This is a genomic window from Thiocapsa bogorovii (assembly GCF_021228795.1).
Taxonomy (GTDB): Bacteria; Pseudomonadota; Gammaproteobacteria; order Chromatiales; family Chromatiaceae; genus Thiocapsa; species Thiocapsa bogorovii.
Genome location: NZ_CP089309.1, coordinates 5,329,795 through 5,387,465 on the forward strand (window position 1 = coordinate 5,329,795; position 57,671 = coordinate 5,387,465).

General features: G+C 59.0%; 39 protein-coding genes and 3 pseudogenes (1 of these 42 running past the window's edge). 21 read left to right on the forward strand and 21 right to left on the reverse strand.

Annotated features, from left to right (window positions below):
* The 3 genes from LT988_RS23725 to LT988_RS23735 form a co-directional block, all read right to left on the reverse strand.
* Positions 1–915 carry the 5' portion of an undecaprenyl-phosphate glucose phosphotransferase gene (locus LT988_RS23725; RefSeq protein ID WP_332460587.1) on the reverse strand. It extends 96 nt beyond the left edge of the window, so 915 of the gene's 1,011 nt are visible here — the first part of the coding sequence; its start codon is at positions 913–915; its stop codon lies beyond the left edge, outside the window.
* A complete protein-coding gene (locus LT988_RS23730) occupies positions 849–1,133 on the reverse strand; it encodes a hypothetical protein (protein ID WP_232407976.1) in 285 nt (94 codons plus the stop codon). Before LT988_RS23730 ends, LT988_RS23725 begins: the two co-directional genes overlap by 67 nt.
* 334 nt (positions 1,134–1,467) lie before the next feature.
* On the reverse strand, positions 1,468–1,881 hold the full coding sequence (locus tag LT988_RS23735; RefSeq protein WP_232407977.1) for an Hpt domain-containing protein: 414 nt from the start codon (positions 1,879–1,881) through the stop codon (positions 1,468–1,470).
* A 219-nt stretch (positions 1,882–2,100) separates the two neighbouring features.
* Here LT988_RS23735 and cysM point away from each other — a divergent pair, with 219 nt between their 5' ends.
* Positions 2,101–2,991, forward strand: a complete 891-nt coding sequence (gene cysM, locus LT988_RS23740; protein WP_232407978.1) for a cysteine synthase CysM — start codon at positions 2,101–2,103, stop codon at positions 2,989–2,991.
* Between the two features lie 200 nt (positions 2,992–3,191).
* Here the strand turns inward: cysM and LT988_RS23745 are convergent, their stop codons facing one another.
* Positions 3,192–3,863, reverse strand: a complete 672-nt coding sequence (locus tag LT988_RS23745) for a VPLPA-CTERM sorting domain-containing protein (RefSeq protein WP_232407979.1) — start codon at positions 3,861–3,863, stop codon at positions 3,192–3,194.
* A gap of 815 nt (positions 3,864–4,678) precedes the next feature.
* On the opposite strand from LT988_RS23745, the gene prsK reads away from it, so the two are divergent.
* The 4 genes from prsK (at position 4,679) to LT988_RS23765 (ending at position 12,871) form a co-directional block, all read left to right on the forward strand.
* Positions 4,679–6,796, forward strand: a complete 2,118-nt coding sequence (gene prsK, locus LT988_RS23750) for an XrtA/PEP-CTERM system histidine kinase PrsK (RefSeq protein ID WP_232407980.1) — start codon at positions 4,679–4,681, stop codon at positions 6,794–6,796.
* Positions 6,797–6,808: 12 nt separating this feature from the next.
* Positions 6,809–8,176: a PEP-CTERM-box response regulator transcription factor gene (gene prsR / locus LT988_RS23755; protein ID WP_232407981.1), complete on the forward strand. Its 1,368-nt coding sequence runs from the start codon at positions 6,809–6,811 to the stop codon at positions 8,174–8,176.
* 822 nt (positions 8,177–8,998) lie between these two features.
* Entirely contained in the window at positions 8,999–10,882 is a 1,884-nt protein-coding gene (locus tag LT988_RS23760) for a PKD domain-containing protein (RefSeq protein ID WP_408648090.1), read from the forward strand.
* Positions 10,883–12,205: 1,323 nt separating this feature from the next.
* Entirely contained in the window at positions 12,206–12,871 is a 666-nt protein-coding gene (locus LT988_RS23765) for a CpsD/CapB family tyrosine-protein kinase (RefSeq protein ID WP_232407983.1), read from the forward strand.
* Positions 12,872–13,524: 653 nt separating this feature from the next.
* Here LT988_RS23765 and xrtD read toward each other — a convergent pair.
* A complete protein-coding gene (gene xrtD / locus LT988_RS23770) occupies positions 13,525–15,132 on the reverse strand; it encodes a VPLPA-CTERM-specific exosortase XrtD (protein WP_232407984.1) in 1,608 nt (535 codons plus the stop codon).
* 301 nt (positions 15,133–15,433) lie between these two features.
* A complete protein-coding gene (locus LT988_RS23775) occupies positions 15,434–15,694 on the reverse strand; it encodes a hypothetical protein (RefSeq protein WP_232407985.1) in 261 nt (86 codons plus the stop codon).
* Between the two features lie 128 nt (positions 15,695–15,822).
* Here LT988_RS23775 and LT988_RS23780 point away from each other — a divergent pair, with 128 nt between their 5' ends.
* The 3 genes from LT988_RS23780 (at position 15,823) to LT988_RS23790 (ending at position 18,250) form a co-directional block, all read left to right on the forward strand.
* On the forward strand, positions 15,823–16,074 hold the full coding sequence (locus tag LT988_RS23780) for a winged helix-turn-helix transcriptional regulator (RefSeq protein ID WP_232407986.1): 252 nt from the start codon (positions 15,823–15,825) through the stop codon (positions 16,072–16,074).
* A gap of 81 nt (positions 16,075–16,155) precedes the next feature.
* On the forward strand, positions 16,156–16,785 hold the full coding sequence (gene rfaH / locus LT988_RS23785) for a transcription/translation regulatory transformer protein RfaH (protein WP_232407987.1): 630 nt from the start codon (positions 16,156–16,158) through the stop codon (positions 16,783–16,785).
* A 250-nt stretch (positions 16,786–17,035) separates the two neighbouring features.
* Positions 17,036–18,250 carry an IS4 family transposase gene (locus tag LT988_RS23790; RefSeq protein ID WP_232407988.1) on the forward strand — a complete coding sequence of 405 codons (1,215 nt, stop codon included), beginning with the start codon at positions 17,036–17,038 and terminating at the stop codon, positions 18,248–18,250.
* 71 nt (positions 18,251–18,321) lie between these two features.
* Here LT988_RS23790 and LT988_RS23795 read toward each other — a convergent pair whose 3' ends face one another.
* A complete protein-coding gene (locus LT988_RS23795) occupies positions 18,322–18,528 on the reverse strand; it encodes a hypothetical protein (RefSeq protein ID WP_232407989.1) in 207 nt (68 codons plus the stop codon).
* Positions 18,529–19,290: 762 nt separating this feature from the next.
* Positions 19,291–20,241, reverse strand: coding sequence for an IS1595 family transposase (locus LT988_RS23800; RefSeq protein WP_232407990.1), 951 nt, complete (start codon positions 20,239–20,241; stop codon positions 19,291–19,293).
* Positions 20,242–20,904: 663 nt separating this feature from the next.
* On the opposite strand from LT988_RS23800, the gene LT988_RS23805 reads away from it, so the two are divergent.
* From LT988_RS23805 to LT988_RS23830, 6 genes are all read left to right on the forward strand, one after another.
* Entirely contained in the window at positions 20,905–22,677 is a 1,773-nt protein-coding gene (locus tag LT988_RS23805) for a right-handed parallel beta-helix repeat-containing protein (RefSeq protein WP_232407991.1), read from the forward strand.
* Between the two features lie 333 nt (positions 22,678–23,010).
* The gene (locus LT988_RS23810) at positions 23,011–23,844 is read left to right on the forward strand and encodes a hypothetical protein (protein WP_232407992.1); all 834 of its coding nucleotides are present in this window, start codon (positions 23,011–23,013) and stop codon (positions 23,842–23,844) included.
* A gap of 35 nt (positions 23,845–23,879) precedes the next feature.
* Positions 23,880–25,163: a hypothetical protein gene (locus tag LT988_RS23815; protein ID WP_232407993.1), complete on the forward strand. Its 1,284-nt coding sequence runs from the start codon at positions 23,880–23,882 to the stop codon at positions 25,161–25,163.
* A 706-nt stretch (positions 25,164–25,869) separates the two neighbouring features.
* Positions 25,870–27,039 (forward strand): glycosyltransferase family 4 protein, encoded by a 1,170-nt coding sequence (locus LT988_RS23820; protein ID WP_232407994.1) that lies wholly within the window; start codon positions 25,870–25,872, stop codon positions 27,037–27,039.
* 419 nt (positions 27,040–27,458) lie between these two features.
* A complete protein-coding gene (gene wecB, locus LT988_RS23825; protein ID WP_232407995.1) occupies positions 27,459–28,580 on the forward strand; it encodes a non-hydrolyzing UDP-N-acetylglucosamine 2-epimerase in 1,122 nt (373 codons plus the stop codon).
* 98 nt (positions 28,581–28,678) lie between these two features.
* A complete protein-coding gene (locus tag LT988_RS23830; RefSeq protein ID WP_232407996.1) occupies positions 28,679–30,091 on the forward strand; it encodes an oligosaccharide flippase family protein in 1,413 nt (470 codons plus the stop codon).
* Positions 30,092–30,319: 228 nt separating this feature from the next.
* Here the strand turns inward: LT988_RS23830 and LT988_RS23835 are convergent.
* Positions 30,320–31,269: pseudogene (locus LT988_RS23835) on the reverse strand (IS1595 family transposase).
* 1,044 nt (positions 31,270–32,313) lie between these two features.
* Here LT988_RS23835 and LT988_RS23840 point away from each other — a divergent pair.
* Together LT988_RS23840 and LT988_RS23845 are read left to right on the forward strand one after the other, a co-directional pair.
* A complete protein-coding gene (locus LT988_RS23840) occupies positions 32,314–33,576 on the forward strand; it encodes an ISL3 family transposase (protein ID WP_232407997.1) in 1,263 nt (420 codons plus the stop codon).
* A 600-nt stretch (positions 33,577–34,176) separates the two neighbouring features.
* Positions 34,177–35,406 carry a polysaccharide pyruvyl transferase family protein gene (locus LT988_RS23845; RefSeq protein WP_269752082.1) on the forward strand — a complete coding sequence of 410 codons (1,230 nt, stop codon included), beginning with the start codon at positions 34,177–34,179 and terminating at the stop codon, positions 35,404–35,406.
* Positions 35,407–36,113: 707 nt separating this feature from the next.
* Here the strand turns inward: LT988_RS23845 and LT988_RS23850 are convergent.
* The 4 genes and pseudogenes from LT988_RS23850 to LT988_RS23865 form a co-directional block, all read right to left on the reverse strand.
* Positions 36,114–36,974: pseudogene (locus LT988_RS23850) on the reverse strand (IS630 family transposase); the annotation flags it as partial.
* 12 nt (positions 36,975–36,986) lie between these two features.
* Positions 36,987–37,166 carry a hypothetical protein gene (locus tag LT988_RS23855; protein WP_232408000.1) on the reverse strand — a complete coding sequence of 60 codons (180 nt, stop codon included), beginning with the start codon at positions 37,164–37,166 and terminating at the stop codon, positions 36,987–36,989.
* 150 nt (positions 37,167–37,316) lie between these two features.
* Complete coding sequence (locus LT988_RS23860; RefSeq protein WP_232408001.1) at positions 37,317–37,583, reverse strand: hypothetical protein; 267 nt, start codon at positions 37,581–37,583, stop codon at positions 37,317–37,319.
* A 3-nt stretch (positions 37,584–37,586) separates the two neighbouring features.
* Positions 37,587–38,501 (reverse strand): ISAs1 family transposase, encoded by a 915-nt coding sequence (locus tag LT988_RS23865; RefSeq protein ID WP_232408002.1) that lies wholly within the window; start codon positions 38,499–38,501, stop codon positions 37,587–37,589.
* 97 nt (positions 38,502–38,598) lie between these two features.
* Between LT988_RS23865 and LT988_RS23870 the strand changes: the two genes are divergently transcribed.
* Together LT988_RS23870 and LT988_RS23875 are read left to right on the forward strand one after the other, a co-directional pair.
* Entirely contained in the window at positions 38,599–39,078 is a 480-nt protein-coding gene (locus LT988_RS23870; RefSeq protein WP_232408003.1) for a class I SAM-dependent methyltransferase, read from the forward strand.
* Between the two features lie 256 nt (positions 39,079–39,334).
* A complete protein-coding gene (locus LT988_RS23875; RefSeq protein WP_232408004.1) occupies positions 39,335–40,465 on the forward strand; it encodes a class I SAM-dependent methyltransferase in 1,131 nt (376 codons plus the stop codon).
* A gap of 479 nt (positions 40,466–40,944) precedes the next feature.
* On the opposite strand, the gene LT988_RS25670 is transcribed toward LT988_RS23875, so the two are convergent.
* A complete protein-coding gene (locus tag LT988_RS25670; protein ID WP_408648091.1) occupies positions 40,945–41,052 on the reverse strand; it encodes a transposase in 108 nt (35 codons plus the stop codon).
* 81 nt (positions 41,053–41,133) lie between these two features.
* Here LT988_RS25670 and LT988_RS23880 point away from each other — a divergent pair, with 81 nt between their 5' ends.
* From LT988_RS23880 to LT988_RS23890, 3 genes are all read left to right on the forward strand, one after another.
* On the forward strand, positions 41,134–42,261 hold the full coding sequence (locus LT988_RS23880) for a glycosyltransferase family 4 protein (protein WP_232408005.1): 1,128 nt from the start codon (positions 41,134–41,136) through the stop codon (positions 42,259–42,261).
* Between the two features lie 257 nt (positions 42,262–42,518).
* Positions 42,519–43,664: a glycosyltransferase family 4 protein gene (locus LT988_RS23885; RefSeq protein WP_232408006.1), complete on the forward strand. Its 1,146-nt coding sequence runs from the start codon at positions 42,519–42,521 to the stop codon at positions 43,662–43,664.
* Complete coding sequence (locus LT988_RS23890) at positions 43,661–44,626, forward strand: glycosyltransferase family 2 protein (protein ID WP_232408007.1); 966 nt, start codon at positions 43,661–43,663, stop codon at positions 44,624–44,626. Before LT988_RS23885 ends, LT988_RS23890 begins: the two co-directional genes overlap by 4 nt.
* A 607-nt stretch (positions 44,627–45,233) precedes the next feature.
* Here the strand turns inward: LT988_RS23890 and LT988_RS23895 are convergent.
* The 7 genes and pseudogenes from LT988_RS23895 to LT988_RS23925 form a co-directional block, all read right to left on the reverse strand.
* Entirely contained in the window at positions 45,234–46,082 is an 849-nt protein-coding gene (locus LT988_RS23895) for a WecB/TagA/CpsF family glycosyltransferase (protein WP_232408008.1), read from the reverse strand.
* A gap of 64 nt (positions 46,083–46,146) precedes the next feature.
* Positions 46,147–46,687: pseudogene (locus LT988_RS23900) on the reverse strand (GDP-mannose 4,6-dehydratase); the annotation flags it as partial.
* A 10-nt stretch (positions 46,688–46,697) separates the two neighbouring features.
* On the reverse strand, positions 46,698–48,497 hold the full coding sequence (locus LT988_RS23905; RefSeq protein ID WP_232408009.1) for a Wzz/FepE/Etk N-terminal domain-containing protein: 1,800 nt from the start codon (positions 48,495–48,497) through the stop codon (positions 46,698–46,700).
* Positions 48,498–48,999: 502 nt separating this feature from the next.
* Positions 49,000–49,788 (reverse strand): VPLPA-CTERM sorting domain-containing protein, encoded by a 789-nt coding sequence (locus LT988_RS23910; RefSeq protein WP_232408010.1) that lies wholly within the window; start codon positions 49,786–49,788, stop codon positions 49,000–49,002.
* A 694-nt stretch (positions 49,789–50,482) separates the two neighbouring features.
* Complete coding sequence (locus LT988_RS23915; protein WP_232408011.1) at positions 50,483–52,114, reverse strand: glycosyltransferase family 4 protein; 1,632 nt, start codon at positions 52,112–52,114, stop codon at positions 50,483–50,485.
* Between the two features lie 389 nt (positions 52,115–52,503).
* On the reverse strand, positions 52,504–54,888 hold the full coding sequence (locus tag LT988_RS23920; protein WP_232408012.1) for a tetratricopeptide repeat protein: 2,385 nt from the start codon (positions 54,886–54,888) through the stop codon (positions 52,504–52,506).
* A gap of 137 nt (positions 54,889–55,025) precedes the next feature.
* The gene (locus LT988_RS23925) at positions 55,026–56,555 is read right to left on the reverse strand and encodes a nucleotide sugar dehydrogenase (RefSeq protein ID WP_232408013.1); all 1,530 of its coding nucleotides are present in this window, start codon (positions 56,553–56,555) and stop codon (positions 55,026–55,028) included.
* Positions 56,556–57,671 lie beyond the last annotated feature (1,116 nt).

The window sequence follows — 57,671 nt, forward strand, 5'->3', positions numbered from 1 at the left end:
GTACTCGACCCGCTTGTGGATCTTCTCGGGAGTGTCGACCTCGCCGCGCCATCCGTTGATCTGTGCCCACCCGGTGATGCCCGGTTTGACCTTGTGACGGGCGAAATAGCCATCCACGACCTGCTCCCACAGACGCTCGTCGGTGTGTGCGTTCACCGCATGGGGGCGCGGACCGACGAGCGACAACTCCCCGCTCAAGACGTTGAAAAGTTGCGGGAGCTCGTCGATCGATGCCTTTCGGATGAAACGCCCGACACGCGTGATTCGCGAATCACCCTTGGTGACCACGCGCTTGGCGAGCGGATCGGACAAGTGCTGATACATGGATCGAAATTTGAAGACCTCGATCACCTCGTTGTTGAACCCGTAGCGCTTCTGCCGAAAGAGGATGGGGCCTGGACTATCCAGCCGGATTGCGAGCGCCGTCGCAAGCATGATGGGTGACAAGATGATCAAGGCGACGCTGGCGACCAGTAGATCCAGGGTCCGCTTGACGATCGCATCCCAATCCGCGACCGGCTTGTCCACGACGTCGACAAAGGGTACGCCCCCGATAAACGAGGAGGCGCGATCGCGAAAATCCAAACTGGCCGTGTGAGCCGAGAGGCGGATATCAACCGGCAGCACCCAGAGCTGTTTGAGAAATTCGAGCAGCCGCCGCTCCGCATTGATCGGGATCGTCACGATCAGCATGTCGACCCGGGCGATGCGGGCAAACTCGACCAGGTCGGCGACGCTTCCGAGCTTCGGGTATCCCGCGACGATGGCCGGTGATCGGTCGCTCCTGCGGTCGTCGAAGATTCCGCAGATGCGAATCGCGTGGCTGGGTTGCTTTTGGATGTCCCGAATCAGATCGGCCGCTGATGCACCACGACTGCGCCCGCCGTCGACAGCAGGGTCAACGCGCCGAGCGATGCAACAACGACCGCATCGGCAACACGAACGACTCCTGTCAAGACGGACGCGGAGATCGTCGATGCCCTGAGACTCTCTGCAACCGCCAAAGCTTGATCGGAGAGTTTTCGGGTTTTCAGACTGGGGTCGTCGTCCTTGGGGATCCCTTGCTGTCTAGCGTTCGGATCGACCTCAGTCACGCTCTTCAGCAACCTCGCAGAGAGTTCTTCCGGAAACATGATCGGCCTCGGATCGGGCGATGATCGACTTGATCGAACGAATGTAGGCACCGCAGCAAAGCTCGTGCCGAGGTTGTTGTGGGGGCGATGAAGGGCAGTGATTCGGTCTTCAGTCTATTCTGATGGAATTTAAGCCCATGTTTTATTTCTTGAAATGTCCTCTTGATGTTGCCGGAGCGAAGGACGTCGGGACCTCGGCCGAATGCGAAGCAGGACTTTTCAGGGCGTCATGCGGTGCCGCAGAATGTCGAAACATCTTAAAACGGAGCACTTCCGATCCTTGGCGAGCGCTCCGGATTCTTTGTAGGAAGGCGACGAACGATCGTCGTAGCGGCTAAGCCCCGGATTCCTCGGCGAGCCGGCCTGCATGGGCCTCGACAGCAGCGAGATCATTCGAGATCAGCAGAGGATCGCCCAAGCGTGCCGCGCGCTCCAAAGCCTCGATGGCGTCGTCCAGCGCAGGAACCCCGCAATACCGTGTTGCTCCCCGCACCTGATGGGCGTGCTCGGCGAGCCCAGGCCAATCCGACTCCTCGACGCAGGCGCGCAAGGCTTCGATCTCGGCGGGCAGCCCATCGAGCAAGGCCGCAAGCAGCTCTTGCGCGAGAGCAGCATCACCGCCGGCACTCTCGAGGGCAGCGACAGTGTCTCGAGCAGGCAATACCTTCGGTCTGGATCTGTAGCCCATCGTGCGTGCATGCCCGGTTGATGTCTTCTTGAATTCCCGTACTGTATCGGGAATGGGCATGCATCGTCTAGGCTGGCGCGGGGGCTCGCTCATTCGACCGGCCGCCTGGGCCTTGCAACAAGGGGCTCGTGACGCTCCGCGCCACATGCCGCGATGGCCGAAAGAACGAACGAGGCCCCGGTGCGGCTCCGCCGTGGCTTGGTCGGCGCCCGACGCAGTTGAAGATTCTCCCAAACAACCTTTATCCGCCCGGCGCGAAGCCGATGTGAGCAGAAGAAGATGTCTTACCCAACAATCGAAGACTTCGTCGGCAACACGCCCCTTGTCAGACTCCAGCGGCTTCCCGGCAAGACGGACAACCTGATCCTGGCCAAGCTCGAGGGCAACAATCCCGCAGGCTCCGTCAAGGATCGCCCTGCGTTGAACATGATCCGTCGAGCCGAGGAAAGGGGCACCATCAAACCCGGCGACACCTTGATCGAGGCAACGAGCGGCAACACCGGGATTGCGCTCGCGATGGCGGCGGCGATCAAGGGCTATCGGATGGTGCTCATCATGCCGGAGCATATGAGTGCGGAGCGACGCGGTGTCATGCGCAGCTTCGGCGCGGAGATCGTCCTGACACCCAAGGCGGGAAGCATGGAGGCGGCAATCGATCTGGCCAATGCGATGGAGGCGCGAGGGGAGGGGATCCGGCTCGATCAATTCTCCAACCCGGACAATCCGGCAGCGCACTACGAGTCGACCGGCCCGGAGATCTGGCGCGACACCGACGGGCGTATCACCCACTTCGTCAGTGCGATGGGTACGACCGGGACCATCATGGGAACCGGACGCTACCTCAAAGAGCAGAACCCGAAGATTCAAATCATCGGCGTTCAGCCGGAGGCCGGTTCAAGCATCCCCGGGATCCGACGTTGGCCCGAGGCTTACCTTCCGAAGATCTTCGATCCCGCGAGTGTGGATCGGATCATCGATGTTTCTCAAGACATCGCCGAGCAGACCGCTCGCGAGCTTGCCGCGCGGGAGGGAATCTTCGGCGGGGTGTCGTCCGGGGGCTGCGTCGCAGCAGCGCTGTCGCTCTCGCGGGAGCTGAGCGACTCCGTTATCGTCGCGATCATCTGTGATCGAGGCGATCGCTATCTGTCGACCGGAGTGTTTCCGGCTTAGGCGAACTCTGGCAACCCATTCGCCAGGCTCCGGTCCGGAGCCTTCACGCTAGAGGGGTGCGAAGGTTGTGCCGAGCCGTGCGAGGCACAACCCACCGTCGGCGGAAGTTGTGCTTCCTATCGTCAGCACAACCTACGGATTACTTGATCTAAGCCAGCGCGGTGACCGCCATCCGAGAGGATCGCGGGAACCTTGGTGCGCTATGACTCCCGATGCTTTTCGGAACGAACTTTTTTGCGTCGAGACACAGCCGCGAGCCCGATCAACGCGCTTCCGAAAAGCCAACCGGCAGCGGGGATCGGCACCGCGTTCACGGACACCTTCGCCACGTCGAAACCGTCTTTCGGAGAAGACGTATTCAAGCCCAGGTCGACAAGGAGAAGATACCGGAAAACCCCGTCTGCATTCAAAGTTCCGCCGTTCGGGGGCGAAGCCGCAAAGTTCCCGAGCTCGCCGAGCTTCGTCCATTGGCTGGGCTCGGCTGTCATTGCTGGGAAGCTTGGCTTCGAGAAGTCCCAGGAATTTCCCGCGTAGACCGCGACCTTCTCCGGCCAGTGCCTGCATGTTCCGGCACCCGTGTCGTTACATGTGTTGAATGTCGTCTCCCAGACCGTCACGGGCCCCGAAAAGGCTGTTCCAAATCCGAAGACGGCAGAGCCATTCAAACCTAAGCTTCGGAAAGTGCTAGTCGACCCGTCGAGTGCATTCGCGTTGAGGTGTCGATCATCTGCTTTCGTAATCCCCGCTTGTCCGAAGCCATACTGAAACGATGCCTGCGTCGCATCCACCCTCTCCGCCGTTGCAGGGACGCTGTGAAGGGCAAACGCGGAGATTGCCACCAAACCGACCAGATTCCGTGTCGCGATTCTCATTATTGAAATTCTCTTGAGCTGTTGTCGTCCGAGTTCAAGCGTCGGGCACTGGCATCAGCCGCAACCCCCGCACCGCTTGCTCTAGCAGAAAGCGTGCCTATCTTTGAGCCACGTGACGCTAGAGGTCCTGTCGCTGCTCGGACAGGGTTTGTGAAGCCTTTCATCGAGGACGATTGCGCCTGTTCGCCCTGCCCGGGCTGCCTGGAATTTCCGTGAGGAATTCCGAAAAAAATTTACAAAACAACAGATCACGATACTCCCGTCAATTCACGTGCCGGCGAGGAGTCACCGCCTAGGCCCGATAGCCTTCAAGCAGCGAACGGCCTCCTCTGCATGCGAGAAACACGTCGAGCTGCCCCGGCGGAGTTATCTCGCTGTAAAATATTTCGAAAAACGACCACATGGGACGCGGACCGGATCGGAAAAATCCAGAAAACAGTTCTCGACGAAGTCGCTGTAGAATAAAGAATTCTATTCATTCTGTCTCCGGTCCGCAGGTCGCTTCAGCACCGGTTCGCCGTCATGTCGGATTCCTTTACAACTTTCCGCCTTGGCGGTCCCGGACGCTGGACGCCCTCTCTTCGGCGCCGATTTAGGCTGCGGCGTTGACGTTCGGATCGATTTCGCTCGACTGGACCCTGAAGGGTGATCACATTGGAAAATCCGCGTGTGCTCGGTAGTCAAGGCTGTCGGTCAGTCGTTGCGACGGTCTTCGACCGTCATGCGGCGGCACAGGGCGACCACGCCGGAGACCATTGCGCTAGAATCTCCCCACCAGTCACGCTCCGTGACGATCCGTTCACCTAAGTCTTAAGATGTTGACTCCGCAAGCGACCGGGGAACTGGGCTATGCGCTCGTTGCGGTTCTGTCCGCGGGCCTCGCATTACTGCTATTGATAAGCTGGCGTGGGCGCATGCAGGGCATGCTGTTGGTCGTGGCCGTGACGATCAACGCGGTGTGGGCAACGGCGCTTGCCGTTCAAGTGACCTGGAAGATCTTGCCGATCGAGGTCATCTGGGTGTTGGAGTCCTTGCGGGCATTCGCCTGGATTCTCTTCCTGGCGCGTCTGCTGGAGTTTCAGATCCAGGAACGACCGGGGGCTTTGCGATTGCTGAAGCGTTTGCGGGGTGTCGCCGTCGCGATCGCCCTGCTGTTGTCTCTGCCGTTCGAGTCTTGGGTCTCGCCCTTCGTTGGCGAAGCCTATGAAATCGCGCTTCAGGCCCGGATGTTCGGGTACGTCGCATTGTCCGTCATCGGGCTGGTGTTGGTCGAGCATGTCTACCGCAACACCCTTTGGCAGCGTCGCAACGAGATTCGCTTTTTGTGCTTCGGTCTCGGTGCGCTGTTCGGCTTTGACTTCTATTTTTATGCGGATGCGATGCTCGTGAACCGGATCGATCCGGAGATTTTGCTGGTGCGTGGACCCTGGAACGTCGTCGTCATCCCGCTGTTGGCAATCTCCGCGGCACGAAATCCGCGTTGGACCGTCCATTTGTTTGTCTCGCGCACCTTGGTCTTTCATACCACGGCATTGGTGGCGACTGGGATCTATCTGGTGCTGATGGCGTTTGCGGGCTACTGGATCAAGATTCACGGCGAGGAGTGGAGCGGACCGCTGCAGCTTCTGTTCCTCATCGGGGCCGGGGGTGTGCCGCTTTTGCTCTTCTTTTCAGGGCACTTGCGGGCATGGCTGAAAGTTTTTATCGCCAAAAGCTTCTTTCGCTCCCGGTTCGACTATCGGCATGAGTGGATTCGGGTCACGCGGCGGCTGTCCGGACAAGAGCTTCACGTTGGTTTGCCGGAACGTATTGTCATCACCCTGGGAGAGCTGGTCGATCGGCCGGGCGGGGCGATCTGGGTCAGTGATGGAAAGGGGCGATTTCGCTGGGAAAGCTGTGTGGGCTGCAGCGAGGTTTGGATCGATCCGAGTTGGGATGCCGGGGAGTTCTGCCTGAGTTTGGAGCGTATCGGCTGGATTCTCGATCTGGCCGAATATGCGCGTGATCCCTCCCTGTATCCGGGGTTGGATGTACCGCCGTGGATGGGAGATCTCAGGAATTTTTCGCTCGCCGTTCCGATCCTGCACGAGCACCGGGTCCTCGGCTTCGTGCTGCTCGTCAAGCCGCTCGTCCCGCATCCGCTCAACTGGGAGACGATCGATCTGCTCAAGACAGCGGCAATGCAGGCCGGCAGTTATCTCGCGCTGGAGCAGACCGCCAAGGCCCTTGCGGAGGCCCACCAGTTCGACGGATTCAACCGGCTCTCGGCGTTTGTGGTGCACGATCTCAAGAATCTGGTGGCGCAGTTGACTCTCGTCGTCCGTAATGCCGAACGACACAAGAACAATCCGGCGTTCGTGGAAGACGCGTTCGCGACAGTCGGCAGTGCGGTCGAGAAAATGAATCGTCTCTTGCTGCAACTGCGCGGGGCAGGCTCGGGCGAGCGCGCCGATTCGGTCGATCTGCGCCGTCTGTTGCGGGATCTTGTTGCGGAGTCTGGACGCCGCGAACCCGTCCCGGTTCTCGATGTCAATGGGGTGGAGCATGGGGTCGTACACGCAGATCTAGACCGCTTGACCGCCGTGATCGATAATGTCATCCGCAACGCACAAGAGGCAACCGATCGCTCGGGTCAGGTTCGGGTCAGTTTGGTCGAACGCGGCGGGGAAGCGGTCATCGAGGTCGCCGATACCGGCGTAGGCATGGACGAGGATTTCATTCGAAATCGATTGTTTCGACCATTCGAATCGACCAAAGGCCTCGCAGGCATGGGCATCGGCGCATATGATTGTCGCCAATATATCCTAGGGATTGGCGGAAATGTGGAGGTCACGAGCCGACCGGGAGAGGGGGCTTGTTTCCGCATCCACATCCCTTTGGCGAGCGACATAAAGAAAGCGGAAACAGGGTCGGTCCCGGCGATGGAGACGTAAGGGGGTGAGGACTTGGACGGTAACGATCGGACGCTTCTGATTGTCGAGGATGACCCCGGACTGCAGCGACAGTTGCGCTGGAGCTTCGAGGGCTTCGAGGGCTTCGAGGTTTTTGCGGTGGGGGACCGCGAGGCTGCGCTGGCCGAGGTACGCCGCCATCGACCTGCCGTGGTCACCCTGGATCTCGGGTTGCCGCCGGATCCCGGGGGAACCAGCGAAGGATTCAGAGCGTTGCAGGAGATCCTTACGCTTTCGCCGACGACCAAGGTCGTTGTCGTCACCGGACATAACGACCGGGACAACGCGGTCCGCGCGGTCGGGCTCGGGGCCCACGATTTTTGCGAGAAACCGGTCGATCCGGAGGTGTTGACGCTCATCGTCACGCGCGCCAGTCAGATGCATTATCTCGAAGAGGAGAACCGAAGGCTGGCCTTGAAGGCGGCTTCGGATTACTCGTTCGAGGGGATGATCGCCGTGAGTCCGGAGATGCTGCAAATCCGCCGGATGATCGAGAAACTGGCCCCGATCGACGTCACCACCTTGGTCCTCGGCGAAAGCGGCACCGGTAAGGAGGTGCTGGTCAGAATCCTCCATGCGCTGAGCGCGCGAGCAAAGCAACGTTTGGTGGCGATCAACTGCGCCGCCATCCCGGAGGCGCTGCTCGAGAGCGAGCTTTTCGGCTACGAGAAGGGCGCCTTTACCGGGGCTGGAAAGGTCACGCCGGGAAAGATCGAGTCGGCGGACGGCGGTATCCTGTTTCTCGACGAGATCGGCGATTTGCCGCACCCCCTGCAGGCGAAGTTGCTGAGATTCCTGCAGGAGCGGGTCGTCGAGCGGGTCGGGGGGCGCCAGGAGATCCCGGTGGATGTGCGCGTGGTTTGTGCGACACACCAGAATCTCATGGAGCTCATTCGCGACGGCCGGTTCCGCGAGGACCTTTACTACCGGATCAACGGTGCAACCGTGCTGGTCCCCCCTCTGCGCGAACGCCAGGGCGATGTACTCGTGCTTGCCCGTACCTTCTTGCTCCGGTTCGCGGCCGAGTATCAACGACCGATCAAGGATCTAACGCCGGAGGCAAAGCGGGTCATCGAAATCTATCCCTGGCCCGGCAACGTTCGCGAGTTGGTGAACCGCGTCAAGCGCGCCGTGATCATGGCGGACGGTCAGTACGTCACACCGGAGGATCTGGAATTGGATGCTGTCGAGGAGGCATGCGAGCCGTTCGATCTGAGAGAGATCCGCGAGCATGCGGAGCGACGAGCCATTCAACGCGCATTGCAGCATCGCGACAACAATGTGTCACGTGCGGCGGATCTGCTGGGCATCACTCGGCCCACGCTCTACGGTCTCATCAAGAAGTACGACATCCCGACCTGACCGGCCTCGGTTTCAACGACACCCGGCCACTCCAAGCGATTCATCGCGCTTCGCAAAGCCGGGCGTCGCCGAGGAGCGATTCGAAAAACCAAACCCCTCAGCCGAGGTGAGCCGAGCAAACCCGGCGCCGACGCCCGGGGACCCCAAGTCTACAGGAACTCGTCACACCCGCGCCGCGGTGTCACGCACGCCCTGCGGCGCTCCGCGCCATGTGCCACTATCGCCGGCGTCACGCCAAGGCCATCAGCGGCCTCGCTCATTCAAACCGGCAACCCAAGGCTCAAGTGTCTCGTGACACCCGCTCCGCGGTGTCACGCATAACCCCTGGCGCTCTGCGCCGCGTGCCGCTATGGCCGGATTCACGAACTCGGTCCAATCCGCCGAATCCCCGCTTCTCCCGATAGCATCTCAATGACAGCGCTCTGCGTTGTCAGACATGCCCCTGCCGCTCCGCGCCAAATGCGGCGATCGCTCGCGTTACGAACAAGGCCAATCAGCCAAATCCCCGTTTACCCGGCTCCGAAACTGTGACCCGCATCACACCCCAATAAAAAACCACCTTCCCCCTGAACGCTCCTGACCAACATGGGAGTGGCGTCACGAAACGCTCCGACCGCAATCGCTAGATTCACAGCGTCGGCAAAAGAACGCTCGGTCGGAATACGTAATCAGACGTCATTGGTATCGGAAAGGCAGCGTTGGCGGTGGCTCAGGACGGAGTTCAAAGGAACATCCTCCTGAAAAGTCGGAGTCGATCGCCCTAGCTACCCAGTCGTGTCACCAGTGACTTCCTATAAAGGTGACACCATGAACAGCCATTGCATGCGCCAGCCGCGGGTAACCCCTCCTTCTGCGCAAAGCGCCTGGTCCCTGCGCTTTGCGACATTCTTCACGGTCTTTCTTGCACTTCTTATTGCTTCAACTGGCGTTTATGCAGCGGAAGTGAAGCTGGCTTGGGATCCAGTCGATGATAATCGCATGACTGGATACGAGCTGCACTACGGCGAGGCGAGCGGTCAGTATCAATCGTCCGTCAACACGGCCGAGACCACCACGATCGTAGCAGCTCTTGAATCCGGAAAAACCTATTATTTCGCCGTCAAGGCGACTGCGGCGGATCGCTCCTTGGACAGCAGCTTCTCCGAGGAAGTCACCGCGACGATTCCTCACGAAGCACCTCAAGCGAGCTTCAATCTAAGCGGCTCGGCCGGCGTTGCGCCCCTCGCTTTGAGCTTCGTCGATACATCGACCGGTCAAGTCGACCAGTGGCAGTGGACCTTCGGGGACGGCCAAACGAGCACGGAGCGCTCCCCCAATCATCTGTATACGGCACCGGGCGAGTATATCGTGAGCCTTTTGGTTAGCGGACCGGGCGGTCTGTCCCCGCGAGCCGCGACAGCACGCGTGACGGTTGCGGCACCGCCGCCGGTAGCGGGTTTCACATCGAGTACGACCAACGGGGTAGCCCCGACGCTTGTCGTGTTCAACGATGCCTCGAGCGGCGACGTGAGCCAGTATGAATGGAACTTCGGGGACGGTGGAACCAGCACAGGCGCAAGCGCGGCCTGGACCTATTCAGCACCGGGCACCTATTCGGTCTCCCTGAAAGTCACGGGACCCGGCGGCTCCGACAGCATCACCAAGACCAATCTCATCAGCATCGTAGGTCCCCCGCCAGTCGCAAACTTCGACGCTTCCGAGCGCAGCGGCGACGCCCCACTGAGCGTCACCTTCCGAGATCTGTCCGCCGGCGAGATCACCGCTGTTCATTGGGACTTCGGCGATGGTCAGATGAGCAGCGAAAAGGCACCGACCCACATCTATACCGAGCCTGGTGTCTATGATGTGTCTCTGATGGTCAAGGGTCCTTATGGGAGCGACACGAGCTTCAAGAGCGCCTTCGTCGAGGTTATCGATCCAAACCAGGGTCTTCCGATCGAAGTCGGCGAGGTGGAGGTCGATCATAACTGGACATGGGTGGAATTCGGTCGTGATTTCGAAAACCCCGTGGTTGTCGCGAATCCGCCCAGCTTCAACGACACTGCTCCGGCTGTGGTCCGTATCGATGGTGTCGAGCCGACAGGATTCTGGATTCGAATCCAGGAGTGGGATTATCTCGACGGTATCCACGGGTTCGAAACCGTAAACTATATCGCGGTGGAGAAGGGCAGCCATCTCCTGCCGAATGGCGATCGCATCGAGGCAGGAACCTTTATCCAAGCAGGCCGCACATTCCATCGCCTTGGCTTCGCCGAAGCCTTTGCGAAGGTTCCCGTTGTGCTCACATCCGTCACCAGTGCAGCCGACGCCAAGGCCGTCACCACGCGAGTTCGCAATGTCTCGCTAAACGGCTTCGAGCTGCGGATGGATGAGCAGGAGTCCCTGAAAAAAGGGCACGGTGCAGAGACCATCAGTTACATCGCTTGGCCGCCTTCGGAAGGGGACATCGATGGACTTCAGTATCGCGTCGGCTTGACCGGCAAGAGCGTTACCGATAAACCATTTGTCGTAAAGTTCGGCGCCGGCGTCGTTGAGCCCCCGGCATTCCTGGCCCATCCCCAGAGCACGAACGGCGGGGATCCCACGACACTTCGTTATCATGACCTGACTGCCGGTCAAGTCGCGATCAGGGCCGAGGAAGACCAGTCACGCGACGTGGAGACGAGGCACGCCGCAGAGTCGGTGGGTTGGATGATCTTCAACTGAGATCAAGGAGCCAGGGCGAGCAGACTTGCGGCGACTCGCCCCGGCATCCAGGAAACAATTTTCCGGCGAGCTTGGGCTGCCGTTCGACGTCCCACCCCAGGGACCGCAGACGGCAGCTCTTTTTGATACCGTACCCGAGTTTGGTTCGACCCCGCCGTTGAGCTCCGCGTCGACCCCACTCATTCGATCGGCAACCCAGACCTCAGGTGATTCCGGGCAAAGGACTTACCGTCATGTAGGGGAGACTTCAGTCGCCCTCCAAAATTCCGAGCCAGGCGCAGCCAAAATGCTTGTTCCCGGAAGTCAATCTAAGGAGCTCGTGACACCCGCTCCGCGGTGTCACGCATGCCCATGGTGCTCCGCGCCACGGGTCACGATGGCCGGAATCACGAACGAAGCCCTCCGCGCCCTCTGTATCAGGTAACTCGACGGAGGAAAGCGACCCCCAAGATGGGTTAAACTCCCGATCGAGAAAAGTTCGCTCGACTGACGTTCGCCAAGACGATCAGTCAGCACTCAGAAAAAGAGTCGTCTCTGTGGAATCGAGCTCTCCCGCGGACACCTGGTTGACGTCCGGTTGGTTGTCTAACCGGCGGAGTCATCAGATTGCCCGGAGGGCCATCATCACACGACCGGCCAAGAGCGACGCCGGCGATCGTCGCGAAGCGGCAGAATCCCGGGATCGACGACTTGCAGTCGTCTTCTTCCGCCGCCCGAACGGCCACCGGGGTCGAGTTCAACTAGACGATCCCGGGAGCCACGCCAACGCGTCTTGGCCGAGCCAACGCGCGAGGCGCCCGGGAGTTTTGACCAAGGCCAAGTCACCGATAACCGCGGTGTCTGCTCCGAGTACATCGATCGTCGGGAACGGATCTTGCATTCTATTGATCCCAAACCGGGTGCAACAGCGAGATATTCGGTCCCGAGTGAGCTCGACGGTGAGCACGCCGCCGGCTCCTCGGCAATGATGCGATTTAAAATTTCATTTTTCTTAGAATCTTAAACCGCGTCAGCTCCATCATGTTTCGTTTCCGGCGAGGCCGATCCGATCCAAAAACGATGCATGCCGCTCCAGACGCGGTTTAATTGGACAACTCAGGTGTTGAGTAGGCTATGGAACGAATAGAGGAAGCGCTAAAACGGTCGCGCCAGGAACAAAGCGATCTGCATCACAGTCGGTCGGGTCTGACCGAACCGCTCTCGTTGCCGACATCCAATCGTCCGGGGCCGATATCCGCCGCCGAGCGAAGCCCGACCTATACCCAGACGCGAACGATTGCACTAGATCCGGAGTATTTGCGGGATCACAGGGTGATCACGGATATGACATACCCCGACGCTGCGGAGGCCTACAAAATCCTCCGTACCCAGGTTCTCCAACGGTTGCGGCTCAACGGCTGGCGTACGCTGGGAATCACGGCGACAACACAGGGAAACGGAAAAACACTGACGTCGCTGAACCTTGCGATCAGCTTGGCAATGGAGGTGAACCAAACCGTCTTGCTGGCGGATCTGGATCTCAGACGTCCGTCGTTGGCAACCTATTTGGCCGAAGAAAGACTCAATGGGCTGAGCGACTACCTGATCGGACGGTACGATATCTCAGAAATCCTCATCAATCCGGGAATCGACAGGCTGGTGATCCTCCCCGGCAACGAGCCCTTAATCAATTCGTCCGAGCAGCTCTCGAGTCCACGCATGGTCCAGCTGGTCGAGGAGTTGAAGACCCGCTACCCGGATCGAATCGTCTTGTTCGATCTGCCCCCGCTACTCGTCGGCGACGACGTCATGGCGTTCGCACCGAACTGCGATGCGCTCATGTTGGTCGTGGAAGAAAACAAAACCACCAGCGAGGAACTGCATCGCGCCTTCGAGCTACTCGAAGGCCAAAACATCATCGGCACGGTCTTGAACAAGTCCGTCTACAACGTCGGCGCGCCAGGTTACGGCGGGTATGGTGGGTATGGCGGATCGAGCGGATATGCTTGAGCAACGGCCCGAAACACTGCGCGACCAACCAAGCTCCGTAAAGCACGCATCGAGCCGCTCCAACACACTCAAACGAAAGTTGGGTCTCGGTTATTGGACGCGTCCACACAACCCGCAAATGCGCTTTTGCTCACGACTGGCGACTCAGCCCCGCAGGGCTCGTGACACCGCTCCCGCGGTGTCCCGCATCACTCGGCGCTCCGCGACAAGTGCCGCCGAATCCGGATTCACTCTCGAGGCCCCGACCTGCCTGGTTCATCAGAGCGGCCAAAAACCACGCGGACGGCCTCTGTGGAACGCCGAACACACCCTGGGGTCGGCGACTTGCAGTCGCCATCTTCGGCTGACCTGACGGTTAGCAACCGTTCAATAACAAGTGATCCATCTTAGCCCCTCTCCCCTCGCGGGAGAGGGGTTGGGGAGAGGGGGAGAATGAACGGGAATGGCTAAGTTGTTTCTGAACACCCGGCCTTAGCGGGTCGACTACGACTCGACGATCCCAGGCAGTTCGAACTCAATGCGGTCTAGCCGTACCTCTGACCGAGGCCGTCGGTACCGTATCGATCGATCGAGACCGACCCTACCACGCGAACTCCGCCCAAACGAACGTCGTCAAGGCAATCCGTCCGCAGACGAGCCGTCCGTTTCCGATGTCATTCCGGAATAAACCGCCGCAAGGGATCCGCAATCGTCTGGCTAAACGCCCTCAGCAACTCGTCGGCCTCGCCGGCATCCTGACCCGGCTCCAACGGCACTGTCAGTCGCACCAATGCCCCATCCGTTCGATTACGCACGAGCGCGTCCCAAAATAGGTACCACTTCACCAAGTACTCGTTGGTCATCAAGCGCCCGCGCTGCTGAAACCAGTAGTACACGAGAAGGCGCTCGTCCCCCATCTGAATCAGCGACCGGTTGACGCGAAGAGGACTACCAGAAGTCCCGGCGCCGGGGATCTCGACCTGCGAAAATTCCCGAATCTGCCATCCGCCCCCGGGAAGACAGGTTTTAGGCGAATGGACGGAGGCCCCCTTGCGTTGCGACTCATAATAGGCGACGTAGAGATTGACCGACTCCCCCGAGCTGGCGCGATAGTCCGACAGCAGATAGTCGTCCAACTGCAGCGCGTCCACATAGACCCGCTCCATACGATCGGTCCGCCCCACCCAGTCCCCGAAGCTATTCGGGAAAAAGAGAAACGCCGTTCGCTCCGGAACCACTTCCACCCGATCCGGCAGTTGATGGGCCAAGATACCAACAAGGGCCAGCGCAGGAAGAACGGCATAGAAGGAGACCGGGATGCGCCGTTCCTGAAACGTCGCCGTCTTCGGCAGAGGGTCCGGCCATTGGATCGCGAATGCCTCCTGCAACGGCATCGGGTAAGGACCCACCTTCGCGAGCAGCCACATCAGCAGGACCAACAGAGCCGCACAGGCCATAAACACGACCCAGCCCTCGAAATCGTGGATGAATCCCTCCGCCATCGCGATACCGCCGTGCTCCACCAGGATGCCGATCACCCCGATTCGAAAACTGTTCATCAGCACGGTGATGGGTAGCGTGGACAAGAGCAAGATTACCTTCTTCCAGAAGGCCCCCTTGAAGATGACAGCCGCGATGTAGCCCAATGCCGCCAACGGAAACAGATATCGCAGACCGCTGCACGCCTCGACGACCTGAAGCTGATAACTACCCAAATCAATGACATTGCCTTCGAGGTGGACCGTGATTCCAAAGGCTCGGATAAACGCCACCCCCAGCTGCGAGGAGATAAGCTGAAGCTCCGCGGATAGATTGTTGTACAGGAAATGCGGGAGCGGCACGAGAAACCACAACAAACCATATGCCGGGAGAATAATCTTGAACGCCTTCCAGCCCATGAGCGACAGCAATACACCGCCCAGCGTCAGCAAGAACGAATATTGTATCAAGGCATAAATCGTTCCGAGTTCTCCGACGAGGTACAGGAACAAACCCAGTAGAGCGACACCGATGCCGGCCCAACTCGACTGAAACGGCGTTTGAGCGAGGAGCGTCGACTTCTGCCAGGCAAAGAAGAGCGCGACGAATGGGAGCATGTAGCCATGGCTGTATTCCTCCGTACCCCATGCCCCAACCATGCGAGTCAAACCTTCGTGAAAGATCACCACGAGCAGCCCGAAGACGATGGCCATCCACACGACGTGAATGAACCGCGCCCTCCATGCGGTCCGCGGTTTTTCAATGATCGAAAGGGAATCGGCAACTTGAGTGGAGTCAGTCATATCAGGAGTCCCTTTGGGAGATGCTTCAGAGAGCAAGGTTCGTTGCCTCGGACCTGCATCACCCAACCATACAGATGCTCGGTTCGCGACGGCCTGCGTTGATTGCGCTGAGGATACCCGGTTCCAGTCCGTGCGACGACCATTAATAAGGCGCTCCACAGTTCCCGCGGGACACTGGCCAACCGGGCAGTGTCCACTGGGCAGCGGGCAGGGTCTCCCCCGGGATCAGGAGTTAAAGCAAAATCAATGCCGCCGGCCTCGCGGCGCTTGAGGGTCTTTTGGCTGTGATAGTCGGTGTCGTTCAGCAGTGCCTCCCGTCGAAGCGCGTGTGCGCGCGGGATTCAATCTCCTCTTTGGCCGCGGCGATGAGGGCGAGACGCTGTTCGCGCCGTTTCAGCTCCAACGGGTCAGGCCGCGGTGCGTTGTCGGCCTGATCTGCCAAACGCAGCAGTTCCTCGACCTGCGCCTCCAGGCGGTCGGGGTGTTCTAAGGCCAACGCCGTGTGCTTGCTCGCGTTGGCTTCGATCTTGATGCCGTCGAGACTGATGGTGCCGAGCTTCACCAGCCTCATCGTTTGCGGCCGATGGTGAGAGCGAGGAGCAGCACCTCGGTAAGCGGACTGAAACCAACCAACCCTTTGACAGACGACAGACAGGGAACTATTCTGCGTTCTCACAATGAACGCAGTGCGTGAAGCACCAAAACGCCCTGTTCGCCCGCGGCTGCCAGCGCAAGAACTGCGGTGGTATGGCGGTAGCGTGCCCGCGCACGACTTCGATGCCGAGTGTCTTGAGCGACGTGCTCCATTATCGCATCCTTCGCCTCTTGGAAGCGCGGCCCGACATTAGTCAGCGGCAGCTTGCGAAAGAACTCGGCGTCAGTCTTGGCAAGACCAACTACTGCGTCCAGGCTCTTCTGCAAAAGGATTGGATCAAGGTCTAGGACTTCAAGAACAGTCGCAATAAGATCGGCTATACCTACCTGTTGACGCCCGAGGGCATCGAGCTAAAGACTAAGCTCGCTGTGCGCTTCCTGAAGCTAAAGACGGCCGAGTTCGAAGCGATCAAGCGAGCGATTGAGCAGTTGCGGCACGAGGCGGACCACTTGCGGGCTCCTGACGCACTGCCGGCTCGAAAAAGGAGAATCCATGATATGCATGCCTGGTACGTGGTACACACCAAGCCCCGCAAGGAAACGCTCGCAGAAGCCAATCTCCAACGCCAGGACTTCGAAACCTATCTGCCTTGGTACAAGCGTGTCGCCAAGCACCGCGGCACCTGGCGGGAGATCACGGAGCCGTTGTTTCCGCGCTACCTGTTCCTACGCATCAACCCCGATCAGCAAACGGTCGCGCCCATCCGCTCCACCCTCGGGGTCACGACCCTCGTTACCTTCGGACAGTGCCTCAGGCCCGTACCGAACGCGGTCATCGACAGCCTCCGACGCAATGGCGATGCGCAGACGGGCCTCCCTAAAGCACCCGAACAGGATTTCACAACGGGCCAGTCGGTTACCATCAATGCCGGTCCCTTCGAAGGTCTACAAGGCATCTTCGACACAACCTGCGGCGAAGAGCGCGTTGCAATCCTGCTCGACATCCTCGGAAACGCAACAAACGTAGTCTTGGCCCGCTCCAGCGTCGTGCCAGCCTGAATGCCACCCCATCAGGCTACACCCGTTGGAGTGCAACTCCGGCCGGAACCTCCTCGCCGCTTGACCCGCGCATGCCATCCAAGGTCGGGACGCCGATCCCACGCCAAGTAAAATGGCACTCTGACCCTGAGGTATCCCCAGGATAACCTAAACATTTTCAGTGCGTTGAATAGCATTTTTTGCGCAGGATTGAACATGCACGAGAGGTCGTTGTCCCTGGAAAGCGACGAAACCCGCCAGGAGACCCCTCGTGCATGCAGGAACCATCTTACACCGCTGCCTCGATCCGTTGCTGCAGTCGATTCACCGCACACGTTTGGCGACACTGTTCGCCGCGGTGGCGGCCTGCGTGAGCGGGCCGGCGTTGTCGCTGACCGATGTGGGGCGGCGCTTCGGCGGCGCCGTCGGGCTACGCCACAAGATCAAGCGCGCCGATCGCCTGCTCGGCAATCGGCATCTGCGCCGGGAGGCCAAGTCGATCTATCAAGCCTTGTGCCGTGTGACGCTGGCGCGTGTGCGCGAACCGCTGATCCTGATCGACTGGTCGGATCTGAAGGCCGACCAGTCACTGCACCTGCTGCGCGCGTCGCTGCCGGTGGGCGGACGCAGTCTGACCCTGTACGAGGAGGTGCACCCACAGAAGAAACTCAACAACGCGGCGGTGCACGCGCGCTTTCTGCGCCACCTGAGCGCCCTGATGCCGCCGGGGGTGGCGCCGATCATCATCGCCGACGCGGGCTTCAAAGTTCCCTTCTATCGCGAGGTGCAAGCCCTGGGCTGGCGCTGGGTCGGACGGGTGCGCGGGCGCGACGTCGTGCGGCTGAAGTCGCGCTGGAGCAGCTGCAAGACGCTTTTCGCGCGTGCGACGGCCACCCCGACGGCGCTCGGCGAAGGCGACTGGGTGCGCAGCAATCCGCTGCGCGCCGTCTTCGCCTTGGAGCGTCGACCGCCCAAGGGACGTCGCGGCAAGACCGCTTTCGGACGGCGCGCGCGCTCCAAGGCCAGCACGCAGAACGCCCGCAGCACCAAAGAGCCCTGGCTGCTGGTCGCCTCGACCCGCTTCGCCGCGTGGCCGGCGAAGCGGCTGTTGCGCCTGTACGCCCAGCGCATGCAAATCGAGCAAAGCTTCCGGGACATGAAGAACCTGCCCTTCGGCGAAGGCTTGGAGCGCAGCCGCTCGCGCGGCACCGAACGCTTGACGGTGTTGGTGCTGATCGCCTCGCTGGCCGCCTTTCTGCTCTGGCTGATCGGTACCGCGGCCGAGCGCGCGGGCATCCACCGCCGGCTGCATCCGGGCAACGGCAAGCGTCGCGTCTACTCGCGGATCTTCCTCGCGCGTCTGCTGCTCGTCCTCGACAGTACCCGCGATGTGCTCGATGAGGTGCTCACCGCCATCGCGCCACCAGACCAATGGATCGCGAGCGATCATGACGGCCTGCGCGCCGACGGCGCCGCCGGGGGATGAGTTCGTGGGGATACCTCAGACTCTGAGCCCATCATCAACGGCTCGCGCCGGACAGCGCCGACACGAATACTCTAGGGTTTCCAATTTGCCCTGTGTATCTCGCCGCTGCCGATGCACAGGATCTGTTGCTCTACGATCGCGGTTACCCCGCGTTCTGGCTGTTTGCGCTGCATGAAATCGAGCAGCGTGCCTTCTGCATGCGCATGCCTTTTGGGGTTCTCCAAGGAGGTCGAGGCGTTCGTCGCCTCCGGGGTGGCCAGTGCGGTGGTGACCTTCACCTCCCGCGGCGAGGCCCGCCACCAATGCGAGGCGTATGACCGAGCAAACCGCTGCAGATCCGCCTCGTGCGGCTCGTGCTGAAGAGCGGCGAGATCGAGGTGTTGGCGACGTCCCTGCTTGATGAGGCACGCTGGCCGACCCACTCCTTCAAGGCGCTCTCACACCTGCGCCGGGCATCGAGGAGAATTACAAATGAGAAAAGTGCCGCCTGGAGATCGAGAACTTCTCCGATCTCAGCGCTCGGGTCGCGCGCCAGGATCTCTACGCCAAGCTGGTTGCGCTGAACCTCACCGCGATGCTCGCTTGGGTTGCTCAAGCGGTCGCCGACCGTCTTTCCCAGGCTCGCCGCCGCGCCTACCGCGTCAACTTCGCCAACGCCCTGTCGAAGGTGAAATACACCTTGGTGCGCCTCCTGCTTGCCGCACCGGGCACGGGATTCTTAACCGCGCTCATGGCGATGGCCACCAGCGTCGAGGCGGTCCGACCCGACCGAGCCGCTCCGCGCAACGTCAAACCGGCCAAAATCAGGGGTTGTCGAGCCGTCGTGACTAAAAGCATGCCACGGACGGATCGGTCACGCTCGTTCGGATGGCGAGTATCCCGATTCGACGCCATGTGAAGATCCGCGGCGACGCCAACCACTGCGCCCCGCATCAGGCGGACTATTTCGTCGAGCGTCGCGGGCGTCAGCGGGGACCGCGACCTGCAGCGGATCCTGCATGGCTCGCGACGCGACGCGTCTCAGCCATAACCCGTCCTGATTAGACAAGGACCACACGCCGGATCCACGGCTCGGGGCGGGGACCGCAAGCTGTCGCCGCGACCAACAGGCGTATCGGCAGGGCGTGCAGATCGAAGCGGCGATTAAACCGGTAGGCGATCGCGCCCAAGTAGCGTTCGGCATATTTGCGGAAATCGAAGCTGTGGTAAGCGCCGCTGAAGCCGGTCTTGAGATTGCCGAGGACGGTGTTGATCCAGCGGAACATCGGCAGATCTTTGGGTTTGCGCGCACCGGCGACGGTCGGCTGGTGGGTGCAGCCGATGTCGGTGACGCCGGCGAAGCAGGCCAGGCCATCGGAGACGACGGTGCTGGACGGGGCGAGGTTCGCACCCGCCCAGTTGGCGATGGCGGTGCGGGTGAAGCCGGGCAGTCGGGTGAACTTGGCGCGCAGCGGATGGCCTTGGTCGTTGAGCGAGACCGCGCCGATGAAGGGTACTTTGTTCTCCGAACTGCGGCCGACCGTTCCGGCGGCCAGTTCGGCGCCGAGATAGGCGTCGTCGACCTGCACGGTCCCGGACAGCACCGTGGCGGCCTCGCGCTCGACCATCGCCTGCATCAGCTTGTGATGGATCAGCCAAGCGGTCGGATAGCTGACCCCGAGGTCGCGCTTCAGCGCCAGGGCCGAGAGCCCGGTCTTGGCTTCGCCGATGAGATAGATCGCCAGGAACCACACGGTCAGTCCCAGTTTGGTGCCTTCGAACAGGGTGCCGACGATCAGCGAGGTCTGGTGATGGCAGGCATTGCACTGGAAGGTTTTGCGCGTGCTGCCGCGCAGCACGCAGTGCGCAGCCCCGCCGCAGATCGGACAGCGAAACCCGTTCGGCCAGCGCGAGCGCTCCAGCGCCGCCGCACATTGAGCCTCGGTGCCATAGTGCTGGAAGTGCTCGAACAACGACATCCCTTGCTGGAACTGGATCCGATTCATGGCCATGGCAGACTCCGTCGGGTCGTGGACTTGGGAGTAGTCTGCGCCGGCCGGTGGCTCATTCCGTGAGCCTGGCGGAAGATTCTTTCTAATCAGGTAACCCGTTGATCGCCGGGTACTTCACGGTGCGTTCTCAAGGCTTGAGCCGTATGCGGTGAAAGTCGCAAGCACGGTTCTTAGGGCGGGGTGGCCGTAAGGTCACCCTGCCATCCGACTCTCCGGAAGTGCGATAAGGATCTCAAAAAACGAACCTGGGAGCTGTCAAAATCACTATCAAAGTTACTTGTCTTTCTTACGGGTAGAACGAACAGTACCCATACTGATCAGTCGTGGCGCTCATCCCTAGGGATCCAGGATTGCGAAACGTTGTTGCGATTGAGTCAAGCTTTTTTGCGCCGCAAAGAAAAGCCTCTCGCCACCTGGCAAGATTTCGAGCGGGCGTTGGCTCGGTTGTGTTGCGTGCGACAGTGCCCGAGGAGGCAATGGTGTTTAGCTTACCGACGCATCGTACGTGAAGAGGTCACGGTTATAGCCGCGCTGCGTCGTGTGCGTTTACTCCCAGAGCGCTCGGCTGACTCACGTCTGTGTGCCAGAAGCGTAGGCCATGAGCCCTCCACACATGACTCGGCGGACTGAGGCGAAGCCTCGCTAGCAATTAGAGATCAATCAATGAAAGTCTCGACTCTTTCCAGGTTCTCCGCTCTTCTACTTTTCATTGTCGCTACACACGCGCTCTCAAACGACTATTTTGTTTCGCACTCCGGTGGCAATACTAAAGCAGGCACCGAAGAGGACCCGTGGGATTATAAGTCGATTGACTGGGGACTCATGGGCGGAGGAGACACCCTGTACATTATGGGTACACTCCGTGGTCTCTCGGCACCGTTTAAGGTCGGGGCCGGAGGCTCTTCTCCAGACCAGCGATTTACCATTGCAAGCCACCCTGATGATTCAGGGAAGCTCTGGGGAGGCAAGGAGCTAAGCGGAGATGCTGATTGGTTTGCTTCGTCATGTGGCGCTTATTATATAAAATATACCACGCCAGCAGATATTTATGAGTGGACAACGGACCCTTGGGAATCAATAAAGCTGACGAAGGCAGGCGGCCCTCCAACGGATGGATGCGATCTTTGGTCGGCCGCTGGGTTATGGCACTATGAAGCCAGTCTTGGGCGACTCTACTATAAGCCAACAAGCGGCACTCCGTCTGGAAAAACGCTAACCAGCGTTGTTGCCACGCAGTACGGATTGGAGATCGACGGCAAAAGCTACGTTAAGATCGACGGGCTTGTCTTTTCGCAGGCTATCCTGATTGGTATGTTCCATTCAACGAACTATGTTTGGATCAATGATTGTCGCATCGAAAACTATAAGCATTACCAGGGCGGCATCATCGTAAACCGAAGCGGCATAGCGCCGGGGCTTCAGCATGGCCGCATTTCAAACAATACAATTTCGGGCGGTCTTAATGGAATCTATTTTTTGAATCAGTTCCAACCCGATCCAAATATCGGCAACCCGGCATATTGGCTTATCGACAACAACACGATATACGATATAAACGGATCTTCGGACAGTCACGGCATCGGGATACAAGGCGGTCACGGCATCATCATCGAATACAACACGATTTATAACAGTGGCAGCGGTATAACATTTTGGGCCAGTGACGGCCAAGAACTATATAACAACACTATTCGTTACAACTACGTTCACACTTTACGAAAGGGCCCAAGTAAGCACGGCAACGGGGTGGAATTTAGCCCAGAAAACGATGTTCTCGTCGAAGATTTCTACAACAACGACATATATGGAAACATCGTCTCGGACTGCGACGGCGCTGGTATCCGCTGGAAATCCGGCGACTCGGAAAGCGAAATCTATAACAATACAGTCTACAACTGTTCTCCCAATTATTATCATCTTGCGCCATCTATGGGGCATAGCACCATCGCGTTCAAGTTCAAAAATAATATCAGCGTGAGTCCGAATGGTTATTCACAGCGCTACCATATTAGAATAAACCCAGCTAGTAGCTATGGAATCGTTGAAGGCGACATCGATCATAATTTGTATTTTCCAACTGATGGCTTACTGTTCTACACTCCTGCGGGGGAATGCGATTTCGATTGTTGGTCCGCTTACGCCGGTCTGGCAACACCTGACAGAGGTACTTCAGTTCTTGCTGATCCGGACTTCGTTTCTAAATCTCCAAGCAATTGGCAAGATTTCAGACTTAGCGGCTCTTCGCCAGCGATTGACAGAGGAGCCGATCTTGGAGACGGACTTGCTCTCGGTTGGGACCCTCGCCAACTAAGTGGGCCTCGCGCCGCGGTTGATCAAGATCTGATTGGTGAGGGTTGGGAGATTGGCGTTTTCGTCTACGATAGGAATGTGGACCTCATCGAAACTCCCAAAAGTTTACGGGTAATAGCGAAATGATTCGGCCAAGAGTTGATGCGGTCTGAGGCTGGTCTCGCGGTTGATTCGAAGAAGAATGGTTACGATTGTCGATGCTAACCATCTGCTTAAAAGGACACGACCAAGCATCTCAATCGGTTCCGGGCGCAAAGGGCAATGGGGAGTTCACGAAGCCCGGGGGTGATAGCCGCGTGCGTTCAACTGGACCGGGTATCTCTCCAGGGCAATCGTACCACGTTTCCCCTAATATTCACGCCCTTGGAGACCGTCTGTTGTGGAGAGATCTTCGGCCCCTCGAAGAGCAGTGTGGCGAGGCAGTGCTCGTCCCAACCGGCCTTCAGGCGCTTGCTCTGGATGCCGAGCTTGCTGTCGTCCTGCTGCAAGCGCGTGAAGGCGACGCGCCGAATCAGCGCCGGATTCTCCCGCGCCTCGGGATCGCCAAGAGCTTGCCCGCTGGTTCATCCTGACGCTGCGGGCGATCCTGCTGCCGATCACAGCCTCGCGCACCTCCAACCTGCTGCGCGCCATGGCCACGCTACTACTGGGGTTGTGTTCGGGGAGGCGAAGGGCTATACCTTCATGGCCTCAGTGAAGCTGCCGTGGGCGCGGCTCTGGCGGGGGACCCCCGACCCCCTCACCGACGGGCGTTTGTTGCTGGTGCTGGACGACTCGATCAATCCGCAGACCGGCACCACGGTGTTCGCCTGTCAGCGCAGCTTCGGCCATGCCGCCAAGACCAATCAAAGCCGCTTTCCGTGGGCGCAGACGATCGTCACGCTCGGACTGCTGGAGGTCATTCATGGGCGCTGGTTTTTTCTGCCGCTGGCCTTCGCCTTTTACCCGAGCTGCCCGCCATGGAGAGCAAAGCGAAGGCGCGTAATCGCAGGTAGGGATGGGCGGGAGTGCGGAGACCGCGCCCGCATCGGTATAGAAGCGTTGCGGCGTTTTCTCCTAAACATTGGGCCCGAGCGCATGGCTGGCGACTTGGTTCGCCGCTCCCCTCTCCAGCAACGTGCGCCTGGGCCGTACCGTAGCCGCAACCGTCACTCCGTCTTTGGACCGACTGACTACTTTCGCCGCAACTCTTTCTTTCCATTGCCATCTAGAAGGTTACAGCATATTTTTCAACGCGGCATCATGTCGCGGCCGCGCCAGTTACTGATTGTGGCGTTCAGGCCGTTCCGATGACCTTAGTTCTTGTGTTCGCCCTAACTGCGGTCACCATGCTGCTGCTGCTGTTCGCGCCGATGTACGGCATACTCGCCGCAGTCGTAAGCAAACCAATCATCGACATGGGGTGGGATGCGGGAATCGCCATATTCGGCCTTCGCCCGATGGATCTAATCGGCGTCGGGCTTCCAGCCGTTCTGCTGATTTGGATGGCGTCTTCTGCCGCCGGCCGGCCACGTCCGATGCAGTTCTTAGGTATCTGGTGCGCTTACCTTCTCTGCAGCCTCTTGGGGGCATTAATGATGGCCGTCGGTGGAGACATGGTTGGATCTCTCAGCTTTATGTTTCGGATACTCAACGGTTTCGTCGGCTTTTACATGTTTCAGACTTACTTCGCGGACCGCGACCGGTTTAAGAAGCTCCTCCTCGCGATGCTCATCGGCGGGCTAGTTCCAATGCTGATGGGGTTCTACGAGAGTGTTACGGGCGATCTCTTTCGCGTTCGCCAAGGCGTCGGCGACCAGATTCGTATTGCCGGGCTTTATCATAACTCGATAGCTTACCGCTATTTTGCCTACATCACGTTGACCGGAATTGGTCTCTACTGGGTCTACTTCACACCGAAATCACAACTGAAGAAGTGGTTGCTTGCAGCTTACGCGATCATCGCTCTCGTCGTGCTATACAGAGTCTATTCGAAGGCCGGTTTTGCATCGTTAGCCTTAGCACTGCTCCTGGGTTCGATCGCTGCTCGTCGCATCCTACCAGTCCTGGTCCTTGGAGTTGTGTTGGTGACTGTAAACTCGTTTATGGCAGGCGAAGTGTTCGACGAGGTGTCGACCACCTTCCTCAAGGAAACCAGCGTTTTATCAGGGGAAGAAGACACTGACCGTTTGTTTTCGGGGCGCGTAGGCGGTTGGAAGAGTCAGCTTGATTATTGGAGCGATGGGACGCTTGAGAATAAGCTGTTCGGTGGACGCGGCGGCGGGCGAGACGCAAAGGGCGGTGGTCACAACGACTACATCAGAGCTTTGCTGCAGACTGGGAGTATTGGTCTCGCCGCTTATATACTTTTACTTGCTGTATTGGGGTTTCGGATATTCCAACGTTTCCTTAGCGATCAGAACTGGTTGAACACCGTTGCTGCGATCCTATACTGCATGTGGATTATTGATAGTATCGGCCTCACTCCGGCAGTATATACGCACTTCCAATGGTACGTTTGGGGTTTTGTAGGGCTTGCTATGCGCGGTGTCAAAGGGCTGGGTGACGATAAGCGGAAGAACGAGGTGGTGGTTCCGCGCCGGGTTCGGGATCTGAAAAGGTCACCCGAGTAGCGATGCGACTCGCCTGTCCGACAGTGCCGGCGGGATTGCGTTGGTTGCTCGGGGTGCGGATTTGGAGATGCCACACGCGAGGCCGCCCCGGCAAACGTCCTATCATGAATAATCGTCGGGGAAATGTAGCTTCTAGTGGATCAAGTGAAACGGGCACTACATTACGTCGGATACTGTGGAGAATGTCGGGTTTCGTCGTGCGCACCAAGCATTGCGTGCCGTCCTGGTGGACGAGATGACGTACCTTCGTGTCCGGCCGCATCGTCACTGCTGATTCCAATTGATCGTCCCCGGATTGTGGTTCTTTGCCGGTACTGTTATGCGCGCACCCGCCCAGACGGGTGACGCTTTCTAGAATGAATTAGTAGCGGACTGGAGTTCTTCAGCCTTTCGGCATTCGCCACTAGTTCTCTCAAATAGCGAAACCGGCAGTTCCCGGCGAAGCCGGGGGTTGAATGCGCGAGCCGCGCAGAGTGAAGGGGGACGATAACGCTGCCCTACGCGGTTCTTCGGCCAACTCAATGCGGCCTGGCAGCTCTAGAATTGGAGTTGAACGCGGTGTTGATCGTCTTCTCTCCCGGTGCTGGATGTATGCGCGGTTCCGCGGTCACCGCCGAGGTCGTGCTCTCCACGCATATCGCCTGCACCGAAGCGCGCCTGCTCGGCGCATGCGCTTTATACCTTATCCATTGGGGAGTCAGAGTCAGTGCGCGTACTGCTTGCACACAATGACTACGGTCAGTTCAGTGGCGAGGAAGCGGCTGTGGAGAACGTCGCAGCCGTGCTTCTATCACACCACCACCAAGTTGTCTGGCTGCGTAGTTCCTCTGCCAATGTCCGTGTCTCCGCGCTGGAAAAGGCTAAGGCTTTCTTTTCCGGTATTTATAGTGTTCAGGCCAGAAAGGAGATTTTGAGCCTATTGGAGGCGGAGCCATTCGATATCGTTCAGGTCCAGAACCTCTACCCGTTCCTATCCGCGTCGATCCTGCCTGCGTGTCGAAGGAAGGGCATCCCAGTCGTGATGCGGTGCCCAAACTATCGGCTGTTCTGTCCGAGCGGTTTGCACCTGCGGGCGGGGAAAGTATGCGAAGACTGTTTGGGTGGTTTAAGGGAATGGCACTGCGTGGCTCACAATTGTGAGGCTGACATTCTGAAGAGCCTCGGGTATGCAGCGCGTAACGCGTTCGCTCGATTAACCAGCATGATTATCGACAACGTAACGGTATTTGTTGTTTTGACGGAGTTCCAAAAAGAACGTTTCAAACAGGCCGGAATTCCGCAGGAGCGTATCGAAGTTCTTTCGAACCCAGGGCGAATACCTCGCTGCGGCCGGCAGACGGACGTCGGCCGGTATGTATCTTTCGTTGGCCGCGTGAGTAGGGAGAAAGGCGTAACGGAATTTTTGAATGCTGCGCGCCGTTTGCCTAACGTGTTATTTCGCATTGCCGGCAGTACGAGCGCGATGCCTGAGATTGAACAGAACCCTCCGCCGAACGTCGAGTTAATGGGGTTCGTGTCGGGTGATGTACTCGAGGAAATTTACCAGAACACGCGCATCCTGGTTTCTCCAAGCACCTGTTTCGAGGGATTTCCGAACGCGATTGCTCAGGCTATGGCCCACGGTAAGCCAGTGGTTGCCACCCGAATCGGCGCCGCACCAGAGATCGTGGACGACGGGGTGACCGGGCTTTTGGTTAATCCTTGTGATGCCAGGGACTTGGCTGATAAGATCGCGTACTTATGGCAGCGACCGGCCTTGTGTCGGGAGATGGGCCGCGCGGGCCGCGAAAAGGCGAGCGCGGTATACAGTGAAGAGCTCTTTTACCAGCGCCTCATGGAGATCTACGCTAAAGCAACGGCCCTGTGTATCCGATGATCACAAATACGGTGCCGTCGCGGGCGAACTCAGCCTGCCGGTCCCTCTTGCCCACAGGCTCGATGGCGACTGGTTGTGCATAGACGCATCGGTTACGCTCTTTCGAATAGCGACAATCTCGATCCGACTCGACATCAACGTACGCGGCAACGCGAATCCCTGCGACCCGCAGGACACCGACGCTTTTTGGGGGACGTCATGCACGTAGGATGGGGTACCAGGCGCCTGGCGCTCGACCCGATTGGCTCCTCTATAACAACGTGTATCGGCTACAACCCTGTTGAACACGTCGTGCCTCACAGCCCCTCTTCAAGGCTTGGGGCGAGTTTGGTGCAAGTAGCAATGACGATTCGTATCCTCCGGGGTGACGACAGCTTCGCGTCGTTACCCAATGGGACGGTCCGGCCTTTTCCCTGCAAATGAAGAAGGTTCTCTCTGTTTTTGGAACACGACCAGAAGCCATCAAGATGGCACCACTGGTCAAGGAATTATCGAAAAATCGCGGTGCTTTCGAAAGTCGGGTTTGTGTGACGGCACAACACCGGGACATGCTCGACCAGGTTCTTGAACTGTTCGAGGTTCATCCGGAATACGACTTGGACATCATGAGGCCGGGGCAGAGTCTCACCGATGTTACTTGCAATGTCCTGCGGCGTTTGGCTCCCGTGCTGGAGGAGCTCCGCCCGGATGTGGTACTGGTTCACGGCGATACCACCACGACCATGGCGGCGAGCCTGGCCGCCTATTATCAGAAGATCGATGTGGGGCATGTGGAGGCCGGACTGCGCACAGGAAACAACTACTCCCCTTGGCCGGAAGAAATGAATCGACGACTGACCGGGGCGATCACGCGATACCACTTCGCGCCGACATCACGTTCGCGGCAGAACCTGCTGAATGAAGGTGTGGATGAGAAGTGGATTCTAGTCACTGGCAACACCGTAATCGACGCTTTGCTCAATGTGGTCGAAAGACTGCGCACCGATTCTACGTTACAGCGCCAGATGGCAGAGAAGTTTTCGTTCTTTGACGAAAAAAAGCGTCTGATTCTGGTCACCGGGCACCGTCGCGAGAACTTTGGTGCGGGATTCGAGAATATCTGTCGGGCGCTAAAGTCTCTTGCCGAGGTCTATGCCGATATAGAAATCTGCTACCCAGTGCATCTCAACCCTAACGTCAAAGAACCTGTAAACCGTCTTCTTGCGAGTATTTCGAACATCCATCTCATCGAGCCCCAAGAGTACCTTTCGTTCGTTTACCTGATGGATCGTTCGCATTTGATCATCACCGACTCCGGCGGGGTGCAAGAGGAGGCTCCAAGCCTTGGTAAACCTGTGATGGTCATGCGTGACACGACTGAAAGGCCAGAAGCAGTCGATGCTGGCACCGTCAAGCTAGTGGGTACAGATTACGATGCAATCGTCGCTAGCGTGTCATCTTTGCTCGATAATGGCGACGCATATAGGCTAATGGCGCAGGCAGTCAACCCTTACGGAGACGGCAAGGCCTGCGCAAGAATCATAGGGGCTTTAGCGAGTTGATGCCTTCAAGATCATTGAAGAGTATTGCATATACCTTTACACCTTCAACACTTCATCCTTTTCTCAAGAGGATCGAAGCTTCCGATGTAGGGTCTCGCTTGGCCAAGGGCGTGTTCTGGTCTTTGGCGGGATCGGCCATCTCGCGGGGCCTCATGCTGTGCGCCATGGTTCTGGTCGCCCGAATGCTGGGCACGACCGTATATGGCGAACTTGGGATGATTCACACCACTGTCGGCATGCTAGGCGCTTTTGCAGGATTCGGTCTCGGGCTGACCGCCACCAAACATGTGGCTCAATTTCGGCGGAGCGATCCCGAGCGCACGGGACGCATCATTGGGCTGTCGGGGCTTTTCGCCATGGGTACCGGTGGCCTGATCGCTCTGGGTCTCTTCATCTTCGCTCCCTGGCTGGCTGAGCATACCATTAACGCTCCGCACCTGGCCGGGGTCCTGCGGATCAGTGCGCTGATTGTGTTCATCAACGCTCTCAACGGTGCCCAGACTGGGGCCTTGGCCGGGTTCGAGGCGTTCAAAACAATAGCCCGCGTGAACCTTCTTGTCGGCCTCACGTCCTTTCCGTTCCTCGTCATTGGTGCATATCTTGGTGGCCTGACCGGAGCCGTTTGGGCTCTCGCGCTCAATCTCGGGTTTAACTGGCTATTTAACCACATTGCGCTGCGTCAGGAAGCCCACCGCTCCAACGTCCCGCTGAAGTTCCAGAATTGCCGACAGGAAGTCCCGATTCTATGGGCATTCAGTCTGCCTGCAACGCTCAGTGGTATAATTGTTGGCCCGGTTCTGTGGGTCTGTTACGCGTTTCTTGCGAATACACCGAACGGCTATGCTCAGTTGGGCTTCTTCACGGCCGCCATGGTATTCCAGAAGGCAGTTTGGTTTGTTGCGACAAATCTTAACAACCCGCTCCTTGCAATCGTATGCAATCGCACGTTTGACCCGGAAGGCAAGCTGGCTCGCTTGAATATACTGTCGACGTGGTCGTTGGGTTTGGTGTTGGCTGTACCGCTGCTTACGTTTCCAATGATCCCCGAATACGTGTTCGGTAGTGAATTCAAAGCTGAAGACTTTAGAATCACGTTTGCAATCGTTATGGCCTACACTTGTGTCCGGCTCTACAAAGATGCGTTGAGCCGAGTGTTGGTGGCGAAAAGCTTGTTATGGCTTTCGGTTCTAAGCAACACGGTATGGGGTGCTATAGCGCTATTCGTAGGATACCGAGCAGTTCAATGGGGCGCGATGGGTCTTGCCTTCAGTCTATTGATTGCGTACACAGCAAGCGCTTTGCCAATCATGATTATCTGCCATCTTAAAGGACTGATGCCACGGAACACCCTTTTTTCAAGAACCGCCTTCGCAATATGGGTGGTTATTGGATTATTGCTGCTACTCGTTTTTACAGAAATTAATTTAATAACAAGAGTTTTCGTTTTTGTTGTAGCGGTCGTAGCGATATGTCTTGCATTTTTGCGACTCAGCAAGCCCGTGTTGAGTTAGCGAGATTTCCGAAACGAGCAACGCGACAGCTGATCCTAACTGATCGACAGGTCAATATTATTCGCGCTTCTAGGGCTGGAGTGGTGGAGTTTGAAAGGCTTCACGGTCGGGCGCGCTGCGACAGTCGGTAGAAGGGTTCGCTCACGATGGCCGGGTGCTGGAGGCTGATCGCGTTATTGGGTAAGCGAGGCGAGGATCCTTTAGTCCCGGTGTCAAAGCCTTACCTGATTACCAATGAGCCTCAGCCAACTTGAGCAGACGGTAGGGCATGGGCGGGGTTCGCGCGGCCGCAATGCCGAGGCGCGGCAGCATGGCCGCCAGGTCGAAGCGGCGATTGAACCGGTAGCAGAACTCCGCGAGGTAGCGCGGCAGATGTTGGGAGCTGGCCTTATGATAGGTGCCCCTCATCGCGGTCTTCACGTTGCCGAGGATGGTGTTGACCCACTTGCGCTCGGGCAACTCGACGCCGCCGGCGCCGCTGCCGGTCACCATGGCCTGGTGCTCGATGCCGGCATCCGCGATTCCGCGAAAGCAGGCGAGGCCGTCGCTGACGACGATGCTGTCGGGATGAATGAATTTGGCGGCCCAGTGCGCCAACTCGGTCTTGCGGAATCCTGCAACCACGCTCATGCGCAGCGCGATCGGGTGGCCCTTGTCGTTCTTGGCCACGGCGGCAACGAAGGGGTCTTGTTGGGCGAGCCGCGTCCGGGGGTGCCGCCATGAACCTCGCCGCCCCAGTAGACGTCGTCGATCTCGATTACCCCGCTCAGTTGGCGATCGGCGTCGCGTTCGAGCATGACCTGCAGGAGCTTGTGCTTGACCTTCCAGGCCGTGGGGTATGACACCCCGAGATGGCGCTTGAGCTCAAGCGCGGAGATAGCGTTTTTCTGTTGCGTGAGAAGATACATGGCGAGAAACCGGACGGTCAGGGGCAGCTTGGTGTAGGCGAAGATCGTCCCGGCGGTCAACGAGGTCTGGTGGTGGCAGTGCCTGCACTGCATCAGCTCGCGCGTGCGCAGCGCCGTGAAGTCCTCGGCATGTCCGCACTCCGGGCAGACGAAGCCCGCCGGCCAGCGCCAGCCGAACAGAGCGTCGGCGCACTGCTCCTCGGTGCCGTACTGCGCAAGAAAGTCAGGCAAACTGAGACCCTTCTGAAACTGGATGAGGTTCTTGGCCATGGTGCAGACTCCCGGTGGTGGTCACGGCACCAGTGTGCGACCGCCGGTGGCTCAAAACGTGAGCCTGCGGAGTCTCGTTGGTAATCAGGAAGCCTTATGCGGTATCGCCGCTCGGGTGCCCTCGTGGACTGAATTGTGTTGTGCCTGAGGGGCATTGGGGGAAAGTATTGAGCGTCTTGCCGGCAACAAGAGGAGGGGATGGTCGGTGGGTCCCGGAGATTGAACTCTGGGGCTGGTGGAGGAGCCTGTGGGAAGCCGAGGACATGCTCATCCGGCATCCGCCTCTATGCCGATCACGATCGCGATACCAGTGCGCAGTTCCGCAGGGAGTTGACGACGGTCCTTGATCTCGGGCGCTTGCCCTCGGGCAGGTTCGCCACCGACGCCTTGGTGCTGGCCTGTGCCCAACAGGCATACAATCTGCGTCGCTGGATCGCACAAGAGGGCCTGTTCCGCGCCGATGCCCTGCTCCGGCGTAAGGCGAAACGCGGGTGCGTGCCTAGAGTGTTAGGGGAACCTCGGTGGGCTCGACGATCGCCACAGCGTCCTCCCGCGGGCGTCGGATCTGGCCCACCCCCCGGCGTCCTCGAACGTCTCCCCTGCGCAAAGGCATCGGAGGTCGAGACAATCCGGCGCGGTCGCTCCTTCACGCGTGGCAACAAGACGGACCAAACCAAAACCTTTCCACGCCAACTACACACGCTGCCGATAGGGGCCCAAAGTTGTGGTTCGGGAACTCATTCAGGCGACAGTCCTAGTATGCCCCCAGCGTAGAATAATTTTCGTAGAGCGAGAACAAGGAACGCTCACCTGGTTGGCAAGAAAACTCAGCCGCCCCGGGTGCCACTTGGGCGCCAAGTTGTTGTTCCGTTGCCACGAACGCGCTTCGGGGCTTCGGGCGGATCTGTGGGCCCTATCCTGTATGCCGCAGGCTGGGCCTGCTCCTGCCAAGGGCTCTTCAGGATCTCATGGGGTTATGATATTTTTTATATCAACAACCTGACTCTTGCCTGCCGGCAGAACCCCATTCGGACGCGGCTCATCATGATGTTCGACATTGACACCCTTCAGACCCTGCTGAACCTGCCTGATATCGCCATTGATCGCGTTGTGCTCGGTGAGCGCAGAACGCTCGAGATCCACGTCCACAGCACCCTCGAGGGGACGCACTGTCACCGTTGCGGCAAGCCGATCGACCATGGCTATGGGCTTGGTCAAGAGATCAAGCTGCGTCATTTGCCCGTGTTTGATTACAACACCGTCCTGGTTTTACGACCCACACGCTATCAATACCGCTCCTGCGAAGGGCGGCCGACGACGAGCCAGACGCTGTCGTGTTATACGCCACGCGCCTCGATCACGAAGCCCTTCGAGCAGCAGATGTTGCTCGAGTTGATCAACAGTACGCTCGAGGATGTCAGTCTCAAGCATGTCATCGGTGTCGATGCGCTGCAGGGGCTTCTGGATCGCCGCATCGAGCCCGAGGTCGATTGGAACGGGATCGAGACGCTGGAGGTCATCGGCATCGACGAGATTGCGTTGAAGAAGGGCCATCGCGATTTTGTCGTCGTGATCAGTGCCTATGTGAAGGATCGGCTACATGTCATCGCGCTGCTGCCCGAGCGGAACAAGGCTGCCGTGGAGGCGTTTTTTCGTAGCACTCCCAGCAGCTTGCGGCGCACCGTCGCGGTCGTCTGCTCGGACCTTTACCAAGGCTTCATCGGTGCCGCAAAGGCCGTGTTCGGCAAATGCGTCCTCATCTGCGCGGACCGCTTTCATGTCGCTCGCTTGTATCGCGAGGGATTGGAGACCCTGCGCAAGCGCGAGTTTAAGCGGCTGCGTCGCACGCTCTCCAAAGCGTCCCTCGATGAGCTCAAGAACGCGCATTGGATCCTGCGGCATCGTCGCACCGACCTGAATGCCGACGAGCGTCGCCTGCTCAATCACCTCTTCGCCCATTCCCCGAAACTCAAAGACGCGTATGAAGCCTGCGAGGCCCTCACCGCCATCTACGACAGTCGCCTGTTGAAAAGTCAAAGCAAGCGCAAACTGCGCGGCTGGATGCGCCGCGTCACCAACCGTAAGCTCACCTTTTTCGATCGTTTCATCGGCACGCTCGAGACGCGTTTCGAGGAGATCACCAATTATTTCGTCGGCCGCCGGACCAGTGGATTCGTGGAGGGGCTCAACAATAAGATCAAAGTCATCAAGCGCCGCTGCTATGGAATGCCGAGCCTCAAACACCTCTACCATAGAGTGTGCTTGGAGCTCGATGGATACGCCCAATTCGGGACCGCTCGCGAATGAAATAAGCACTTGCCGATCGAGCGCTCAGCTCCGCGAGGCATGGAGAGCGGAGCGAGGCCGAGCGGCCCCCGGTAGGCGTTGGCGCGTGCGTGCCGCCGCAGTGGCGAAGCGGCCGTGGTCGCGAAGCGGCGAAGGCGGTATGCAAAGCGCATCCGACACGCCGTCGAGCCATTCGTCGCAGGGCCGTGCGCAGCCCGACCGCGCCCCTCGGGCGCACGTCGTGGCGCAGCGCGGCCCGGAGCGGGGCGAACCGGGGCCAAATCAGGTCGTCGCCAAGGAGCGAGTCCGTCCGGCGGCAGGAGCCCCCGGACGGATTCACGAGCGACACGCGACTCTCCGGCATTTTTTGGGGTTAGCGTGTACGGCCGAATTTGGCTTAAGTACCTGTTTTCAAATAACCCATACGTTCCCCTGAAATCCGGCAGAGCCCTGCCAAGAACGGAATGCAGCATAAAAACAGCGTGTTACGCAGCCCGTGAGCGAACCGCTTTTCGTTGGTAATCAGGAACTCTTAATGATGATACAGATCCAGCATGCTCACAAGTGGCGAACTCAACATTGCAAGAACCAAGAACGTTTACCACGTAAGGCAACTGCCACATGAATTCGGCAGCCCCGCAGCGGTCTCCGAAAACCGGACCCTACGTAGAACATTATACAGGGGCGACTGTTGCACTAAAGGGTGCTTACGGCCTCTGGAATCTGGGTGACGATGCGCTCATGCTCATGTGCTATCGCCTGCTGCGCAAAGTGTTTCCGCCGGAAGCAATCACTGTGCAATGCTTTGATGCGATGTATCTTGAGAAACATTTGCCGGGAATACGCACGGTTTCCGCCACTGCCCAGGTGGTAGATGCAGACCTTCTCGTATATGGAGGGGGTACACAGTTTTATTCTTTTCCCCTTACAGGTACCCGCGTGAGCGTGTATCGAAGACAGCGCCTGCTAAGAGCTTTAGCGCGTCCACACCATGTGTTGCGTTACTTATTAGACAAACACGCACCACCTCAAACACAGATTCAAAGAGTAACCCGGCATTCCGCGGCCGTCGCTGTGGGTATTGGTCCATTTATGCCTGACTCGATTCAAGAAGACAAGGCAAGAGCGGTTCTGAGCAACTTAGAATTCATTTCCGTCCGAGACCCTGCATCTCTCGACGTATGCACCGATTGGGGTCGCGAAGACGTTATTCTCGGTAGCGACATATGCTTCCTACCAGGCCTTCTGAAACTGACCACCGATGAGCGCCTTTATGCCCCGGTCAGGAACAAAGCTGGAAAAAACATTGGGATTGTTTTTCGGCGCTGGCCGCATTCTCAGGAAGGTGCTGCATACGTAAAGCCCCTTGTGCAAGCTGCCAGTCACCTGCGGACTTTGGGGTACCATGTAACCTGGATCTCCTTCTGCAAAACAGAGGACGCACAAATTATCGGTGAGCTGGGCGAGGCCGCCAATTCCATTCTTTATTGGACCCCGGAGCAACTGGATGTCCCGCAGTTCTTAGCAATACTCGCGCGCTTCGACTGCTTCATAACCGCACGATACCACGGCGCTGTCTTTTCGACGTTACTTCGAAAGCCGTGCGTATGCGTGGAAGTCGAACAGAAGCTCGCTCTAGCATCAGAGTGTTTCGGCATGCGTCCCTATCTTTGGGAGCAACCATTCCGCACGAATAACTGCATTGCTGCTATCGATGCGATCTTCACGAACTATTCCCACTGCGTTCAACAAATAGATGTGGCGGCAACAATCCAAACCGAGCTGGCGCAAAACATGGCCGCACTATTTGTTGCGTTTCTGCGAAGATTTTTAACGGGACATCGACAATGAACGGGGAATAATGTGTTTGGAACGTCTTGAGGCGATGGCCGAAATCAGGCGGTTGGTGATCTAGAGTCACGTCTGATCCACCTTGTCATTTTTGCATTATTAGGCAGTGCAATGGCTCGTCGCGAATTACTGTTTCAGGCTACAGGTTCCCTATCCAGCGAAAGACCATGGTACTTAGGCCATAGTGGTCCTCATGTCATACTCCGCATGGGGAGGGGTGGGTACGAACTAACCGTGCACCCCTTGCTTGCGATTGCAACGGAGCGGCACAGTGCGCTTGCTCGCAGCGTTCTTGCGGTGGTTTCAATCGTCGCCGTAGTGCGGTCGAATCTCCTACCTTTCATCAAAGCACTCTTTTACCATCAGGCGGAGATACAACGAAAATGCCTATTATTTTCTCGACTGTGCTGCATATCATGAAGTGTCGGAGATTTGTTGCTATGTTGAGGTGGGCCGCTCATATGGTTTCTCCCGAAACAGTCGTTCTATTGCATTATTTAATTCACTCTAAGACTAAAGATGGGATCAAAAGAATCCGCATAGGACGATTTACGATATCATTAAGCAAGGATAGAAGCTCCTAGGTCCCGCTTAGAGGTATATTTGCCGTGAAGTAGATATTTCATCGATATTCCAGTAGCGCAAACTGCCGACAGTGAATCAAGTGAGCTACATTGGCTTAATGGGTCATGCCCGGTCTAGAAAATCTAAGTACTACAGGTTTTCGGTTTCTCTTTACCGATGATCTGGAAATTCTCATTCAGCAAGGTACGCAGTTGCGGAGCAAAAGCGTCAAGACCGTGAAAGAATGCGCGGCACGCGGTTCGAAATTGCTCGAACGTCTCGTAATAATGATTGTAAAGCACCTGGCGCTTGAAGAATTTCCAGAAGCGCTCTATGAGGTTGAGATTCGGACAATACGGCGGCAGGGGTTCCAATCGAATTCGCGATGTCGTCAGATAGGCGGCTACGGCTTTCGATCGATAGTACCGAGCGTTGTCGCAGATAACGATGATCCGCGGCGCAGCGGGATCGGCTTGCTCGAGCTGTTGGAACAAAGCGATGGTCGAGGCCGCGTCGATGGTGTCGTCGAAGCGCACTTCGGCATGCAGCGTCTCGACATTGATCGCCCCGTTGATATTGAGCCGCTGCCGCCCGGTGTTGCTCGCGATGGGGTGCTCTTTGCCGCGCTTGATCCAACCGCACCCGATCACCGGATTGTGCTGCGGATGGGTGGCGTCGATGAAGTAGATAACGTCGGCTTCTGCTTTGTTTTCCTTGAGGTTCCGGTACTTCTCGACGAACGCCTCTTGAACGTCGGGTGCCGGGTTCCGGCCCAGCTCCAGCTTGGCTTTCTTATAACTGTACCCCAGCCGGTGCAGGAGCGCGGTCATCCCGCTCGGGGTGTAGCGCACGCCCCAACGCTGGTCGACGACTCGGGCGATGGCCTCCGCCGTGGGATAGAGCTCATCCTTCAAGTGAGCGTCGAGTTCCCTAAGCTGGTCAGCATCAAGCAACGCTTCGCTGCCCACGAAGCTCATGCGCAGCAACTCCTGAACGCCGCCTTTCTTGTAGCGCTTTTAGTAGCTCCGGACAGTATCCGTTTCGATCAACAAGGCGTAGGCCACGTCCGCCGCCGGGCGACCCTGACCAAGCACGATGACGGCATTGATTCGGTACGCCTCGCGAACCTCGCGCGTGGCCCGATGGGCCGCACGCAGCTCGACGATCTCCGTAAGGCTCAGTCGATAGTCTTGCATGACCTGAAGTTTAGCATCCACGTCGAACCGTTACATGCCGAAGCTCAACCGAAAACTTGTGTGAGACTGGTATAGTATGGCGCTATATAGCCGCACGGCGACTTATAGGCCAAGAATATATATGGAGGTGGGCTCAGCAGGGCAAGCGCATCAACCGCGGCTAATATTAAGAGTACCTAAATGAATATTCTGCCCCGCGGTCCGTGGCCGCTCAAAGAGGAGCTTTTCCAAGTATCGCTCGTCCCAGCCCGCCTTGAGACGTTTGTTCTGGATGCCGAGCTTGGTGCTGTCGTTCTTCAGCCGCGACAGGGCGATATGGCGCAACACCGCGAGGTTCTCGCGGGCCTGCGTCTCGCGCACGCGGCAGTCGTCCTCGCGCATGGCCACATCGAGGCTCCAATGCAGATCGTTCTCCACACCCTAGTGAGCACGGACGACGCGCGCGAAGTCCCCGACACCGGTGCCGATGGTGCCGATGAAAAAGCGCGTTTCCCGCGAGATCTTCCCGGCGCTTTCGCGCGTGGACTCGACCATACCGATCATGTTCATGCCCTTCCACAACGCGCTGCGTGGCACGCCGGACAACTCCCCGAGGGTGCGATAGCGGCGCGTCTCCACCCGGCCATGGCCGCGCTCGACGGTTTCGAGCGCTTCACTTTCGACCCCGGCGTAGTCCTTAGCGTTGGCCTCGATGAAGGCCTCCTCGACCTCTGCGGCCAGCACGCCCTGGTTGCCTTTCAGAGCCAGCACATAGTCCCCGCCTTGGTCGACGATCTGCTCGGCGATCTTCGTCTGACATCCCATTGCATCAATGGTGACGATGGCGCCCCTGAGCATCAACAGCGCGAGCAACGGAGGAATGGCGGTGATCTCGTTGGATTTGGCGTCGGTTGCGACCTGCCCGAGCACCACCCGGCTGGCGGTCGCCCACGCACTGACCAGATGCAATGCCGCCAGACCCTTCGCACGGTTGTGCGAACGGCGCAGCGTCTTGCCGTCCACGGCAATGATTTCCCCCGGGAGGAACGTCCGGATCGAGGCGACCCAGCCGCGGAAACACGTCTCGAACGCCTCGGGCGTCAGCAGCGCGAACACCCGCCCGAAGGTATCGTGCGCCGGAATGCCGTTGGGCAACTCCAGGAATTGCCGAAACCACGCTTCCTTCGAGTGGCCGAACTGGCCGATGGCCGCCCAACCGTCGGCGCCGCCGATTGTCGCCGCGATCGCGATGATCACCATGTCGATGAGGTTGTGCCGGCGCCGCAGCGGATCGCGCGGGTCTTCCAGCACGTTGAAGTGGCCCACAAGAGAGGAATCGGTTTCCCGTGTCGCCATCGTCGCAGCCCCATATGCGAGAAACATCTGCGCATTGAGGCGGAGACATGATTCCATGTCTAAAAGTATATCTTAATTCTCTGATGCGATTGCCCTGGTGGGCTCAGGCAGTTCCGCCAAGTTTGCTTGCAACGCTATAGGCGATTATAATCTGGATACGAGAATAGTCTCTATAGATCCGTTTTCTCGCGCAGAGATCGAGAGAATTTGCGATGAAGTTATTAGAGCCCCGGTAGAGGAGGTTGACCTGCAGTTATTCGGCCGCCCCGATACGAACGACACTCTGTTTATTGACAGTGCGCACATGATTCTTATGAACCCGGATGTAACAACGATCTTTTTGGACGTTATTCCTAAACTCAAGTCCGGTGTTTTGGTGGTGATACATGACATCTTACTTCCTTATGACTACCATAGTGAATGGAGTGATAGAGGCTATTCTGAACAGTACTTTTTGGCGTCATACATCTTGGTCGAAGGAGGGAAGTTCGACATTATCCTTCCTAATTATTTCATTAGCCATGACAAAGACCTCAAAAATATACTGGCCCCGCTTTGGAAAAAAGGGAGGAAATGAGAAGTTTTGAAACCGCCGGCTGTTCATTTCGGCTTAGGATCAAGTAGACCGCGCCCGGGGCATTAACTAGTAATCTTTGGCTCGCGCAAGCTTTTCTACTGATTTCAAGCCGAACTCCGGAGGCGTAAGTTCGAACAGCGCAACCTTTGGCGCTGACATGCCGCCTTCGGGTGGCCCAGGAAGCGAGGGGCTGTGTTGGCGTACCCTTTTCCGCTCTAAGCGGATCAGGAAAGCAATTCCCCTGGGCTACCGGCGGATGTTTACATCTATCTGGGCTAGTATGACTACTATGAATATGTTGATCAATATGGAAGATGCTTTGGCTTACACTCGGTGCCCAGATTGTGGTGGCAATCTGGAGACGCTCGAAACCAGTCGAGATACCGGATTTCTATGCCCTGCCTGTAATCTGGTCTTTGCAACTGTTTCGGGGGTACTAATACTATTGGATACAGCGTCGAGGAATAAGAATTTAGAGGGTCCGTTAATCAAAAGACTGGCCGAACAGGTATCTACAGCCCGTGAGCATGATGCTTGCAAAGCGACCCTCGGTATGTTGGACGGCTTACACGGCTCCGCGTACGTATGGGAAGATGAGGAGCATTGGAGCAACGAATATGAGCAGCAGCACGCCAGTAGGACGGAAAAGAACTGGAATGATCGTTTCTGGCAACGGCAGCCGATGTTTCAGCTCCTTGTGGATTCACTTCAGCATGCACCGAGAGAGCGTCCGGCGGTGGTTCTGGATCTGGGCTGTGGTGAAGGTCAGGACTTCCGCAGGTTCGTTGCGCCGGTGATGAGGGAGGAGGACATTTATATCGGTCTCGATATCTCCCTTCCGGGTCTTGTGCTTAACCGACACTGTAACACGCACAAGCATGCCATTTACATACTGGGGACGGCCGACAAACCGCCGTTGCGCCACCGACTGGCCGACGCCGTCATCGCCTTGGGTACTCTGCATCATATGCAAGCCAAGGAAGATGGTCTGCCCATCGTGGGGGCACTGCTTAAGAGAGGGGTAGTCTTACTAAGTGATCCGATTAACGGCCATTTCTTGCCGCCATTTCTCTCTCTGAGCAGGGAATCACGCAGTGCCCATGATGACTCGGTTGACGTCCAACGGCTCCATGCACATGTTCAGGCACTTGGTTTTGAGACGCTTTATGAGCGCCAGTTTTCCGGTCTTGTCTATGTGGTTCTGTTTAAGCTTTTTCGCGCGGCGGTATTGCGCTCGCGCGGACTTCACGGTTTCATCCATAAATTAGATGATACCTTCACCAGCACTTTCGGAAGGCTTGGGAACATCTTTAGGCCGCGTGGTTTGCTCTTAGTACTAAAAGCACCACCACAGCCGGCCATTGAGGGCGCGCGTGAAGGCCGGTAGTCCCAGGCTGCCGTCGACACGAGCGTATCGGCGCAGTGGCGAAGGGGCGGTTGTCCATCTGCCACGGAGGCGATATAGAGAGCGCATTGGACGCGCGGTCAAGTTAGTCGCGTAGGGTCGGTGCACAAAGGCTCATCCGCCCGGCGCGCGGCTTGCCCGCGAAGGTGTTATTTCGCCGTCTAGAACCGCGCGACGATCGCGCATCAGGCGGATCTGTGGGCCGGATCGAGTATCGTCGCAGGCTGGCCCTGCACCTGCCAAGATCGGAAGTTGGAATAGAAACTGCGCGTTATGCGGGCCATGAGTGAGGTGAGTGTCGTTGGTTTTCGTTGGTGATAAGGTGCGTCCTTCCAGGCCACGCCTGCGATGGGCACGTGTCCGGTATTAGATCCCCGGAGACCACAGCCACAACCGCAGGCGCGTGGCCTCAATCCCCGGTATCGGCGAGGTCACGGCTGCTTGCGGCACGCCAAACATTGCTAAAGCTTCTGCTCACCGCGGAGGACCGACGAGTGACGCTGTTTCCCACAGGCCGGGCAGAAAGAGCCGTTCGGCCAACATGCCTGTTCCCAGGTCGTCGAAGATATACCTCGCCGCGTGCTTTAGGAATATTCTAGGGGATAGATGACGGTACACGCTCAAGAGTTCCGAAGGTAAGAAATGGCTTTATGAACAAGAAAGTCGTTATTGTGCAGCGCCGCCTTACACATTACCGCGCGCCGCTGTTCGAACTGTTACGCAACGAGCTTGGCTCGCGCAGGACTCGATTAGAGTTATTAGTCGGGCGTGGGACGCCGTTAGAAGAAGAAAGGCACGATTCCGTTAAGCTGGAATGGTCGACTCAAATACCAACATATTATTTTGCGGGTAACAGAATATGCTGGCAACCGTTCTTTTCTCACCTAGAAGACGCAGACCTGGTAATAGTGGCGCAAGAGAATGCGCTCTTGGCAAATCACTTAATGGTCATTAGCCCGCGAAAATTCCGGCTTGCTTTTTGGGGTCACGGTGCCAACTTGCAAAGCGCGAACCCGAGAGGATTGAAAGAGCGGTATAAACGCTGGACCACTAATCAGGTGGACTGGTGGTTCTGCTATACCCAGCTGAGCGCTAAACTAGTGACTGCGGCGGGCTTCTTAGGCCATCGTATCACAGTTCTCAACAATGCAGTGGACACCTCGGAGTTAATCCGGCAAAGGCTGTCGATAAGCGCTGAAGAACTCCTTGCCCTGCGTCAGTCTCTGCAGTTCGGCGAGGGTCCGGTTGGGGTGTTCGTCGGCTCGTTGCACAAAAACAAGCGCTTGGAGTTTCTATTTGAAGCAGTAGACGCGCTTCATCGCGAGGTTGACGGGTTCCAACTCCTTATACTGGGGGACGGACCGGAACGGAACAGGGTGCAGGAATGGTGTCGTGCACGGCCTTGGGCTCATTGGGCGGGTGCGCGGTTTGGCAGAGAGAAAGCGGGGTATCTATCCTTGGCCGACGTTATGCTCAATCCGGGATTGGTTGGCCTCGGGATTATCGATTCCTTTGTGTGTGGCGTGCCCATGGTTACAACCGATTGGAAAGGCCATAGCCCGGAGATCGCGTATCTGGAAAATGGTCGAAATGCGATAATGGCGGGAAACGATCTTCGGCACTACGTGGATGTCGTCAAGCGACTCCTCCGCGAGCCGCGGGGATTGAGCGTCTTGCAGGCGGGTTGTGCTGTGAGTGCAGCGGAGTACACGTTAGAGAACATGGTGGGAAGATTTGCGGAGGGAATCGAAAACGCTTTGGGTCCTCCGTCCTCCTGAGCCATTAGTCTCCTGACCCAAGTCGCCATGCCTCACCCTTATCGCCATGCTTCGCACGCAGCGGCCAGGGTATCTTCCAATCGTTGCTGCTCCCTTCCTAGTCCGCCCACCAATTCCGCAGTTGGCGTAGCTGAAAAGCAAGGTGCTGCTCATTATATTATCTAAATGCCGCACGCGTTTCAAAGTCGAATGAAGTGACGCGACCCCAGTTTGTTAGCACCATTGTTCATTCAATGTGTTGGCAGGAGATATTGACCATGCAAGTAGCCATTACCTACTACCAGCTCCTAGACCGCGACGGCAATGAGCAGCTAATTGGAGGCATAGAATCATATTTACTCAATCTTGCCCGCTTGTGCAACGAGATCGGTTATAAGCCTGTGCTTTTTCAGTCTTCAAATGCGCCATTTCGGAGAAGGGTTGAGGGCCTAGACGTTGTCGGAGTGCCCGCTGGCAACTCTTCAATAGAGAGCCAGAAGAATAAACTGTTTAACGAAGCAACTGCGCAAATGCGCGGCAAGGAAACTATATTTATCTTCGGCGCAGACCATTGCAGTGTTCGCACTGGCGACCCCAAGGCTATCGCTATCCAGCATGGAGTGTCGTGGGATTTGCCGTCTAAGTACTTCACCGGATCAAGGCTTCTAAAGAACGGCCCAGGGGCTGTATTCAAGAAACTGCAAAAGTTGGCGCGCGCAAAAAGATACTTCGAGAACTGCCGCTCACGTGTCTGTGTTGATTACAATTTTTTAAACTGGTATCGAACCTACAGTGCAGAGGAGTTGAGGGGTAACGTCTGGGTGATCCCGAATGCCACGCACGTCGCCAACCCCGGGCAAATAGCCGAGCGGCAGAAACCACCGAATAGTGCTCTCCGCATTCTTTTTGCACGCAGGTTCATGCCATATCGAGGGACGACGTTGATGGCGGAAGCCGCGCAGGATATTCTCGCTCGGAATCCCAATCTCACCTTTACATTCGCGGGGGAAGGCGGAGAAGAAGAGCGTTTGCGTGCACGGTTCGCGGGAGACCGCAGAGTTTCGTTTATCAAGTATCAACCCCACGAGGCCGTTTCAGTACACTTGCAGCATGACATTGCGGTAATACCATCGGTAGCTTCGGAAGGCACGTCTTTTGCGGTGGCGGAGGCTATGGGTGCGGGCTGTGCTGTTATCGCAACGCCGGTTGGAGGAATATCGAATATGATTATTGACGGATACAATGGGGTTTTGGTTCTACCTGACACTCGATCATTGATAGCCGGATTTGAAACATTAATAGCAGATTCCGAGTTCAGGTACCAAATCGCTAAGCGTGCCTATGAAACAGCAGTTTCGGCTTTTAATGTACACACGTGGCAGAGAAGGTGGAAGGCTGTACTGGAGCAGGTTGCCAAAGAATGACGACGCTTTCCTTACAAAATTCTCGCTATAACCAAAGGAAGGTTTCGGGCCCAGATGTTTCGGTGGTGCTCCTCACATACAGGCGACCCGCCACTTTGGAAAAATGTCTGCTTCAGTTACTGAAGCAGGTCACCGTACTCACGTTCGAGATTGTTGTGGTGGACAATGATGAGTTCGCTTCCGGAAGAGGAATTGTTGAAAAGGCAATGGAAGAATCAGCGTCCGCTGAGGTTCGTCTGGAATATCAGATCGTTCCGGAACAGAATATCTCTCTGGCGCGCAACGCAGGCATTACAAAGAGTTCTGGGGACATCGTAGCATTCATTGATGACGACGAGTCTCCGTCAGAGATGTGGCTTCAGCTTATGTATGACGCTCTGAAAAGATTGGATGCGGACGGTGTATTCGGTCCGGTTTTGGCGAGTTTTCCAGACGGCTACCCTGACTGGTTGAAAGAGTCACGGGTTTTCAGCAGGCGCAGAATGAAAACTGGGGCATGCCTTGGCAAGACTCCCGAGGCATGCAAAACCGGCAATGCGCTCATCTATAAACATGTGCTCAAATCACGCCCTGGCCCGTTTGATGCGGCTTACGGGAGGACGGGCGGTGAAGACTCAGAGCTTTTTCACTGGCTCACCCAGCAGGGGCGGACGTTCTATTGGTGTGATGATGCTGTGGTTTATGAGATCCAAGGAAAGGAACGCATGGAACTCTCGTGGCATATGTCCAGAGGTTACCGAGGCGGATGGGCTCACGCAAAGAAGATACGTGCGGCGCACGGCATGACGATTGGTGGGTCTTATCTCGTCCTCAGTGCTGGCTTTTCTTCGCTTAAAATTCTACTGGAAGCATTAAATGAGTACAGAAATCCCAGGGGTGCAGTTATGTTTTTACTCCGTGGGTGGGCAAGCCAGGCTGGCAAGATAGGCTTCTTGCTAGGCTGGAAGATAGAGGGGTATTAACCTAAGGTTTCATGTCTTGTATACGCCGATTCCTAGCGTTGGATTGCGGATGCTCGCGGAAGTGGGCGTCGAGTCGATAGCGATGCTGCTCCAACTCGCTTGTCAGGGTGTAGAAGTTGAATGCCGTCAGGTTCTTGATACCACCTGTGGTGCTGATTTGCCGCCTTTTGGCGGCCCGAGAACCGTGGGGCCGCGTTAGAGACCCCTTGCCGCTTTGAGCGGCTCGTGACTGAAAGGCCCCGGCTTTGCCGGGGGATTGTCGCCGACGGAGCGCGATCTCTTGACCAAGGCCCCGTAGTCATGGTCTGCTTGCTTGCCGCAACGTTGACTCTCCGTCCCATTGAGGGTGCGTGGACTTGGATCTTGAGCGTCCTGCGCTCACCGCGCACATCGCTGGCAGTGGCGATATCAGGCAGGTCCAGCAGTGTCTGAAGGGTTTCTGCGTCAAACGTTTTGATGAGCTGCGTCGCCTGCGCCCTCTTAGGTGTGGATACTCGTAACGCAACTGCCGAAGTTTCTTACTGAAGAGTTTCAGATCTGCGGTAAAGAGAAACGGAGAACCTGTATTGCTTAGGTATACAGTCGACCTTGACGATCAACGGGCGAATCAGTCTCTACGTTTCCCGATACGGAACCTAGATATCGCGTCGACGGCGATGTCTTTAAGGTAGATGGGACTGGAAAGCAGGTTTCTCCTCCAAAGTCGCTGCGGCTCGCGCAATAGACGGGGTAGCCACTCCAGACCGAGATTGCGTGCCCAGGTAGGGGCGCGCCTTTTCGTGCCGCTGTAGAAGTCGAAAACTGCACCCACCGCGCAGACGAGGGGGAGCCTGAGCAGGCTACGATTCGCCTCGATCCACTTTTCCTGTTTGGGCGCGGTCATCCCGACCCAGAGGACGTGCGGTGCGGCATCGTTAACCGTCTGGACCATTGCTCGGTTTTCTGAGATGGAGAAACTTCCCCTAAAAGGTGGAGATAGTGTTCCGCAAACCTGAATAGCTGGGAAATCTTTGCCCAGCTTGTTCTCGATGGCGTTAAGCACGGTTTGGGTCGAGCCCAGAAAGAAATAGCGGATTCCGCCAGCCTGTTGCGCAAGATGGGACAGGCCAAGAAAGAACTCGGTCCCCGCGACGCGTTCGCGGATGGGCAGCCCGAGGAGCTTGGCGCCCAGTATGATGCCGGCTCCATCGGGTAGCAGGATGCTAGCGCGGCGGAGCGCCGCGCGGAATTCCTGGTCCTGTTTCGCGACGACAATCGAATGGGGGTTGATGCAGTCGACGACGTCTGTCGAAGCGCTAGAGCGGCTCATCCCAAGCGCGAGAGAGACATCTCCATGCAGTCCACGCGTGCTCACGTGGTAGCCGAGCAGGCATGCTGTGTGGTCGTGCCGTGGCAGGGCGTTCGAAGGCGGAGGGCTCGGTTGGCTCGGGTGGATTCCTTGTTCGTTATCCGTCATGCGCACCTCCTATGAAGCCGCTCGGCGGCGGGGTTCGATCAAGGGCTGGTCTCCCCTGCTCGATTCAGGGTTCATTATGGGACGGAACTGAGTACCCTTCACGCCGGCAAAGGACGGCCCGCTCCGCCTTGATGTCTTCGCGCATTGTTTCGGTGACCAATTGCAAAAAGCAAATCTCCGGCTCCCAGCCGAGCTGTTGACGGGCTCCGGTGGCGTCGCCCAGAAGAGTTTCGACGTCGGTGGGGCGGAAATAGCGCGGGTCGACCGCGACGTTGCAGCGCTCTTCTCCGACCACACCCCACGCCACCCCCGGCACGGAGGGGGCAATCGCGTATCCGTTCTCGTCAACGCCGTGCCTCCCCAACCCATCTCGATGCAGATCTTGCGGGCGGCCTGTTGGACGAAGTCGCGCACCGAGCGCGGCTGGCCGGTGGCGATGATGTAGTCCTACGGCTGGTCCTGCTCCAGCATGTGAGCCACTCGTAGTCGCGGGCGCGGCCCAAGTCGCGCTTGGCATCGAGGTTGCCGAGGTAAAGGCGGTCCTGCAGGCCAAGCTTGATGCGGGCGAGCGCGCCCGTAATCTTGCCGATGACGAAGGTCTCGCCGCAGATATGTTCATACGTTCGATGAGATAAGGGAGCCGAGGGTGCTCGCCGACGGCATCAGGGGCTCAAGTCGCCTCAGCAGCGTAAACCACAGGAGATCCAGGGGCCGATAGAAGAAATGGATCGTCATCAAGCCGACCGCCAGGGTTAGGCCGGCTGCACCGGCGAGGATGGCGGTGCGGCGGACACGGCGACGCCGATCCGCGGGCGTTTGAATGTAGGGGACGACCGCGAGCGGCGGCATGCCGGAGATGCTCTGAATCACCCGTAGGCTCCTGATGCCCTTGTCGAGGATCTCGCGGAGGGCCAAGTGCCCGACGCCGGCACCGATGGATGCGACGACGCCAAGCATCATGATGGCCGGACGATTGGGTTTGATGGGTTCGTCCGGGACTACCGGCGGCTCGATCAGGGTAAAGCGTTCGGCCTTGCGCTCGCGCTCAAGCGCTTGGGCGAGCTCGGCTTCGAGCTGTTTGTCCTTGACCTCGCGATATTTGGCCACGGCGTTCTCGTAGCCACGGGTGAGGTTGTTGTACTCACGCTCGACGTTCGGGGACTCCATCAGGCGCTGTTGGTAGATCTCGATGCGCTCTTCGAGGTCCGTTTGTGTCTGCTCGAGACCCTGCATCTCGATCCCGAGTGCATCGAGCCGGCTCTGAAGCTGCACGTAGGCCGGATTCTGGGCGCTCTGGGTGGACGGTTGGGCGGCGCCGGTGCCGGGGGAGGCGATGCGCTTGTCGACGTCCGCCAGCTCTCGCTCGAGACGTTGTACGTCCGGGTGATCTGAGGAATAGCGTCCGCGTGCCGCCGCGAGGGAGCCGGCGAGATCGACCCGTCGCTGCGACAGATCCGCTTTGGCGGAGGCGCCGACCTCTTGGCGCAGTGCCGCCAGCTCGCGCTCGATCCGCTGGCGATCCGGGTGCTCGGGCGAATAACGGGTCGCGAGGCCGAGGTACTGAGTCTCGAGCAGTTGCAAACGGGCCTGCGGGCTGTCGGCTGACCAGCCAGCCCCGGCAACGCCGAGCATGAGCTGCGGATCCTGTTGCGCCAGCGTGGTCTCCAGGTAGAGCTTCTGCTCGGTCAGGGTGCGCAGCGCCAGCGTGTTGTCTCTGAGCTGCTGCTCGGTGCGGGCCAAGAGCTCGCGGTTGATGGACAAGAGTTCCGGCAAGTTGTCGCTGTGCTGCTGCTTGAACTCGGATAGCGCGGCCTCGAGGGCCGCGATCTGGTCGGCCAGCCGGGTGGCCTCTTCGCGCAGGAAGGTCGTGGCCTCCTCGACGGCTGCCTCACGTTGGCGCAGGTTCTCGTTCATGAAGAGCGAGACGAGCTCGTTCGTGACCCGCTGCGTGAGGACGGGCGACGGGTCTTCGAAGGCGAGGGTGAAGGCGATGGTCGCCGTCTGGGCGCGTCCGCTGCGCGGATCCACGACATCGGCACTGATCATGTCGAGATGGACCTGCTCGCGCATCTCCGCAACCGCGGCGTTGAGGCCCTGTTTCTCGCGGATGCTCGGGTAGAGGTTGTAGCGCTCGATGATCCCGCTGAGGTTGCTGGTCGTCATCACCCGCTGCCGAATCACCTGGATGCGCTGATCGGCAAAGCTGGTCACGGTCGTGCGGATCAGGTCGGCGGGGATTTCCTGCTGCTCGATCAGGATGGTGGCCGTCGCGCGATAGACCGGGGGGAGGGTGATCGCCACCAGAACTGCGAGCGGCAGCAAGATGACAATGGGCAGGACCAGTTGCCACTTGCGGCGCTTGAGGATCGCCAGATAATCGGCCAGGTTCGGCGCGTATTCTTGCTCGTAGTCCACCGCCGGATCTATCGCCTCCGTGTGCTTGATCGCGTATCACTGTTGCGGGCGCGCCCGGTCGTTGTTTCGGGAAGCGTCGCTTTATCGAGTCAAGCCCGGTGGGCCGGGGACTCGCAAATGCAGAAAAGCGCTTTGCTCGACGACGAACAAGGTCGCATCGGTCGGGATCGGTTCGTGCCGACGCCGACGGCAACCGCAACCGCTGGCCCGTGACCGGACGCCGAGGCGCTCATGAAGTTGCAGCGGATGATAGCACAAACCCATAACAGCGGGCGGTCCCGCGCGTCGTTCCGGGACATCCATCACGAACGGTCCGGGGCCTGAGCCGTAAAGGTCGTCGTCTTCGTGCCTGAGATGGCGGGATGCTCAAGTGCAGACCGAGCTGGGTCGGCGGACGCGGGGCTACGGGCGCAAAAAAGCCGCGGGTCAGATGGCCCGCGGCGTTCCTATCTGTGCAGCATCGGCCCGATGTTTCGGGCGGATGCGGCCGAGCACAGTCCTCTTATGCGAGGGTTTCGCTCTCTTCGGTCTGCTTGCGATTCCGGCGTCCAAGGGCGGCGATGCCGAGCAGTGCGGAGCCGAATAGCCAAGCGGCGGCGGGGATCGGGACTTGGCCGATGAAGTCTTGATTTGCCGTGCTTGTCAGCGCGACCAGGCCGCCCATAGCGGTCGCAGTACTCATCGCGTTGAGGTAGGCGGTCGCTTGGTTAAGGACGCCGGTGGTGAGCCCCGAGGTGATCTTCATGCTCCCGCCGGTGATGTCGTAGACAAATTCACCACTGGCGTTCGTTTGGCCCTCATGCACCACTTCCCAGATCGCGAGCTGCAGCGCCTGCTTCTGCACGTCCGTGAGGTTGCGAGCGTCGTTCAGCACGCCACTGGTGATCGCGGCACCAAGCAACTTCGCCAGGCTAGCCGCCTTAACGTCACCCATCGGACCTGCCGTTGAATCGGGTGCATTCGCGAGGCCAACCACGTCCCAAGTCCGACTCCCTGTTTGAGCGGTGTCATCCAGATCGATGCAGAAGGTGACAAACTGGTCGGTCCCATACGTTAAGATCGGTCCCTCGGCCGCCGAGAAGTTAAAGATGCCGGTCGTCGTATTGCCGGTTTTTGTTGTCTGTGGGGAACCAGTGGGCGGAAGAACCACGGAGTAGCCGACACCACGGGTCTGTGTCATGCCACCGTAGGTTGCAGTCACCGTATCGGCCGCTGCCTGCCCGCTGAATGCCAATGCGCCGGCAAGTGCAAGCACGGATCCAACCGCGCTCAGTCTCATCATGGATTTCATCGTTTGACTCCCTGGTTGTGCGTCGCTTCGTTGATCGAGGACTGGACCGGCCGCATCGCGCTGCGAAGACTCGGGACAGCCGACAGTAGATACCGTCAGCTCTCTTTAAGCATCTCCCGTGCCGACCTCATCATTACTTTTTTATTCAATGATTTAGGACGCGCTGGAGTCCCGTCCGGAGATCAGTCTTGGTCTCTGAGATTCCACAGATTGACGCTCTGGACGGGTTGGTTTTGCTGCCGCAGCGAAAACTTATTTTAAGTCATATGGATAGGTATTTTCGCCACTCTGGGGAGCTGTAAAAAAACCTGACGGTGAATCCGGCTTTCAACCCGGCGACCATGAGCGTCCGTGGGGCTTTACTCCCGCAAGTCCAATAGCTTATCCCGGATCTGCCGTGCTCGCGCGGGTGTCAAGAAACTCGACTCCGCGTCGGCAGGATCAGATGATGACCGAGTGCGAGGAGTCGGACGGGGCCTTCTTTGTGGCGGGGATGTGTCCCGAGATCGACGAGGGTCGTTGTGACAACGGGATCCGTCGGATCGCCTTCGCTTCAATGACGGGGCTTCGGGTCAATCGGCCTCGTGGGCCCATTCGGCGTCTGCCTCGCGGCCTCAACCTCGGGCGCGGGGTCGGAGGTTGTGTCGCTCCGATGCGTCCTCTCGGCCTTACGAGGGCTTCGGTCGTCTCCGGGTTAGGCGACCAGGCTCTTGACGACGAGGATAGCGAGGGTCGCCGGGACGGCGAAACGCAGTGGATCCCAAGGGCCTTCGCGCTCCTGAATCAGGATCTCGATGGCATAGAAGAGCACGATGGCGGCGAGCACCTGGAGGCCGATCTCTCCAAGACCGAGACCTCTGAGCATCGGTGCCGTCAGGGCCGCAAGCAAGATCAGGACATCGAGCGTGCTCACGCGAAATCCGGAGCTCGACAGACGTGTCCAGAGGCCCCCGAGCAGCGCAACCCCGCCGAAGAAGACCAGCAGACAGGGTTCGCAGATATCGATCAGGTGCGGCGAATGCGCTACCAGGTAGACGACGATAACCGCCGCGGTGAAGGCGCTGATCCGCTCGAGGAAAAAGGCACTCTTCGTGCGTATCGCCAGGACGGCCAACGACACGACGAAGAGCGCTCCAGCCAAGACGCCGATGTCCGGTTCGACGGATTGCACGGACAGGGCACCGATGACGAGACACAAGGGAACCGTCAGGCTCAGGATCCGAATCGGTGAACGCGTCACGAAACGGCGACGCCGTGCCCAGGCGCTGAACCTGACGAACGGGGTCCGATGCTCGTCCCGGCGTTTCAGACGCTCGTGGTAGTTCTCGAGCGTCCGGATCGCGGCCAGGATGAGTCCGCAGGACATCGCATAGGCGAGCAGGATCGCGCTGTCTGCGCTGTGCCGCATAAGATAGGCCAGGACGACCATCATGAACTGGGCGGTGTAGACGAGAGTGACGGCCTCGGCCTGAGTCAGGCCGCTGTCGATCAGCCGGTGATGCAGATGCGTCCGGTCCGCCTTGAACGGGGAATGTCCGGAGGCGATGCGCCGGACCATGACGGTGAGCATATCCAGGATCGGCAAGCCCAGCACGAGCAGGGGCAGGGCGCGGCTCAGGGCCAGATCCTCCCGCTGCGTGACCATAATGGCCAGCACCCCGGTCGTGAACCCCAGGAATTGACTGCCGGTATCGCCCATGAAGAGGCGTGCAGGGAAGGTGTTGAAACGCAGGAAGCCCAGAAGGGATCCGCCCAGGGCGGCCAGAAGAATCAGGAGAGAGCCCTCTGCACCGCCGTCGGCCACCAGCAGGAGGAGCAAGGCGGACCCCGCCAGTAGGCTGATTCCGCCGGCAAGCCCGTCGAGGCCGTCCGAGAGGTTGACCGCGTTGGTGATGCCGACCAACACCAGCACGGTGAAGGGAATGGCCAAGGGCATCGGCAACAGGCCGCCGGGGATGAAGGGGACCTCTTTGACGAGAACGCCGCCGGCGAGGACGACGACGGACGCGGCAAGCAGTTGGCCGAGCAGCTTCAGCCGGTAGTCGAGGTTGAAGCGGTCGTCGAGCAGACCGAACAGGAACAGCAGCGCGGCGGCGCCGAGGAAGGCCGCGAAAGGGCCTTCGATCGGCGCCCAGATGGCCACCGGGACCAAACAGCCGATCACGATCGCCACGCCGCCGATCCGCGGGATCTGCCCCTTGTGGACCTTGCGCGGATCGGGGGCGTCCATGAGGCCCAAGGGGCCGGCGACCCGAACGAGGAACGGGATCAGGGCCATCGCCAGGAACAAGGCTAGGACGAAGGCGTAAGCGGCACGAAGCTCCACAATGTTATTTCCCTGACGTGGCGGGCGAGGGTTTTCCGGCATCGGCGTTAGGCGCCTGAGCGGAAAGTTTCGCCGTAGGTCGGGTTAGCGCAGCGTAACCCGACATTACGCTGCGCATGGCTGAAAGCCCTGTAGGGGCTGTAGGAGCTGTAGGAGCTGTAGCGGCGACTTTAGTCGCCTCTCCATCCTGGTCGTTCCTTTACCGAAATCACCTTGGAGCATGGCCACAACTCTTGTCGGGCGACTGAAGTCGCCCCTACCTGCGATAGTTGCCTTAGTAACGGTTCAGAAACAACTTAGCCATTCCGGTTCATTCTCCCCCCTCTCCCCAACCCCTCTCCCGCGAGGGGCGAGGGGCTAAGATGGATCACTTGTTATTGAATGGTTACTTAGAGTGTTCCGAGAGCTGCCTTGGCATCGTCTAGGCCGGTGTAGGGTTGCTCGGTGGCGACGGCGGAGGTGAGCAGTGCCTTGGCTTCGTCGACTCGGCCGAGCTTGAGGTAGGTCATGCCGAGGTGATATTGGCGCTCGGGTGTCGTCTCGCCGGATGCCTGCACCTTCTCCAAGATCTCTGCGGCGCGCTGGTATTCGCCGACGCGGTAGTAGACCCAGCCCAGGGTGTCGAGGAAGGCGGATTGCTCGGAGCCCGCGAAGCGCTGTGCCAGTCCGAGGGCGCGGCTGAGATCGGCCGGCTCGTCGGCACGATGGTCGGCGAGCAGGACGGCCAAGTTGTTGGCCACCGCGTCCGCGGTCGGGTTGGTGGCGAGCAGGTTTTCGTATGCCTCGATCGCTTGATCGTAGCGGCCGGCCCGCTCGAGCATCATGGGCAACGTAAAGACCAGCAAGGGGCTGGCCTTGGTCGCCTCGATACCGGCCTCGAGTGTCGCGACGGCCGCGGCCGGGTCGCCGTCCGCGAGCTGGAGATTGGCGAGTCGCTCGTAGGCTAGGGGTGCCCCCGGCCGTTGCTCGATGGCCCGGGCATACTGCTCGCGTGCCGCCGCGGGATTGCCGGCGGCGATGTAGACCTCGCCCAACAGGTTGGTCGCGACGATGCTGTCGGCGTCCGCCTCCAGTGCACGGCGGAGACGTGCCTCGGCCTCATCGTAGCGCTCCAGGGCCAGATAGCTCCGGGTCAGGGCCACCAAGGGCTCGGCGGCCTTGGGCTCCTTGTCCAGCGCCGTCTCGAAGTGGGGGACGCTGGCCTCGATCTCGCCGCGGCGCTGCGCCACCAGCCCCTTGAGGTAGTGGCCCAAGGGGTGATCCGGCCGCGTGGCCAGCACCTGATCGGCGGTCTTCTCCAGGGCGTCCGTATCCGGCTGGCTCTCTTGGATGCGGGCCAAGGCGGTCTGGGCGATGTCGCTGTTGGGGTCGCGGGCCAGCAGGGCATCCAGGATGACGCCGGCACCTTCGAGATCGCCGCTACGTTGGCGGAGTCCTGCAAGCTGCAGGTAGCCGGCGGGATCGTCCGGCGACAGCTCGATGGACTTCTTGAGCGCGTCCTCGGCGAGGGACAGCTCGTCGCGGGCGGCATGGGCCTCGGCCAGGATGCGCAGTCCGCCGATCGACTCGGGGTTGTTCCTGAGCAGGGTCCGCAGGTCGCCGATTGCCGTGTCCGGGTCGCCGGCCTGCAGGGCGATGGCGGCGCGGACGAGTAGGGCGTCGCTGTCCTGCGCATCCTTGGCGAGCACCTCGTTCGCGAGTGCTTCGGCCTCGTCGAGGCGCTCCTGCGCGAGGAGCAGCCCGGCGAGCTTGCCCCGCGCCTGCTGAGCGGCGGGGCTCTCACCGCCACCGGCGATGACCTCTCGAAAGAGCGTCTGAGCCTGCTCGCTGTCGCCTGCCTGCATGCGCAGGGATCCGAGGGCGAAGCGCAGATCCTGATCCTCCGGTGCTGCGGCGATGAAGGTCGCCAGGGTCTCGGCGGCCACTTCGACCCCCTGCTGGGTGGCCTGCAGCTCGACCAGCAGGAGCTTGGCCTGGCGATCCTCGGGCAGGGCGACGACGGCATCGCGCAGGGTCTGCACGGCCGCGGCGGTCTCCCCGCGTGCAGCCAGGTATTGGGCCAGGCGGGTGCGGTGGTCCAGGACCTTGGGCTCGCGCTCGATCAAGCGCTCGAGGACCGCGCGTGTGCCGGCGGTATCGCCCATCTGCTCGTTGATGCCGGCCATGGCCAGCATGAAGCGGAGGTCATCCGGGTGGGCGGCCAGCGCGGTCTCGAGCGCCTGTTTGGCGCCGGGCAGGTCATTGCGCTCGAGACGGATTTGAGCCAGGAGCGCGAGCGCCTCCCGGTCTTGCGGGGCCTGCGCGAGCGCGGATTCGGCATCCACCCGGGCCGCATCCAAGTCGCCTTGGCGGACACGGACGAAGCCGCGCAGGGCCAGCGCCGAGGCATCTCCGGGCTTCGCGGTCAACACGGCATCGGCCTGCGCCAGGGCCCCTTCGATGTCTTCGCTGGCGAGCAGCAAGGTTCCCAGCTTGACGCGGGCTTCCAGGTTCTCCGGGCTCAGCTCGACGGTCTTGGAGTAGGCCGAGTAGGCGTTGCGCCACTCTTCCTGCTGCTCCGCGATTTTGGCGAGCATGAACCAGGCTTCGGCGTCTTTCGGGTCAACCTGGAGCACGTTGCGGAACTCCAGCTGCGCCTTGACCAGGTCGCCCTCGTCGTAGAGGTCCAGGCCACGCTGCAGGTAGCTTTGGGCCCGGTCTTCCTGCCCGCAGCCCGCCGTCAAGGCGACGCTGCCGAGAAGAAGGAGAAGCTTCGCATAGGATCTTGGTTTCATTGCATCTCTACCTTCGGAATCATTATACCTTGCGTTCGCGGTGCACTGGCCGCGCGACCTGAATCATCGTGTACACAGCGTTGCTGGATCGTTGCGATCGAGATCATCCCGGACCGTCGTACGCTGAGATTGAACACTTACAACCGTGCATCGACGGCCGACCGGGGGAGGGCGGATTTCACATCGTAGAGCAACGACCCCGGCCGGCCCAGTTGCCGGATCCCGGCCTCGCCGAGATCGATAAACTCATGGTGAGCGACGGCGAGGATGATGGTGTCGTAAGCGCCTTCCACCGGAAGTTCCGGGAGGCACTCGACGCCATACTCGTGCCTGGCTTCCTCACGGTCAATCCAGGGGTCGTAGCAGTCGACCGCGATGTTGTATTCGCGCAGGGCCTGAATAATGTCGATGACGCGTGTGTTGCGCAGGTCCGGGCAGTTTTCCTTGAAGGCAAGGCCCAGGACCAGGATGCGGCTGTTGCACACACCGATGCCGCTTTTGAGCATGAGCTTGACCACGGTCTCGGCGACATGGGCGCCCATGCGGTCGTTGATGCGTCGCCCGGCGAGGATGACCTCGGGGTGGTAGCCGATGGCGACGGCTTTGTGGGTCAGGTAATAGGGGTCGACGCCGATGCAGTGTCCGCCGACCAGGCCGGGGCGGAAGGGGAGGAAGTTCCATTTGCTCCCGGCGGCTTCCAGCACTTCGAGGGTGTCGATGCCGAGCTTGCCGAAGATCAGGGCCAGCTCGTTCATTAGGGCGATGTTGAGATCGCGCTGGGTGTTCTCGATGACCTTGGCCGCCTCGGCAACGCGGATGCTGCTGGCGGGGTGTGTGCCGGCTGTGATGATCTCGTTGTAGAGGGCATCGACGATGGCGGCGATCTCGGGGGTGGAGCCGCTGGTGACCTTTTTGATGGTGGTGAGGCGGTGCTCGCGGTCGCCGGGGTTGATGCGCTCGGGGCTGTAGCCGAGGTGGAAGATGTTGGTTTGATGCCCCCTCTCCCCCGGCCCCTCTCCCGCGAGGGGAGAGCGGAGATCAGCGTTCTCGCCCCTCGCGGGATAGGGGAGGTGAACTCCCTCTCCCCTCGCGGGATAGGGGAGGTGAACTCCCTCTCCCCTCGCGGGATAGGGGAGGTGAACTCCCTCTCCCCTCGCGGGATAGGGGAGGTGAACTCCCTCTCCCCTCGCGGGAGAGGGCTGGGGAGAGGGGGGCGAAAGGTACCGAAGCCCGGAATGCCGCTCCAAGACGGGGGCGCAGTCTTCCTCGGTGCAGCCGGGGTAGACGGTGGATTCGTAGATGACCAGATCGCCGGGCTTGAGGACTTGGCCGACGGTCTCGGAGGCCTTGATGAGCGGCGTAAGATCGGGGCGCTTGTAGTCGTCCACCGGGGTGGGCACGGTGACGATGAAGATGCGGCAGCGTCGCAGGGCGTCCAGATCGCTGGTGTAGGTCAGGTGACGCGCGGCGGCCAGATCCTCCGAGGAGGTTTCGCGGGTGCTGTCGTGACCGGCACGCAGCTCGGCGATGCGGGCTTGGTTGATGTCGAAGCCGACCACGGGGCGGTGTTTGGCGAACTCCACGGCGAGCGGCAGGCCGACGTAGCCGAGGCCGATGATCGCAAGCGGGGTTTCAGGGGTCTTCAGGTGCGCAAGATGGTCCGTCATTGAGGCATACTCCAACGAGATCGGCGGATACAATCATACCGTGTGCCCGGCGAGACTATCTCACAAGAGGCCGTCGGAGGCGATGCCATGAACGGCTCGTCGCTTGGAGAGGTCTGCGTGCTCAAGACCGCTTTTGCGGCGCTCGGAGGCGGAATCCAATGAGCCCGAGCAGCGCGAATCCGAATAAGACCGCCGCTGACGGGATTGGAATCTGCGGTACACCGGCGCCGGGCGGCGTGACGGGCTCGGTTGCCCAAGTCCTGGGTATCTCAGGCCCCCCGATAACGGTCGGGAAGGGCAATGCAGCTGGGGGCTCGGTGCGTGTCTCGAGCGATTGCTGCTCTGCAGCCGTCCCACCTCCGCCCCCGCCGCCTCCGCCGGAAGCAGCGCCGCCGCCCGAGCCGCTGGCTCCCGAGCTCTGGGGTGGACTCGTCGACCCGAAGCTCGCAGCGAAGAAGGCCCTGGTGAGCGAGTGGACGTTGAGGTAGTGACCTTGCGGATCGATCTCGAAAGGACCGTCCGCGAGAAGAACTAGGTCCGGCGTATGTGTCGACAGCTCCGGTGAGACGAGGTCCGCTGCTGCGTCCATCGGGGCAGCAAGCGCAATACAGGTACCGAAGATGAATGGCCAGATCGGCCCGTTGCTGATGTTGGCTTTCACGAGAAGCATCCTTGCGCGCCGCCGAGATAAGTCCACGACTGCGCGCGCTCGTTCGGCCGCCTCTTTTCGACAGCCCGGATGACGGAACCGAATGCCGAAGCATCTTCGGTGCGCCCTATATGGACCCGGTCGAGCCTCTCGCGTGTGCGGTCGAGGTTTCGATCGCACACGTTATCGGTGTGTGCTGGTCCGCTACAGGCTCTCATCAAAGAGTGTGCCATGTCGCGTATCGGGCTTGATGCGGGACTTTCTAAAAGATAAGATTTATAGTAAACAGATTATTAAAAGAATTAATGAAACTAATTTATGCGATCTGATCGGCACGATCGGCGTCGCGGCACGGTCCACAAGCCGGTCATTTGCCGTCGCAATATGACGAAAAGAAGCCGATGGCGAGCGCAAAAGACGCCAGGTGGCCGCACGAATAGCAGGGTTAAAAGGGGGTTTGTTTCCCG

Bases quoted from the DNA above. Each gene is read 5' to 3' on its own strand.
- LT988_RS23885 (WP_232408006.1), top strand. From the start codon at position 42,519: ATGCAAGTAGCCATTACCTACTACCAGCTCCTAGACCGCGACGGCAAT.
- LT988_RS23745 (WP_232407979.1), bottom strand. From the start codon at position 3,863: ATGAGAATCGCGACACGGAATCTGGTCGGTTTGGTGGCAATCTCCGCG.
- wecB (WP_232407995.1), top strand. From the start codon at position 27,459: ATGAAGAAGGTTCTCTCTGTTTTTGGAACACGACCAGAAGCCATCAAG.
- LT988_RS23910 (WP_232408010.1), bottom strand. From the start codon at position 49,788: ATGAAATCCATGATGAGACTGAGCGCGGTTGGATCCGTGCTTGCACTT.
- LT988_RS23865 (WP_232408002.1), bottom strand. From the start codon at position 38,501: ATGGCGACACGGGAAACCGATTCCTCTCTTGTGGGCCACTTCAACGTG.
- cysM (WP_232407978.1), top strand. From the start codon at position 2,101: ATGTCTTACCCAACAATCGAAGACTTCGTCGGCAACACGCCCCTTGTC.
- LT988_RS23895 (WP_232408008.1), bottom strand. From the start codon at position 46,082: ATGACGGATAACGAACAAGGAATCCACCCGAGCCAACCGAGCCCTCCG.
- prsK (WP_232407980.1), top strand. From the start codon at position 4,679: ATGTTGACTCCGCAAGCGACCGGGGAACTGGGCTATGCGCTCGTTGCG.
- LT988_RS23810 (WP_232407992.1), top strand. From the start codon at position 23,011: ATGCCGAGCTTGCTGTCGTCCTGCTGCAAGCGCGTGAAGGCGACGCGC.
- LT988_RS23730 (WP_232407976.1), bottom strand. From the start codon at position 1,133: ATGTTTCCGGAAGAACTCTCTGCGAGGTTGCTGAAGAGCGTGACTGAG.
- LT988_RS23735 (WP_232407977.1), bottom strand. From the start codon at position 1,881: ATGCCCATTCCCGATACAGTACGGGAATTCAAGAAGACATCAACCGGG.
- LT988_RS23805 (WP_232407991.1), top strand. From the start codon at position 20,905: ATGAAAGTCTCGACTCTTTCCAGGTTCTCCGCTCTTCTACTTTTCATT.
- LT988_RS23890 (WP_232408007.1), top strand. From the start codon at position 43,661: ATGACGACGCTTTCCTTACAAAATTCTCGCTATAACCAAAGGAAGGTT.
- xrtD (WP_232407984.1), bottom strand. From the start codon at position 15,132: ATGACTGACTCCACTCAAGTTGCCGATTCCCTTTCGATCATTGAAAAA.
- LT988_RS23855 (WP_232408000.1), bottom strand. From the start codon at position 37,166: ATGCAAGACTATCGACTGAGCCTTACGGAGATCGTCGAGCTGCGTGCG.
- LT988_RS23920 (WP_232408012.1), bottom strand. From the start codon at position 54,888: ATGAAACCAAGATCCTATGCGAAGCTTCTCCTTCTTCTCGGCAGCGTC.
- LT988_RS23845 (WP_269752082.1), top strand. From the start codon at position 34,177: ATGAATTCGGCAGCCCCGCAGCGGTCTCCGAAAACCGGACCCTACGTA.
- LT988_RS23815 (WP_232407993.1), top strand. From the start codon at position 23,880: ATGCTGCTGCTGCTGTTCGCGCCGATGTACGGCATACTCGCCGCAGTC.
- LT988_RS23880 (WP_232408005.1), top strand. From the start codon at position 41,134: ATGAACAAGAAAGTCGTTATTGTGCAGCGCCGCCTTACACATTACCGC.
- LT988_RS23760 (WP_408648090.1), top strand. From the start codon at position 8,999: ATGCGCCAGCCGCGGGTAACCCCTCCTTCTGCGCAAAGCGCCTGGTCC.
- LT988_RS23925 (WP_232408013.1), bottom strand. From the start codon at position 56,555: ATGACGGACCATCTTGCGCACCTGAAGACCCCTGAAACCCCGCTTGCG.
- LT988_RS23840 (WP_232407997.1), top strand. From the start codon at position 32,314: ATGATGTTCGACATTGACACCCTTCAGACCCTGCTGAACCTGCCTGAT.
- LT988_RS23875 (WP_232408004.1), top strand. From the start codon at position 39,335: ATGTTTACATCTATCTGGGCTAGTATGACTACTATGAATATGTTGATC.
- LT988_RS23800 (WP_232407990.1), bottom strand. From the start codon at position 20,241: ATGGCCATGAATCGGATCCAGTTCCAGCAAGGGATGTCGTTGTTCGAG.
- LT988_RS23765 (WP_232407983.1), top strand. From the start codon at position 12,206: ATGACATACCCCGACGCTGCGGAGGCCTACAAAATCCTCCGTACCCAG.